The organism is Rhodococcus sp. UFZ-B548 (assembly GCF_903819475.1).
Taxonomy (GTDB): domain Bacteria; phylum Actinomycetota; class Actinomycetes; order Mycobacteriales; family Mycobacteriaceae; genus Rhodococcus_F; species Rhodococcus_F erythropolis.
This window is the reverse complement of sequence record NZ_CAIJDS010000048.1, coordinates 1-56530: the sequence shown is the minus strand read 5'-3', so window position 1 is coordinate 56530 and position 56530 is coordinate 1. Positions and strand designations below refer to the sequence as shown.

Annotated in this window: 56 protein-coding genes, 1 pseudogene and 1 riboswitch (1 of these 58 cut by a window edge); of the genes and pseudogenes, 29 read left to right on the top strand and 28 right to left on the bottom strand. The window is 62.4% G+C overall.

The window, feature by feature from the left end; translation table 11 throughout:
* A protein-coding gene (locus tag H7C86_RS29185) for an NAD(P)-dependent alcohol dehydrogenase (RefSeq protein WP_029254964.1) crosses the window boundary here: on the top strand, positions 1-78 show its 3' end. The gene continues 930 nt to the left of window position 1, outside the view; 78 of the gene's 1008 nt are visible here — the last part of the coding sequence; its start codon lies off the left edge, out of view; the stop codon is at positions 76-78.
* Here H7C86_RS29185 and H7C86_RS29180 read toward each other — a convergent pair.
* Together H7C86_RS29180 and H7C86_RS29175 are read right to left on the bottom strand one after the other, a co-directional pair.
* A complete protein-coding gene (locus tag H7C86_RS29180) occupies positions 65-955 on the bottom strand; it encodes an alpha/beta hydrolase (RefSeq protein WP_182262727.1) in 891 nt (296 codons plus the stop codon). The genes H7C86_RS29185 and H7C86_RS29180 overlap by 14 nt on opposite strands.
* Before the next feature lie 33 nt (positions 956-988).
* Positions 989-1828, bottom strand: a complete 840-nt coding sequence (locus tag H7C86_RS29175) for a CPBP family intramembrane glutamic endopeptidase (protein WP_031330946.1) — start codon at positions 1826-1828, stop codon at positions 989-991.
* Between the two features lie 85 nt (positions 1829-1913).
* Here H7C86_RS29175 and H7C86_RS29170 point away from each other — a divergent pair, with 85 nt between their 5' ends.
* Positions 1914-2222: a rhodanese-like domain-containing protein gene (locus tag H7C86_RS29170; protein ID WP_019747641.1), complete on the top strand. Its 309-nt coding sequence runs from the start codon at positions 1914-1916 to the stop codon at positions 2220-2222.
* A gap of 49 nt (positions 2223-2271) precedes the next feature.
* Here H7C86_RS29170 and H7C86_RS29165 read toward each other — a convergent pair whose 3' ends face one another.
* Positions 2272-2913 (bottom strand): dihydrofolate reductase family protein, encoded by a 642-nt coding sequence (locus H7C86_RS29165; protein ID WP_029254966.1) that lies wholly within the window; start codon positions 2911-2913, stop codon positions 2272-2274.
* A gap of 74 nt (positions 2914-2987) precedes the next feature.
* On the bottom strand, positions 2988-4073 hold the full coding sequence (locus H7C86_RS29160; protein WP_044480105.1) for a TDT family transporter: 1086 nt from the start codon (positions 4071-4073) through the stop codon (positions 2988-2990).
* Positions 4074-4163: 90 nt separating this feature from the next.
* Between H7C86_RS29160 and H7C86_RS29155 the strand changes: the two genes are divergently transcribed.
* On the top strand, positions 4164-5075 hold the full coding sequence (locus H7C86_RS29155) for a LysR family transcriptional regulator (protein WP_019747644.1): 912 nt from the start codon (positions 4164-4166) through the stop codon (positions 5073-5075).
* A 25-nt stretch (positions 5076-5100) separates the two neighbouring features.
* Here the strand turns inward: H7C86_RS29155 and H7C86_RS29150 are convergent, their stop codons facing one another.
* Positions 5101-5781: a TetR/AcrR family transcriptional regulator gene (locus tag H7C86_RS29150; RefSeq protein ID WP_020906975.1), complete on the bottom strand. Its 681-nt coding sequence runs from the start codon at positions 5779-5781 to the stop codon at positions 5101-5103.
* Between the two features lie 75 nt (positions 5782-5856).
* On the opposite strand from H7C86_RS29150, the gene H7C86_RS29145 reads away from it, so the two are divergent.
* The 3 genes from H7C86_RS29145 (at position 5857) to H7C86_RS29135 (ending at position 12226) form a co-directional block, all read left to right on the top strand.
* Positions 5857-7020 (top strand): NAD(P)/FAD-dependent oxidoreductase, encoded by a 1164-nt coding sequence (locus H7C86_RS29145; protein ID WP_069145848.1) that lies wholly within the window; start codon positions 5857-5859, stop codon positions 7018-7020.
* 7 nt (positions 7021-7027) lie between these two features.
* Positions 7028-7861 (top strand): DUF3626 domain-containing protein, encoded by an 834-nt coding sequence (locus tag H7C86_RS29140; RefSeq protein WP_069145849.1) that lies wholly within the window; start codon positions 7028-7030, stop codon positions 7859-7861.
* Positions 7862-8041: 180 nt separating this feature from the next.
* Entirely contained in the window at positions 8042-12226 is a 4185-nt protein-coding gene (locus H7C86_RS29135) for a bifunctional nitrate reductase/sulfite reductase flavoprotein subunit alpha (RefSeq protein ID WP_182262726.1), read from the top strand.
* 6 nt (positions 12227-12232) lie between these two features.
* On the opposite strand, the gene H7C86_RS29130 is transcribed toward H7C86_RS29135, so the two are convergent.
* The gene (locus H7C86_RS29130; protein ID WP_042951342.1) at positions 12233-12697 is read right to left on the bottom strand and encodes a tRNA (cytidine(34)-2'-O)-methyltransferase; all 465 of its coding nucleotides are present in this window, start codon (positions 12695-12697) and stop codon (positions 12233-12235) included.
* A gap of 136 nt (positions 12698-12833) precedes the next feature.
* On the opposite strand from H7C86_RS29130, the gene H7C86_RS29125 reads away from it, so the two are divergent.
* Complete coding sequence (locus H7C86_RS29125; protein ID WP_020969120.1) at positions 12834-13514, top strand: excalibur calcium-binding domain-containing protein; 681 nt, start codon at positions 12834-12836, stop codon at positions 13512-13514.
* A 33-nt stretch (positions 13515-13547) separates the two neighbouring features.
* Complete coding sequence (locus H7C86_RS29120; RefSeq protein WP_003940770.1) at positions 13548-14168, top strand: pentapeptide repeat-containing protein; 621 nt, start codon at positions 13548-13550, stop codon at positions 14166-14168.
* A gap of 6 nt (positions 14169-14174) precedes the next feature.
* Here the strand turns inward: H7C86_RS29120 and H7C86_RS29115 are convergent, their stop codons facing one another.
* Both H7C86_RS29115 and H7C86_RS29110 read right to left on the bottom strand, forming a co-directional pair.
* Entirely contained in the window at positions 14175-14450 is a 276-nt protein-coding gene (locus tag H7C86_RS29115) for a DUF1905 domain-containing protein (protein ID WP_020969121.1), read from the bottom strand.
* Between the two features lie 31 nt (positions 14451-14481).
* A complete protein-coding gene (locus H7C86_RS29110) occupies positions 14482-14994 on the bottom strand; it encodes a GNAT family N-acetyltransferase (RefSeq protein WP_020969122.1) in 513 nt (170 codons plus the stop codon).
* Positions 14995-15025: 31 nt separating this feature from the next.
* Here H7C86_RS29110 and H7C86_RS29105 point away from each other — a divergent pair, with 31 nt between their 5' ends.
* Together H7C86_RS29105 and H7C86_RS29100 are read left to right on the top strand one after the other, a co-directional pair.
* Positions 15026-15883 (top strand): bifunctional methylenetetrahydrofolate dehydrogenase/methenyltetrahydrofolate cyclohydrolase, encoded by an 858-nt coding sequence (locus tag H7C86_RS29105; protein ID WP_007727401.1) that lies wholly within the window; start codon positions 15026-15028, stop codon positions 15881-15883.
* A gap of 5 nt (positions 15884-15888) precedes the next feature.
* Positions 15889-16173, top strand: coding sequence for a DUF3017 domain-containing protein (locus H7C86_RS29100; RefSeq protein ID WP_003940740.1), 285 nt, complete (start codon positions 15889-15891; stop codon positions 16171-16173).
* 5 nt (positions 16174-16178) lie between these two features.
* Here H7C86_RS29100 and H7C86_RS29095 read toward each other — a convergent pair whose 3' ends face one another.
* The 4 genes from H7C86_RS29095 to H7C86_RS29080 all read right to left on the bottom strand — a co-directional run bounded on the left by H7C86_RS29095 (position 16179) and on the right by H7C86_RS29080 (position 21160).
* Positions 16179-16754 carry a hypothetical protein gene (locus H7C86_RS29095; RefSeq protein WP_020969123.1) on the bottom strand — a complete coding sequence of 192 codons (576 nt, stop codon included), beginning with the start codon at positions 16752-16754 and terminating at the stop codon, positions 16179-16181.
* Positions 16754-18583, bottom strand: a complete 1830-nt coding sequence (locus tag H7C86_RS29090) for a DEAD/DEAH box helicase (protein WP_259349322.1) — start codon at positions 18581-18583, stop codon at positions 16754-16756. The genes H7C86_RS29095 and H7C86_RS29090 overlap by 1 nt, the downstream gene beginning before the upstream one ends.
* A gap of 118 nt (positions 18584-18701) precedes the next feature.
* The gene (locus tag H7C86_RS29085; protein ID WP_182262725.1) at positions 18702-19838 is read right to left on the bottom strand and encodes a homoserine O-acetyltransferase; all 1137 of its coding nucleotides are present in this window, start codon (positions 19836-19838) and stop codon (positions 18702-18704) included.
* Positions 19835-21160, bottom strand: coding sequence for a bifunctional o-acetylhomoserine/o-acetylserine sulfhydrylase (locus H7C86_RS29080; RefSeq protein ID WP_019747658.1), 1326 nt, complete (start codon positions 21158-21160; stop codon positions 19835-19837). The genes H7C86_RS29085 and H7C86_RS29080 overlap by 4 nt, the downstream gene beginning before the upstream one ends.
* Before the next feature lie 143 nt (positions 21161-21303).
* A riboswitch (SAM riboswitch) is annotated at positions 21304-21444 on the bottom strand.
* Positions 21445-21749: 305 nt separating this feature from the next.
* On the opposite strand from H7C86_RS29080, the gene H7C86_RS29075 reads away from it, so the two are divergent.
* From H7C86_RS29075 to yhjD, 7 genes are all read left to right on the top strand, one after another.
* On the top strand, positions 21750-22973 hold the full coding sequence (locus H7C86_RS29075; RefSeq protein WP_019747659.1) for an NADP-dependent isocitrate dehydrogenase: 1224 nt from the start codon (positions 21750-21752) through the stop codon (positions 22971-22973).
* Between the two features lie 129 nt (positions 22974-23102).
* Positions 23103-24311, top strand: coding sequence for an MFS transporter (locus H7C86_RS29070; RefSeq protein ID WP_372461238.1), 1209 nt, complete (start codon positions 23103-23105; stop codon positions 24309-24311).
* Between the two features lie 36 nt (positions 24312-24347).
* Positions 24348-25193 carry an exodeoxyribonuclease III gene (locus tag H7C86_RS29065; protein WP_078377401.1) on the top strand — a complete coding sequence of 282 codons (846 nt, stop codon included), beginning with the start codon at positions 24348-24350 and terminating at the stop codon, positions 25191-25193.
* A gap of 26 nt (positions 25194-25219) precedes the next feature.
* A complete protein-coding gene (locus H7C86_RS29060; RefSeq protein ID WP_020969129.1) occupies positions 25220-25753 on the top strand; it encodes a ribonuclease domain-containing protein in 534 nt (177 codons plus the stop codon).
* Entirely contained in the window at positions 25753-26247 is a 495-nt protein-coding gene (locus tag H7C86_RS29055; RefSeq protein WP_029254979.1) for a barstar family protein, read from the top strand. Before H7C86_RS29060 ends, H7C86_RS29055 begins: the two co-directional genes overlap by 1 nt.
* 26 nt (positions 26248-26273) lie before the next feature.
* Positions 26274-27308 (top strand): tryptophan--tRNA ligase, encoded by a 1035-nt coding sequence (gene trpS / locus H7C86_RS29050; RefSeq protein WP_003941025.1) that lies wholly within the window; start codon positions 26274-26276, stop codon positions 27306-27308.
* A 51-nt stretch (positions 27309-27359) separates the two neighbouring features.
* On the top strand, positions 27360-28394 hold the full coding sequence (gene yhjD, locus H7C86_RS29045; RefSeq protein ID WP_020969131.1) for an inner membrane protein YhjD: 1035 nt from the start codon (positions 27360-27362) through the stop codon (positions 28392-28394).
* Here the strand turns inward: yhjD and H7C86_RS29040 are convergent.
* On the bottom strand, positions 28391-29707 hold the full coding sequence (locus H7C86_RS29040; protein WP_176450521.1) for a D-alanyl-D-alanine carboxypeptidase family protein: 1317 nt from the start codon (positions 29705-29707) through the stop codon (positions 28391-28393). The genes yhjD and H7C86_RS29040 overlap by 4 nt on opposite strands.
* A gap of 198 nt (positions 29708-29905) precedes the next feature.
* On the opposite strand from H7C86_RS29040, the gene H7C86_RS29035 reads away from it, so the two are divergent.
* Positions 29906-30478, top strand: a complete 573-nt coding sequence (locus H7C86_RS29035; RefSeq protein WP_019747666.1) for a dihydrofolate reductase family protein — start codon at positions 29906-29908, stop codon at positions 30476-30478.
* 62 nt (positions 30479-30540) lie between these two features.
* On the opposite strand, the gene H7C86_RS29030 is transcribed toward H7C86_RS29035, so the two are convergent.
* Genes H7C86_RS29030 through iolC form a run of 8 tightly spaced genes read right to left on the bottom strand, consistent with a single transcriptional unit; the run spans position 30541 to position 39743 of the window.
* Positions 30541-32046 carry a CoA-acylating methylmalonate-semialdehyde dehydrogenase gene (locus H7C86_RS29030; protein WP_019747667.1) on the bottom strand — a complete coding sequence of 502 codons (1506 nt, stop codon included), beginning with the start codon at positions 32044-32046 and terminating at the stop codon, positions 30541-30543.
* 24 nt (positions 32047-32070) lie between these two features.
* The gene (locus tag H7C86_RS29025; RefSeq protein ID WP_134998744.1) at positions 32071-32955 is read right to left on the bottom strand and encodes a sugar phosphate isomerase/epimerase family protein; all 885 of its coding nucleotides are present in this window, start codon (positions 32953-32955) and stop codon (positions 32071-32073) included.
* A gap of 2 nt (positions 32956-32957) precedes the next feature.
* On the bottom strand, positions 32958-33998 hold the full coding sequence (locus H7C86_RS29020; protein ID WP_019747669.1) for a Gfo/Idh/MocA family protein: 1041 nt from the start codon (positions 33996-33998) through the stop codon (positions 32958-32960).
* A 26-nt stretch (positions 33999-34024) separates the two neighbouring features.
* Positions 34025-34930 carry a sugar phosphate isomerase/epimerase gene (locus H7C86_RS29015; protein WP_019747670.1) on the bottom strand — a complete coding sequence of 302 codons (906 nt, stop codon included), beginning with the start codon at positions 34928-34930 and terminating at the stop codon, positions 34025-34027.
* 52 nt (positions 34931-34982) lie between these two features.
* Positions 34983-36938 carry a 3D-(3,5/4)-trihydroxycyclohexane-1,2-dione acylhydrolase (decyclizing) gene (gene iolD / locus H7C86_RS29010; RefSeq protein ID WP_182262724.1) on the bottom strand — a complete coding sequence of 652 codons (1956 nt, stop codon included), beginning with the start codon at positions 36936-36938 and terminating at the stop codon, positions 34983-34985.
* A 14-nt stretch (positions 36939-36952) separates the two neighbouring features.
* A complete protein-coding gene (gene iolB / locus H7C86_RS29005) occupies positions 36953-37825 on the bottom strand; it encodes a 5-deoxy-glucuronate isomerase (RefSeq protein ID WP_134998745.1) in 873 nt (290 codons plus the stop codon).
* Between the two features lie 21 nt (positions 37826-37846).
* Positions 37847-38746 (bottom strand): aldolase, encoded by a 900-nt coding sequence (locus H7C86_RS29000; RefSeq protein ID WP_133728409.1) that lies wholly within the window; start codon positions 38744-38746, stop codon positions 37847-37849.
* The gene (iolC, locus tag H7C86_RS28995) at positions 38739-39743 is read right to left on the bottom strand and encodes a 5-dehydro-2-deoxygluconokinase (RefSeq protein WP_020969140.1); all 1005 of its coding nucleotides are present in this window, start codon (positions 39741-39743) and stop codon (positions 38739-38741) included. Before iolC ends, H7C86_RS29000 begins: the two co-directional genes overlap by 8 nt.
* A 199-nt stretch (positions 39744-39942) precedes the next feature.
* Here iolC and H7C86_RS28990 point away from each other — a divergent pair, with 199 nt between their 5' ends.
* The 5 genes from H7C86_RS28990 (at position 39943) to H7C86_RS28970 (ending at position 45393) form a co-directional block, all read left to right on the top strand.
* Entirely contained in the window at positions 39943-40680 is a 738-nt protein-coding gene (locus tag H7C86_RS28990) for a GntR family transcriptional regulator (RefSeq protein ID WP_003941006.1), read from the top strand.
* Between the two features lie 106 nt (positions 40681-40786).
* Positions 40787-41935 (top strand): Gfo/Idh/MocA family protein, encoded by a 1149-nt coding sequence (locus tag H7C86_RS28985; protein WP_134998746.1) that lies wholly within the window; start codon positions 40787-40789, stop codon positions 41933-41935.
* Between the two features lie 30 nt (positions 41936-41965).
* Positions 41966-43351 carry an MFS transporter gene (locus H7C86_RS28980; RefSeq protein ID WP_134998747.1) on the top strand — a complete coding sequence of 462 codons (1386 nt, stop codon included), beginning with the start codon at positions 41966-41968 and terminating at the stop codon, positions 43349-43351.
* A 121-nt stretch (positions 43352-43472) separates the two neighbouring features.
* Complete coding sequence (gene iri, locus H7C86_RS28975; RefSeq protein ID WP_019747678.1) at positions 43473-44909, top strand: rifampin monooxygenase Iri; 1437 nt, start codon at positions 43473-43475, stop codon at positions 44907-44909.
* 58 nt (positions 44910-44967) lie between these two features.
* On the top strand, positions 44968-45393 hold the full coding sequence (locus tag H7C86_RS28970) for a hypothetical protein (protein WP_019747679.1): 426 nt from the start codon (positions 44968-44970) through the stop codon (positions 45391-45393).
* A 98-nt stretch (positions 45394-45491) separates the two neighbouring features.
* Here H7C86_RS28970 and H7C86_RS28965 read toward each other — a convergent pair whose 3' ends face one another.
* From H7C86_RS28965 to H7C86_RS28955, 3 genes are all read right to left on the bottom strand, one after another.
* Positions 45492-45809, bottom strand: coding sequence for a hypothetical protein (locus H7C86_RS28965; RefSeq protein ID WP_037119347.1), 318 nt, complete (start codon positions 45807-45809; stop codon positions 45492-45494).
* 61 nt (positions 45810-45870) lie between these two features.
* Positions 45871-47055: a phytanoyl-CoA dioxygenase family protein gene (locus H7C86_RS28960; RefSeq protein WP_182262723.1), complete on the bottom strand. Its 1185-nt coding sequence runs from the start codon at positions 47053-47055 to the stop codon at positions 45871-45873.
* A gap of 95 nt (positions 47056-47150) precedes the next feature.
* On the bottom strand, positions 47151-48146 hold the full coding sequence (locus tag H7C86_RS28955; RefSeq protein ID WP_134998749.1) for a Gfo/Idh/MocA family oxidoreductase: 996 nt from the start codon (positions 48144-48146) through the stop codon (positions 47151-47153).
* Positions 48147-48226: 80 nt separating this feature from the next.
* On the opposite strand from H7C86_RS28955, the gene H7C86_RS37895 reads away from it, so the two are divergent.
* Together H7C86_RS37895 and H7C86_RS37890 are read left to right on the top strand one after the other, a co-directional pair.
* Positions 48227-48682, top strand: a complete 456-nt coding sequence (locus H7C86_RS37895; RefSeq protein ID WP_308115612.1) for a Gfo/Idh/MocA family oxidoreductase — start codon at positions 48227-48229, stop codon at positions 48680-48682.
* Entirely contained in the window at positions 48640-49266 is a 627-nt protein-coding gene (locus H7C86_RS37890) for a hypothetical protein (RefSeq protein ID WP_308115611.1), read from the top strand. Before H7C86_RS37895 ends, H7C86_RS37890 begins: the two co-directional genes overlap by 43 nt.
* On the opposite strand, the gene H7C86_RS28945 is transcribed toward H7C86_RS37890, so the two are convergent.
* Together H7C86_RS28945 and H7C86_RS28940 are read right to left on the bottom strand one after the other, a co-directional pair.
* A complete protein-coding gene (locus tag H7C86_RS28945) occupies positions 49263-50039 on the bottom strand; it encodes a TIM barrel protein (protein WP_081098366.1) in 777 nt (258 codons plus the stop codon). The genes H7C86_RS37890 and H7C86_RS28945 overlap by 4 nt on opposite strands.
* Positions 50036-51061: a Gfo/Idh/MocA family oxidoreductase gene (locus H7C86_RS28940; protein ID WP_019747685.1), complete on the bottom strand. Its 1026-nt coding sequence runs from the start codon at positions 51059-51061 to the stop codon at positions 50036-50038. The genes H7C86_RS28945 and H7C86_RS28940 overlap by 4 nt, the downstream gene beginning before the upstream one ends.
* A gap of 116 nt (positions 51062-51177) precedes the next feature.
* Here H7C86_RS28940 and H7C86_RS28935 point away from each other — a divergent pair, with 116 nt between their 5' ends.
* From H7C86_RS28935 to H7C86_RS28920, 4 genes are all read left to right on the top strand, one after another.
* Positions 51178-52179, top strand: coding sequence for a LacI family DNA-binding transcriptional regulator (locus tag H7C86_RS28935; RefSeq protein WP_182262722.1), 1002 nt, complete (start codon positions 51178-51180; stop codon positions 52177-52179).
* A 160-nt stretch (positions 52180-52339) separates the two neighbouring features.
* Complete coding sequence (locus tag H7C86_RS28930) at positions 52340-53341, top strand: substrate-binding domain-containing protein (protein ID WP_007727338.1); 1002 nt, start codon at positions 52340-52342, stop codon at positions 53339-53341.
* A gap of 63 nt (positions 53342-53404) precedes the next feature.
* The gene (locus H7C86_RS28925; protein WP_003940759.1) at positions 53405-54463 is read left to right on the top strand and encodes an ABC transporter permease; all 1059 of its coding nucleotides are present in this window, start codon (positions 53405-53407) and stop codon (positions 54461-54463) included.
* A 3-nt stretch (positions 54464-54466) separates the two neighbouring features.
* Positions 54467-55279, top strand: coding sequence for an ATP-binding cassette domain-containing protein (locus H7C86_RS28920; protein ID WP_007727336.1), 813 nt, complete (start codon positions 54467-54469; stop codon positions 55277-55279).
* A 58-nt stretch (positions 55280-55337) separates the two neighbouring features.
* Here H7C86_RS28920 and H7C86_RS28915 read toward each other — a convergent pair whose 3' ends face one another.
* Together H7C86_RS28915 and H7C86_RS28910 are read right to left on the bottom strand one after the other, a co-directional pair.
* Complete coding sequence (locus tag H7C86_RS28915; RefSeq protein ID WP_134998752.1) at positions 55338-56339, bottom strand: Gfo/Idh/MocA family protein; 1002 nt, start codon at positions 56337-56339, stop codon at positions 55338-55340.
* Positions 56336-56488, bottom strand: a pseudogene (locus H7C86_RS28910) (inosose dehydratase); the annotation flags it as partial. The gene H7C86_RS28915 and the pseudogene H7C86_RS28910, both read right to left, overlap by 4 nt.
* Between the last annotated feature and the right edge of the window lie 42 nt (positions 56489-56530).

Below are 56530 nucleotides of genomic sequence, written 5' to 3'. Positions count from 1 at the left end.
CTGGACAATCTTGCCGAGGCGTTCGAGCAGCAGAAATCCGGGCAGGCCTACGGCAAGATCGTCATCACAAACCCTTGATCGCTTGCCGGTCCCAGTGGGGATCGGTGAGGATTTCCGCCGAGTCGCCGACAAACGCACGTCCGGCAGTCTGGTCGCCGCTGAGGGCGAACCTCAGCCACGCGGTCAGGTAACCCCGGAATCCTTCGCCGTCGGCGGCCCAATTGTGGCCGACGCCAAGTAGTCTGCCCCGGACCGCCGGTGCTGCGGTTTTGTCGAAGTACTCAGCTTGTGGATCGGCGGTGGAGACCGGATCGTCGGCGCCGGTCATGAAGAACGTCGGCCCGGTCAACTTCGCCACGTCGACGACATCGACAGGTCGCGAAGCCCACCACGGGTCCGGCAGGTCGAGCACCGCAGTGGCGGTGATCAGATTCGCCGACTGCGTTGCAGCGTTGATCGCGCCACCTGCCCCCTGGGAGTGTCCGACTGAGGCGATGTTGTCGGTATCGATCCTCTGGTGAAAAATGCTCTCAGCGTTGGTGTTCTGATCGACGAGGTACTGAGCGGCACCCAAGATTTCAGTACCGTCGCCGGTCACACTGCTGTCGGCCACCACAACAACAAAACCCCACGACGCAAAGTGTCGGAGGAGGGCCTCGTACTCTTCGAACGTCGCGTAGCTGCCGTTGCCGAACGTGATGACGGGATGCCGCTTGCCATCAGCGGACAAGTCGGCTGGGTAGAACAATTGGTATCCGGGAACCGAGTCGGCCGCCACCTCGTGCGCACCCTGGGCTGCGTACAGATCGCTGATCGACTCCGATGCGATGGATTCGGTAGTCGCGGCTTCGGGAACGGCCGGAACCCCCGCACTGGCGTGTGTGACGGCGCCCGATAGTGCCAGAACAAAAGATGCGGTCACGACGGTGATCGAATGTGTGGTCCGAGAAGGCATGGGTACAAGTATGTCTTGTACCCATGCGATCAGTCAGGCCGAGACGCGCGTGGGCTGCTCTTCGCCGACCCGGCCGCGGATGAAGAAGATGGCAACTACGCCGAAGGCGACCAGCACGACAGTGAGCAGTGTGGCGATCGTGGTGGCTCCGCTGGCACCCGTCGTCACCGAGGTGTCGAGCCCGCCGGTCGAGAGAATGGTGGTGGGGTCGGTGAGGCCGTGCAACACGATTGCGGCCCAGATCGTGCCCGTCACGCGCATGGTCAAGTACATGCACATTCCGAATCCGAAGGTGTAGACGACGGTGGCAAGGACTGTTGCCAGTTCCATTCCCGCGATGAAGTTCACCGTGTGCATGAGTGCGAACAGTAGGGACGACACAACAGCGACGAAGCGTTCTCGGTGGCCGGCATCACGAAGCATCTTCACTGCAATACCTCGGGTGACCAATTCCTCTGCGAGACCGACACATACACCGAGGGCGATCAACGAGACGATTTCGCCGGCCGACCACGCGCTCCAGTCGGTTCCGGCCAGGTGGGCAGCGATGGCGGCAACGACGATAATCGGCCCGATCCACATCCAGCCGCGTCCGCGTACCGGTTGAGGACCGAAGATACTGCTGAGCCAGCCGACCTTGACCGTGAAGATCAGCAACGCAACTGCACCGATCGCGATGGGCAACATGACGCCGAAGATGATGCTCGAGGCACTCGAGACCACGTTGTCCGTGTCGATCTGGTCGGCGAAAACACGCGAGATCACCTGCCCGGCGGCAAGGTAGAAGACCAAATAGGCAACGATGAGAAGGAGCAACTTCCACAAAGTGGGTCGACTCCAAAAACCCGACTTTTCGGGAACAGTATTGGTCATTGTCAGATCGTAAAGGCAACCACACGAAATCACGCGGTACCGTCTATTCGGACAGCAGCGAACACGAAGGCAGGACGCAGAAGACATGTTGGAAGTCGACTTGAATGCACTGGACACGGCATTGGCGGCAGGTGAGCCGCTGATCGACGTCCGTGAGCCCGACGAGTTCGCTCAGGTCCGAGTTCCCGGTGCGGCGCTCATTCCGCTCAGCGAATTCGTCTCTCGCGTCGGTGAAATTCCGGACGCGGAAACGGTGTACATCATCTGCGCCGTCGGTGGCCGTAGCCTGCAGGCCGCGGAGTATCTGCAGGCCCGTGGCATCAATGCCGTTTCGGTGGCCGGTGGAACAATGGCGTGGTACCAGTCGGGGCGCCAGGTCGAGACCGGAGCCTAAGACACAACTGATGGGGGCAGTTCCCGTTTCGGGAGCCGCCCCCCACCGGTCACTTTCGCCAGAACAGGTGATGCGTCACGCCGCTCGGGCTCGGCACGATTTCGAGGTTGAAGCGGTCGCGCAACTCATCAGGTGTCTCCCACAGGCGTAGACCGGATCCGAATTCGATCGGGCAGACAGCGATGTGCATCGTGTCGACCAGATCGGCGTCGAGGAATTCACGGATAGTGCTGACCCCGCCGCCGAGTCGAACGTCCTTGCCCTGCGCTGCCTCACGTGCCTGCTCGAGGGCCGTCGCCGGGTCAGCGTTGACGAAGTGGAATGTCGTGTCCGATAGCGTGAACGACGGCCGCACGTGGTGGGTCAAGACAAAAACCGGGGTGTGGAACGGTGGCTCGTCGCCCCACCACCCCTGCCACTCGAGATTCTCCCAAGGGCCGCGGTATGGTGCGAATTTGTTGCGGCCCATGATTTCGGCACCGATGTTGTTGGAGAAGTCCCGCGTGAAATAGTCGTCGATGCCTCGGCTGCCGCCGGGATCGGTGCGATTGGGCCAGCTCGCTGTAGCTCCCGCCCACGCAAACATTTCACCGTGGTCCAGGCCGAACGGGCTCTCGAAGCTTTGGTCCGGACCGCAGGCTATTCCGTCACTGGAAACGCTGAAATTCTGTACTCGTAATAACTGACTCACCATGTACTCCCGCTCTCGACAATGGTCTACGTGAGTACAGACCGTACGGCGAGGCAAAACTCATCGGTGCCAATTCATGCAGCCGCGGGAAGAGCTCCACTGCGGATCGATCGGACGGTCCGCACCGCGACGGTTGCCCAGATGGGGATCAGCACGGTCAGCAGGGCAAGTGCGATTCCCAGAATCAGTGTCGAACCGGTGGCGACTCCGAAGGCATTCGCTCCGACTGCACATGCTCCGATGGGGAAGGTGAAGCTCCACCAACCGAGCGAGAAGTCCAAGCCGCGGCGCAGTGCGTGGATGGTCACGGTGGTGACGGTGACAAATGCGATGACGCCGATGATTCCGACGACGGTTCCGTATGCGATTCCGAATTCGTGCAGGGTGTCGGCGTGCTCGGTACTGAGTGCATGCCGTGAGGCGGCGGCCAACAGGTTGGATGCTGCGATCGACTGTCCGATCACGCCCAACGGAATCCACAGCGAGGGAATGGCATTGAACGGGATCACGTCGACGCCGGCCGAGCGGTTGCGTGCGAACTGCCTCGCGACGGCTATCAGAATGCCGATAGCGGCGGTCAGTGCCAGAGCGAACAGGATGTAGCAGAAGATCAGTACCGCGATGCGCGGAGCGCCTTCGGGCATGTGGGTGCTGACCGCTGCGCCGGTGGTGGCCGAGACCATCGGTGGTACGACGGGCATCAGCCAGAACGGCATTGCCGTCGCCATCCCAGCATCTCGAACGAGACGAATCATCATCACGACGTAGGTGACCAGGCCGAGTGCCGTGCCGAGTATCCACAGAGTCAGCGAGACGGTGATCGCCACGTCGTGGCCGAGGAAGTCCGGCCCGGTGATGCCGGTTGCCGATCCCACGGTCAGTAGGGCCATGGCGACGGCTCCGTAGAACGGGAACATCGCGGGACTGTGCAGGTAGGCGAGGGCCTGACATCGATGTTGTGACCAATGGGTGGCAAATGCGCCGATCAAGGCGCACAGTACGAGAACCGCCAGAACCCAGAAGATTTCCGAGACCAGCTTCAAGCCTTCGATCTCCGGTTCGAGCGAAGCTGCGGCCACCGAGACGATTCCCGTTCCCATCGCTGCCGCGAACCAGTTCGGGGTGATGTGGGCGAAGGTGGGACTCGTTGTGGTGGTCATGTATTTCACTGTCGTCTCATCCGGTTCGTACCGGTAGGCCGGTTGTCCTTGAATGCCCACAATCTCGCCTTGTGGGTCTAATCTTGGTCTATGTCGTTGTCTCCTCGGGTGCCGGAACTCAGTGCCCTCGACGTCCTGCTTTCCGTAGGGCGTCTAGGCAGCATGGGCGCTGCCGGCCGGGAGCACGGACTCAGTCAGCAAGCGGTCAGCGCCCGGGTGCGTTCGGTCGAACGGCAGCTCGGAATCAAGGTTTTCGATCGAGCGGCGACCGGTGTTCGTCCCACCGCCGAGGGCGGTCTGATTCTCGAGTGGGCAAGTCACATCCTCGTCAGTGCCGAGGAAATGGCATCGGGAGTTGCCGCACTTCGCGGTGAACGCGACGCTGCCGTCACAGTTGCCGCCAGCATGACCATCGCCGAGTATCTGGTTCCCGGATGGACGGTCGCGATGCGGCACAAGTTCCCCAACGTCGTGGCGTCGGTGAGCTTGCACAATTCCTCGGATGTCTCTGCTCAAGTGCAGGCAGGCCAGGCCGATATCGGATTCGTCGAAGGTCCGGATGTGCCGTCGGCGCTCGCGTCGTGCGAGGTGGCGCGTGATCACCTCGTCGTGGTTGTGCCGCCGGGACACGACTGGGCCAATGGTGTGCCTGTTCCGGTTGCGGACCTCGCACGCACGCCGCTGATTCAGCGCGAGTCAGGGTCAGGGACGCGTCTGACGCTCGAGAATGCTGTTCCCGATTGTGTGCCGCCTTTGCTCGAGCTCACCTCGTGCACCGCAGTCAAGGCTGCGGTGGTGGCAGGCAACGCGCCCGCCGTTCTGTCGTCGTTGGCCGTTGCTGCCGACCTGACGGACGGCCGACTGGTCGCGGTCAACGTCGACGGCTTGCGGATGCCGAGGCGACTCCAAGCCGTCTGGGATCCCGATCGCGGATTGCGCGGTGCGGCAAGAGATTTCCTCGACATAGCGCTCGGCTCCAACACCGCTGTTCACTCGCGTTGACGGCTGCGGCTGACGGGAACGGCTGCTATCGGACGGTGTCGATCCCCGCGAGGATGAGATCGATGCCTGCCAGAAACTGTTCTCGGTCGTCGTGGTCGCGCAATTGCGCCGTCACCTGATTGAGGAACGGGTACTTCGCGGAATCGAGTTCTTCCCACCGCTGCGCGACGGTGGCGAGGAAGGCGGACCGATCTGTCTCGCGGGGGAGGAGGCGGGCGCCCGCGGCATACTGTCCGGCGAGGCCGAGCACGTAGTTCAGGAGTGCGGACGCGCAATCGAACTGTGCCGGTTGGGGAACGCCGAGTGCTTGGAGTTGCCCTCCCAGACTCTCGAAGATCTGCATCACCGCTGATTGCCACGGCTCGCGAGAGAGTTGGGTGCCGACCCACGGGTGCGCGTCGATCGCGTCGAACACACCGAGAGTGATGATCCGGATCGCCTCCCGTGGGGTTGCGCTTTCGGTTCCTTCGGTGGTCACGCGGGCGATGACGTCGTCGGTCGCCGCGGCGAGCAGTTCGCTCTTGTTGGCAACGTGCCAGTAAATCGCCCCGCTACCTGTTGCCAGGCGTGCGGAGAGTGCGCGAAATGTCAGCGCAGCTTCGCCCTCGTCGTCGAGGATCTCGATCGCAGCCTCGACGATTCGCTCCTTCGAGAGCGCGTCCGTACGTCGTTCGGTCCGCTGATTCCTGGTCGCCATGCGCACCATCTTGACATATCTGGAACGCCGTTCCAAGATGGTCACTGGAACGACGTTCCAATAGAAGGCTGAAAGGAAACAAACATGAGCAACTCGATAACGATCATCGGGGCGGGCCTCGGCGGTCTGACCCTCGCGCGCGTCCTCCACGTTCACGGAATTCCGTCGAAGATCTACGAGGCGGAACCGTCGGCAGAAGCTCGCACGCAGGGCGGCCAACTCGACATCCATGAACACAACGGTCAGGCGGCGCTCGATGCTGCCGGCCTCATCGACGAGTTCCGCGCGATCATCCACGAGGGCGGTGCCGCGTCGCGCGTACTCGATCAACACGCCGCTGTACTCCTCGACGAACCCGATGACGGCACGGGAGTCCGTCCTGAAGTGCTGCGCGGAGACCTCCGACGGATCCTGCTCGAATCCCTTCCGGACGGCATGATCGAATGGGGACGCAAGGTCGACAGTGTCCGCTCGCTCGGCTCACGGAACACCGCCGACGAGCGCGCTGACGGCCGACACGAACTGACCTTTGCCGACGGTTCGACGGTGACTACCGACCTCCTCGTCGGCGCCGACGGTGCCTGGTCGAAGATCCGCCCGTTGCTCTCCGATGCGAAGCCCGAATACGTCGGCACGACGTTCGTCGAGACGTATCTGTACGACGTCGACGAGAAGCATTCGGCTGCAGCCGAGGCAGTCGGTGACGGGGCGATGTACGCGCCCGCACCAGGAAAAGCGATCGCCGCGCATCGAGAGGCGGGAGATATCGTGCACACCTACGTCCAGTTGAACCGTACGGCGGAGTGGTTTGCCGGTATCGATTTCACCGACGGCGCTGCTGCGACAGCGCGGGTCGCGGCCGAGTTCGACGGTTGGGCAACGGAACTCACTGCGCTGATCACAGACGGCGAAACCGCTCCGATTCCGCGCGCGATCCATGCACTTCCCGACGAGCACCGATGGGATCGCGTGCCTGGGGTCACGCTCCTCGGTGACGCGGCACATCTGATGGCTCCGTCCGGTGAGGGTGCGAACTTGGCCATGTTCGACGGCGCCGAACTGGGAAGGGCGATCGCCGCGCACCCGGACGACATCGAAGCGGCACTGAGCGGCTACGAGGAAGCGATGTTCGTGCGCAGTGCATCCGAGGCCGCTGACTCGCACGTGATCCTTGATCTCTGCCTCGGTGAAGGCGCACCGTATTCACTGGTCGACTTCTTCACCGGCGCTGCTTCCGTATCCGGATAATGGACGAATGCCTGTTGATTCCACTCCCTCGTCTGCCGCGATTGCGCACGTGCGCGGTCTCTCGAAGGGCGACCAGGTGGATCGAAATCACCGGGTGACGTTGCACTTTCATCCGGACCTCCCGTCTGAACGTGGTCTGACACTGGCCTCGATCGCACGTCGAGGCACCTACGTGACCCAGTTCGAGACTCGTACCAGCAACGGCGGACTGACGGCGCATCACGGCGGCGACCGTTGGCGTTGGGAGAGTCGGATATTCGGCGGGGCTTACGACGAGCGAGAGCCGTCGGAACGGCCGAAGTACGGATCGTTGAACTTCTCCGCCGATCCGTACGGGGCATCCCCTCGGTTCGGCTCGTCCTACTTCCGGCTTGCCGAGCACACACTCGACCGCACCACCTTCTGCTTTCCGGACAGCGTCTTCGAGCCTGATCTCTTCGGAACGGCCGAAGCGATGAGCTTGGTCGGCGCCGCCAGAGTCGCCGAGTTCGACGATCCGCTCGACCACTACATCGAGGCGCACGTCCACGGCGTCGTCGACATCGGAACGGACGTCGAGGCACTCGTCCTGGACCCGAGTTACCGCGGCACACGGATCGAAGAGATCGCCCACTCACTCACGTGCCCGGTCCTGTGGCACGACGGTTACGCGGTCGATGTCGAAGCGATAGCCGAACATCCCGAATACCGGGGAGCGACCGTCGTCGACCTTGCCCGAGAAATTGCCCGCGGCAGGCGACTGACGCCTGCCGTACTGGGGCTCGCACGGAGCGCGTCCTTCGATCCGCAGGACGTCAAAAGGGTCTGGCACTACATTGCTCGATTCGGCGGCAGGGCGTAGAACTGGGCATTCGCGTATCGCTGCCCGTCGACGACCGCCGGTTCCGGGACCGCACATCGGTCCGAAGGGCGCGGTGAGGAAAGAGTGATTGATACGCAACATCGAGCATGAACTCCCGAAACAACTGCATCCGAAGATAGAAGTCGACCTTGATCCTCGGTCGAAGGGATGCATGAATCGATGGGCGCTCAACTCACCACCACCAGTGTCGACACACTCTGCGCGTACTGCGGGGTCGGCTGTGGTCTTGTCCTCGACATCATCACCGATCCGGAGACGGGACGCCGGAAGGCTGCGAAGTCTTCCGGTCTGAAGACACATCCCACCAACTTCGGGCGTCTGTGCACCAAAGGGGCCACGACCGCAGACATGCTCGCAGGTCCAGGGCGAATGGACTCTGCATATCGCCGTCCGCGCCGAGGGGATGCGATCGAAGCCGCGGACATGGACGCCGTCATCACTGACACCGCCCAGCGTCTACGGGCAATCATCGACGAGCACGGCCCCGACGCATTTGCGTTGTACGTGTCCGGGCAGATGTCTCTCGAAGCCCAGTACTTGTCGAACAAGCTGGCCAAGGGATTCATCGGGACCAATCAGATCGAATCGAATTCCCGGTTGTGCATGGCGAGTGCCGGCACCGGCTACAAACAGTCTCTCGGGGCCGACGGACCGCCCGGTTCCTATCAGGACTTCGAACACGCCGACGTGTTCTTCGTGACCGGCGCGAACATGGCGGACTGCCATCCGATCCTCTTTCTGCGGATGCAGGAGCGGATCAAGGCAGGCGCGAAGTTGATCGTCGTCGACCCTCGACGCAGTGCCACCGCCGACAAGGCGAACTTGTTCCTGCAGATCGCTCCCGGCACCGATCTCGCGCTACTCAACGGACTACTCCACCTGCTCGTCGTGAACGGCCACACCGACCCTGACTTCATCGCCGACTTCACCGAAGGCTGGGAGGTGATGCCCAGTTTCCTCGCGGAGTACACCCCGGAGAAGGTCAGTGAGATCACCGGTATCCCCGGAGCCGACATCCGCACTGCAGCGCAGTGGATCGGTGAGGCTGCAAACTGGATGAGCTGTTGGACAATGGGTTTGAACCAGAGCACCCACGGCACGTGGAACACCAACGCCATCTGCAACCTTCACCTTGCGACCGGTGCGATCTGCAAGCCCGGCAGCGGTCCGTTCTCGCTGACCGGGCAGCCGAACGCCATGGGTGGGCGTGAAATGGGCTACATGGGTCCAGGTTTGCCCGGCCAGCGTGCAGTGATGGTCGACGCCGATCGCGAATTCGTAGAGGAGAGGTGGGGGATCCCGCAAGGCTCGCTGCGCACCGACATCGGCGGTGGCACCATCGACATGTTCTCCCGCATGGCGGCGGGTGACATCAAGGCATGCTGGATCATCTGCACCAATCCCGTTGCAACGGTAGCCAACCGAAAGACCGTTATCGACGGCTTGGAGAAGGCTGACCTCGTCATCACCCAGGATGCGTTCCTGGGCACCGAGACCAACGAATACGCCGATGTTCTGCTGCCCGCCTCACTGTGGACAGAGTCCGACGGAGTGATGATCAATTCCGAACGCAACCTGACGCTCTTTCAGCAGGCACTGGATCCGGTCGGGCAGGCGCTGCCTGATTGGCAGATCATCGCCCGGATCGCCTGCGAGATGGGGTATGTCGAGGCGTTCACCTACACCTGTGCCGAAGAGGTGTTCGAAGAGATCAAGCAGTTCTGGAATCCGAAGACCGGCTACGACTTACGCGGCGTCACCTACGAGCGCCTCCGCAAGACATCAATCCAGTGGCCGTGCCCGCCAGACAGTGATCAGGACCGTCATCCCATCCGATACGTCAATAACGGTGTCAGTCAAAGGCTCCTGATCCGCGAGGACGGCAGCACTCCGCGGCTCGCATTTCCCACCGCCACTGGCCGTGCGATGTTCTTCGCACGGCCGCACATGCTTCCCGCCGAAATGCCCGACGACGACTATCCATTCCTGCTCAACACCGGTCGTCTCGCGCACCAGTGGCACACCATGACCAAGACCGGCAAGGTCGCCAAGCTGAACAAACTCAACCCAGGTCCCTTCGTCGAGATCCATCCCGACGACGCCGCCAGGCTCGGCGTCGTCGACCAGGATGCGATCGAGGTTGCCTCACGCCGCGGTCGCGCTGTGCTTCCCGCCGTCATCACCGACCGAGTGCGTCCGGGGAACTGCTTTGCCCCATTTCACTGGAACGACGCCTTCGGCGAATATCTGTCCATCAACGCTGTCACCAACGACGCCATCGATCCAGCCTCGCAGCAACCGGAGTTCAAAGCCTGTGCTGTCACTATGACGAAGGTCGCCGTGAACACACCTGAAACAGTGCTCGCCGAGGCGCCGCTGGTGGCTTCCGCGCCAGCTGATCGGGCTTTGTCGCGAACCGATGTCCTCGCGGATGTCATCGGTCAAACAGGAACACCTGCAGTGGTATTCGATGCGCTCCAGCAGAGCTACCTGGCCGGTCTTCTCGCCGCGTTGCGTGCGGACGCTGATCGCACTGCCGGGGTCCCGACGTTGCCGTCGACGGCGCCGTTCGATGCCGAAAAGCGGATGTGGGTCGACGGGGTATTGGCCGGCCTGTACTCGCGAACCTCGCTCCCCGACACCGACGGGCCCGCGTTGTCCTCGGCTCCGAGCATTGCGACAGAACGCGCGCCGATCGTGGTGCTCTGGGCATCGCAGACCGGAAACGCGGAAGAATTTGCCGCCGCCTGCGCTGCTCGCCTTGGAGAAGTTGGCTTGCCCGTGGTGATGCATGCAATGGACGAGTTCCCGGCCGCCGACCTGGCGGCCACCCGAGAGGTCCTGTTGATCACCAGTACCTCCGGTGACGGCGAATCCCCGGACAACGGCAGCGGTTTCTGGGATGCGTTGGCTGCTGACACGGCGCCCCGCATGGCCGAGACACGGTATGCAGTCATCGCTTTCGGTGACTCGAACTATGACGACTTCTGTGGGCATGGACGAAAGCTTGACGCCCGCCTTGCTGAACTGGGGGCCAGTCGTATCGTCGATCGCGCCGACTGCGAGCCCGATTTCGAGGACACCGCTGCTGGTTGGCTGGACTCTGTCACGGCTGAACTTCAGCGCTCGGCGGCTGGTGAGACGGCCGACGTCGTCGTTGCAAAGAAGAATTCTGGGACAACCGTTGCGGCCACGCCGATTTCACCGGCGATGTCGGCGCCGCTGCAGTACAACAAGAAGGCGCCGCTGACCACAGCCTTGACGCGCAATGTCGTGCTCAACCGGCCAGGCTCTTCCAAAGACGTGCGGCAGTTGGGCTTTCACCTTCCGGACGACACGGTCAGTTACGAAGCTGGCGACGCTCTCGGAGTCTGGCCCCGAAACAGCTCTCCGTTTGTCGACGAGTGGCTCACCCTCACCGGCCTCGACGGTGAGGAGGTCGTCGAACTGGGGCAGTACGGCGATATGACCCTGCGTGCCGCGCTCACCGAACGCCTGGAGATCACTCGAATCTCGAGCGAGATGATTCGGTTCGTGCATCAACGAACTCGCGACGCGGACCTCGCCGAGTTGATGAAGCCGGAGAACATCTCCACGCTCAAAGACTGGTCGTGGGGACGACAGTCCGTCGACGTACTTGCGCAGTCACCCGTTCGTGCCTCGACGGACGAATGGCTCTCCCTCCTCAAACCGCTTCAGCCGCGGCTGTATTCGATATCTTCCAGTCCGAAGGAGAACCCACGCGAAGTGCAGCTGACGGTGTCCGCGGTGCGCTACAACGTCGCGGGTGTCCCACGGCGTGGGGTGTGCTCGACCTACCTCGCAGACCACGCCCACGATGATGACATCGGCATCTTCGTGCAGAAGTCGACCCATTTCCGGCCACCGTCCGATCCCGAAACCCCGATGATCATGGTCGGTCCGGGAACCGGCATCGCGCCGTTCCGTGCTTTCCTGCATGAGCGTCGGGCATTGGGGCACACGGGCCCGAACTGGCTGTTCTTCGGGGAACAGCACGCCGCGACCGACTTCTACTACCGCGAAGAAATCGAAGAATTGCGGAAAGACGGATTCCTCACCGAACTCGACCTCGCATTTTCCCGGGATCAAGCCGACAAGGTCTACGTGCAGGACCGGATGCGTGAGCGCGGTGCGCTGCTGTGGGAGTGGTTGCAGAAGGGCGCCCACTTCTACGTCTGCGGCGACGCCAACCGGATGGCCAAGGACGTCGACAGTGCCCTCAACGGGGTGGTCGCTCAACACGGAAAACTGGCACCTCGTAGTGCGGAGGCGTACGTGAAGGCTCTCTCGGCCGAGAAGCGGTACGTCCGAGACGTCTACTGACGTCGATCAGACGGCGCCCTTGAACCCGAGCTGACGCCACGCCTCGTACGTCACGAGGGCGGCAGCGTTGGACAGGTTGAGGGACCGGCGTCCGGGAAGCATCGGGATACGCAGGCGCTCGGTGATGTGTTCGTCCGCCAATACCTCTTCGGACAGTCCGGTGGGCTCGGGCCCGAACAGCAGGACGTCGCCGGGTTGGTAGGCGATATCGGCATAGGACGTGGTCGCGTGCGCGGTGAAGGCGAACACGCGAGCGGGGGTGACGGCTTCCCACGCCGCAGCAAGGTTCTCGTGGACCGTGACAGTCGCCAGATCGTGGTAATCCAAGCCTGCGCGCTTGAGTTTCGGCTCCGACAAGTCGAAGCCGAGAGGGCCGACCAGGTGGAGTTCGCAACCGGTGCCCGCGACCATGCGGATCGCGTTTCCGGTGTTGGGTGGGATGCGGGGCTCGTGGAACATCACTCGGAACACTCGAGGAACTGTACCGGGCGTCGTATCGGTGCCCGCGTCCGTGAGAAGACCGGTCGGGAAGTGTGGGCGAATTGGTAACAAACCGGCCAGTCCGTGCGAATCTATTTCCGGCACTCTTCGCAGAACGGACATTTAGATGAACCCTCCCGCCGGTTGGAACCCCGACCCCTTCGACCCCACGATCGACCGTTACTGGGACGGTCAGCAGTGGACTGCACAGACCCGGCCCAAGGGCGTCGACGCACCCACTCAAGCCTTCGGCACTCCCACCCAGGTCTTCGGTGCTCCCGGTTCGCCGGTGCCGGACGCAAACGCCGAGGAAGGCAAGACGCGGCGTAAGTGGCCGTGGATCGCCGGCGCAGCAGTCGTGGGGCTGGTTGCCATCGCCGCGGCGACGGGCGCGGGCAAGTCGGAAGAATCAACGACGCCTGCTGTGACCTCTTCTACGACAGCGGCGGCGACGACAACCAAAAGCACGGTCCCGTCGACGACGAAGACCACGACGTCGTCCCTCTTGCCGACGACGACAACGATCGTGCCGCCACCAACGACGACAACCGTGGCAATCGTGCCGCTGGTTCCGCAGGTTCCGGTAACGACGACTACGCCGTACGTTCCGCCCGCCCCGGCGTACACCCCGCCGAAGACAACGGAACCCGCGTACGTTCCGCCGCCGGCAAAGGTGCCTGATGCAGGGGTGTATTACGCCAACTGCTCAGCGGTGCGAGCGGCTGGTGCTGCCCCGATCTACCGCGGCGATCCCGGCTATTCGTCCAAGCTTGATCGTGACGGTGACGGCGTGGCCTGCGAGACCTAGGCGATCGAAGCGGTGTCGGTGCGGCGGGGCAGTATGGACGGCATGCTCCCCGAAGAATCCGACGACGTCGTCGGCGAAGACTATTCAGACGCGCGGCTGGCCGGGCAGAAGTGGCGTCAGCGCACTTTCACCAATTGCAATTTCCGAGATGCCGACCTCACCGGACTCACGACGGAGTCGGTGGTGTTCACGGATTGTGATTTCACCGGCACCGATCTGGGGGAGTCCGTGCACACGGGAACGGCGTTTCGCTCCTGCAATTTTGCTCGGACCAGCCTGTGGCACAGTACGTTCCGAAACTGCAGTCTGCTCGGGTCGACGTTCGACGGTTGCCGTATCCGGCCGTTGACGCTCGACGAAGTCGACTTCTCGTTGACCTCACTCGGTGGGGCGGACCTGAGGAAGATCGACTTCACCTCATGCCGATTCCGTGAAGCGAACCTGGTTCGGGCCGACATGCGGGGCGCGGTGCTGGCGTCGGCGGATCTGTCCGGTGCTCGTACGGGTGGACTCAAACTCGAAGGTGCAGATCTGCGCGGCGCGCGGATCGATCCGAGCCTGTGGACGTCCGCATCCGTCGGAAACGCGCAGATCGAGTTGATGCAGGCGGTGGCTTATGCGTCGGCGCACGGTCTTGTCGTAGACATGAAGTAGAGGCGCCTAGCTCTCCACGCGCTCCTCGAGGCGCACTGTCACCATCTCGCCGGTCTCCTTGCCGATGGCTTTGCGAAGATCGGCTTTGACCGGCAGCTTGTGGTTGCCGTCTCCCAGCGCCATGAACGAACTCTGGAACGGATGTCCGTCGATCGTCCCGCGTACCTTGACCAGGCCGCGGGTGCCGAAGAACTCGGCGGACTCCGGCCAGATCACGTAGGTCCACCCACCCTTGGCGTCACTCTTCTGCAAGGTGGCCGTGAATTCCTTGTCCAGCAACATGATGACTGTCCCTTCGGGTCGTACCTTGTGATCAGCGGATGAATTCCCGTGCGAGCAGATCCATCAGCAGTCCGTCCTTCCACACACCATGGCGATCTCGCGAGTACTCGCGCATCACCCCGACGTCTTTGAACCCCACCGATCGGTAGCAAGCGATGGCGACGGAGTTGTCGACTTCCGGGTCGATGACCAGACGGTGGAATGCGAGGTCGTCGATCAGGTGGGCACACAGCACCCGAATCGATTCGCGACCGAACCCTTGGCTGTGAAAGTCGGGATCGAGGAACAAGTCGAGCCCGGCGTGGCGGAAGTCGGGATTGTCCTCCGCCTCATACCACTGGATGAAGCCGATCAGGTGGTCGCCGTAGAAGATGCTGTAGCGCGTGGTGCCGGCCTCCGGCGCTGCAGGCCAGTCGTCGTCGGGATTTTGCCACCACTGCACGACGTCCGGGTGCAGGTGAATTGCCCGCAGACGGGCGTGATGATCGGGCGCGACGGGGGAGAGGAGCACCCTCGGGCCGCGTAGTTCCGGAGCCGTTGTCACTCATCGACCCTAACCTGGAACAATGGTCGCCGTGACTGCAACGATCCTCGACGGCAAAGCTACCCGCGACGAAATCTTCGAAGACCTGAAGGTGCGGGTGAGCGCTCTGAAGGCAGAGGGCATCACACCCGGCTTGGGCACCATCCTGGTGGGCGACGACCCGGGATCCGCGGCTTACGTGCGCGGCAAGCACAACGACTGCGCCAAGGTCGGTATCAATTCTTTGCGACGCGACCTGCCTGCCGACATCACGCAGGAACAGCTCAACGCGACGATCGACGAGCTCAATGCCAATCCCGAGTGCACCGGCTACATCGTGCAGTTGCCGCTCCCCAAGCACCTCGACGAGAACGCGGCCCTCGAGCGTATCGACCCCGACAAGGATGCCGACGGCTTGCATCCGGTCAACCTCGGTCGACTGGTGTTGGGCAAGGAAGCCCCGCTGCCGTGCACCCCACGTGGAATCCTCCACCTTCTGCGTCGCTACGAGGTCCCGATTGCCGGTGCACACGTGGTGGTTGTCGGACGCGGCGTCACGGTCGGTCGTCCGATCGGATTGCTGCTGACGCGTCGTAGCGAGAACGCGACGGTCACGCTCTGCCACACCGGTACCCGCGATCTCGCGGCCGAGGTTCGCCGCGCCGACATCATCGTCGCTGCCGCCGGCGTTCCCGGCCTCATCACCGCAGACATGGTCAAGCCCGGAGCAGCGGTCCTCGACGTCGGCGTCAGTCGCACCGACGACGGCCTGCGCGGCGACGTCGCAGCCGACGTGAACGAGGTCGCCGGCTTCGTCTCACCCAATCCCGGTGGTGTCGGACCGCTGACCCGCGCGTTCCTGATCACCAACGTGGTCGAGCGCGCCGAGCGGGTTCTGGCCGGAGTCTGAGTCCGATGTCCTCACTGGTCGGCCTCGCGAAGAAGAATCTGCCCATGCTCGCGGTCCTCGCCGTGATCGCGGCGGCCGTGGTTCTCGTGCTGGCCGACCGGTGGCGTCGCGGCGCCCTCGTCTTCGGTGTTGCCGTCATCATCGGAGCTGCCGCTCGGTGGTTCGTTCCCGAGAATCGTGTGGGGTTGCTCGCGGTGCGCGGAAGGGTCTTCGACACTGCGGCGATGGGTGTGATGGGTGTGTTGATCGCGACGCTCGCCCTGACCATCGATCCGCTCGGCACCGACTGAGAAGATCAGTCCCCGTAGAACGAGCGAATGTCGATATCACTCAAGGGGATCCACTCCGGTGAATCTGTGGATGTCGACTTCTTTCCAGCCTTGACCGGTGCACTTCGCAGCGTCACCGCAAGTGCAGGTTCCTCGTCGATTCGCCCGGCCAGGGCGTAGATCGCGGCGAGATGGTGAACGCACGGCGAGCGTCGACCTGAGCAGTCGCAGCTGGCAGTGCACTCCGAAAGATCAACGGCTACTGCGATATTTCGAGCCTGCAGTTCGGTGACGATGCTGTCCGGCAGTTCGCCGGTGGAGACGGATCTGTTGGCCTTTCCCGCCGAACGGAGAAGGCTCTTCACTGCGGCGATTTCGGATTTGGTCCAGAGCGGGACAGAAATTGTCACCGACGAAGTTTTTGCTTTGGTGCTCACCTCCGCGACGACGGTCCCCGATGAGACCACGGTGAACTCCACGGAACCGTTGCGTGCGAGGGTACGAGCCGTCGGCAGGGACGGGTTCGGACCGGATGCCGCAGTCCGCTCCACCGTGCGCAGCCATGCTCGACCCCAAGCGGTGACACCGAATTCGTTGGCCATCAGATGATCACCGCGCCGTCGAGTTCGAGGAGTTCACGCAGTTCGGTGTCAGGTAGATCGGCCAGGGCGGCCTCGACGTTCCCGGAAACAGCATCGGCCACAGCTCGTTTGGACTCGTGCATCGCTGCGATGTGATCCTCGACGGTACCGCCCGTCACCAAGGTGTGGACGTTGACGGTGCGCTTCTGGCCGATGCGGTGTGCCCGGTCGGTTGCTTGGTCCTCGACGGCTGGGTTCCACCACCGGTCGTAGTGCACGACGTGACTTGCTCGCGTGAGGTTGAGGCCGAAGCCGGCGGCGCGCAAGCTCAGAATCAGAACCGGTGGTGAATCCGTGTCGTTCTGGAATGCGTCGACCATCGCGTCGCGCTTGTCGGTGTTCAGGCCGCCGTGAAGGAAGGGGATTGCGCCGATTCCCAACTCGGAGCCCAGGTGCCGTGAGAGCATCTCGCCCATCGTCCGGTATTGCGTGAATATCAGCGCGCGATCGCCGTCGTCGACGATCTCGGCGATCATTTCCGTTGCGCGGTCGAGCTTTCCGGATCTTCCGTAGAGGTCATCCGTATCGCCGGTGACCTGCGCCGGATGATTGCATACCTGCTTGAGGGTGGTCAGCAGCGCGAGGATATTGCCGCGCCGGGCAATTCCCGTACCCAAACCGGTGTCGAAAGCATCTGCAACTGCAGACCGATAGATGCGCGCCTGTTCCGACGTCAGAGTGCACGAGACGGTGGAAAATTGCTTGGGCGGAAGATCCTTGGCCACTGTGTCTTTGGTTCTGCGCAGAATGAACGGATCGATGACCGCGGCAAGCCTGGTCGCCGCGGTGGCCGATCGACCGGATTCGATCGGTACGGCAAAGCGTTGACGAAACCGTGCGCGAGTTCCGAGGACTTCGGGATTGGCGACGCGAAAGATCGACCACAATTCTTCGAGACGGTTCTCCACCGGCGTGCCGGTCATCGCTACCTTGACGTCGGCCGACAACTGCATTGCGGCCTTCGCTGCCAGCGAAGAGGGGTTCTTGATCTGCTGTGCCTCGTCGAAGACCACTGAACTCCAATGGATCGGGGCCAATTGTGCTGCGTCGGAACGCAAGACGCTGTAGCTGGTCAGCACCGTGGCGCCGGCAGGAACACGAGTGGGAAGTGCGCGAGCGGTCCCGTGATGAACGTGCAGTGTTAGATGCGGAGCGAATCGCTCGATCTCGCGGCGCCAGTTTCCGATGACCGAAGTGGGACACACAACCAGGTGTGGACCGTCGTCGGCGCGGATCGCGATCATCGAAATCGCTTGCAGTGTCTTGCCCAAACCCATCTCGTCGGCGAGGATTCCACCGCCCGAACCCGACAGTGCAGTCAGCCAGGCAACTCCGTGCACTTGATACGGGCGCAATGTCGCCTGAATCTTTGCTCGGCGAAGACTCTCCACGGCTGCGCGCGCATCCGTGAACAACCGCACCGTGGACCGGGCGCTTCTGATTCTCGTGTCGTCGCGCTCGATCGCGGCATGCGCTGCAGTCGGAATGTCATGTGCGCCGGTGTCGATGACGCGCTTCCATGCGAGCAACGACGGTCCGAGGTCGTCGCGACGTGCATCGAGGGTGTGCAAGGCGTCGATCGCGGTGGCGAGGTCGAGCAGTTGCGCTTCGACGTCGGTCGCTGTGATCGACTCGTCGACCGGGATCGCCAGCCGGCAGATGCCCGGCGATCCCGTCGGCATCCCCAGCGCCGACAGACGCGCTGCCGGATCTGTGTCACCCCAGAACGCGAAGGACATGTGCTCGGGAATGTACGTAGCCTGCAGGCGCGTCGAGCATGGCTGATTCACGTTCGCCGATGCTAGCCGCGCCGGCTCAGGGACGCCAATGAAAATGTCGGGAAAACCTGCAGATCAGCTGTAGTTTTCCCGACATTGACGGATCCTGAAATTGTGCCTCTGTGCCGGATCAGCGGGCCGTGCGTGCGAACTCCATCGTTCGGCGAAGCAGTCCGGCGACAGCGTCCGCCTCCGTCAGGAAGCCGTCATGGCCGTCTCTGGACTTGAGAATCTCGAGGCCAGTGCACGTCGAAATGCCGTCCGCGATCTCCTCCTGCAAACGAAGGGGATACAGCCGATCCGAGTCCACGCCGCCCACGACGACCGGCGCCGTGATCGATGCCAACGCCGCTGCAACGCCGCCGCGTCCACGACCGATGTCGTGCCGGTTCATGGCCTCGGTCAGGAGGACGTACGTGCTCGGGTCGAAGCGGTCGACCAGCTTGTCTGCCTGATGTTCCAGGTAACTCTGGACGGCGTATCGTCCACCGTTCCAAGGATTTTCGTCGTTCTGAGCGGAGTTCTCGAAGCGCGCATCCAGTTCGGACTCGGTGCGGTACGTCAGGTGCGCGATGCGACGGGCGATGCCGAGTCCGGCGCGAGGTACCCGCCCCGTTCCGTGGTAGTCACCGCCCTGCCAATCCGGATCGGAGACGATGGCAGCGATCTGCGTCGTCTGGGTGCCGATCTGATCTGCGGTGGCCCGTGAACCGGTTGCGAGAACCAACGCGGAGCGAATGCTGTCCGGGTAGGTAACTGCCCATTCGAGGGTGCGCATGCCGCCCATGGATCCGCCGACTACCGAGGCCAACTGGTCTATCCCGAGGAGATCGACGAGCTTCTTCTCCGCCGCGATCTGATCCCGGATGGAGATCTCCGGGAACCTGCTGCCCCACGGCTTGCCGTCGTCGGCCAGCGAACTAGGACCGGTCGTGCCGCGACAACCACCGAGGACATTTGTTGCGATGACGCACCATTCGCCGGTGTCGATCGGTTCGCCCGGCCCAACCATCCCGTTCCACCAGCCGGGGGAGGGCTGATTTGCGGAGATCGGTCCGGTGACGTGTGAGTCTCCGGTCAGTGCGTGCTCGACGAGTACGACGTTGTCGCGGTTCGGGGACAGCTCACCCCACCGCTGAACGGCGAGCGAAACCGATGGGAGTACCGCGCCGCTCTCGAGTTCCAGGGCGCCGATGTCGACGAACCCCACCTGGCCGTCGGGCGGGGGAAGGAAGTCGATCCTGGGCTCCAATTCGTTCACGGTCACGAGTTTGCCACCGCAGCCAGGCCGACGGTGATATCGGCGAGGATGTCGTCGATTCCTTCGATACCGACCGCGAGGCGGACGAGTCCGGGCGTGACACCGGAGGCGAGCTGCTCTTCAGGGGTGAGCTGCGAGTGTGTCGTCGAGGCGGGGTGGATGACGAGTGAGCGAACGTCACCGATGTTGGCGACGTGGCTGTGCAGCGTCAGGGCGTTGACGAACGTCTTGCCCGCATCGATACCTCCGGGCAGCTCGAAGGTGACGATGGCGCCGGTTCCCTTGGGCGTCAGCTGCTTTCCGCGTTCGAACCATGGCGAGGAGGGGAGTCCCGCGTAGGAAACGGAGGCCACCTCGCCGTGGCCGTCGAGGAATTCGGCGACCTTCTGGGCATTGGACACGTGGCGCTCGATGCGCAGGCTCAAGGTTTCGATGCCCTGCGCGATGAGGAACGCGTTGAACGGCGCCACGGCGGAGCCGAGATCGCGCAGCAGTTGGACGCGCGCCTTGAGTGCGAATGCCGGCGCGCCGAGGTCTGCGAAGGTGACGCCGTGATAGCTGGGGTCAGGCGTCGTGAAGTTCGAGTGGCGACCCTGCGTCCAATCGAAGGTGCCACCGTCGACGATGACGCCGGCGATCGCGGTGCCGTGTCCGCCAAGGTATTTGGTGGCGGAGTGAACGACGATGTCGGCGCCGTGTTCGAGTGGGCGGAGCAGGTACGGCGTCGCGACAGTGTTGTCCACGATCAACGGAAGACCGTTCTCGTGGGCCAGCGACGAGATACCGGGGAGGTCGAGAATGTGGTTCTTGGGATTGGCGATCGTCTCGCCGTAGAACGCCTTCGTGTTCGGGCGAATGGCTTCGCGCCACTGCTCGAGGTTGTCGGGATCTTCGACGAAGGTGACTTCGATGCCCAGCTTGCGAAGGGTGTAATGCAGGAGGTTGTACGTGCCGCCGTACAGGTACGGGCTCGAGACGATGTGGTCGCCGGCTTCGGCGATGTTGAGGATCGCGATGGTTTCGGCAGCCTGGCCCGAGGAGAGGAGGAGTGCGGCGACTCCGCCTTCGAGGGCGGCGATGCGCTGTTCGACGGCGTCCTGTGTGGGATTCATGATCCGCGTGTAGATGTTGCCAGGCTCGGCGAGGCCGAACAGTGCCGCAGCGTGATCGGTGCTGTCGAAGACGTAGCTGGTGGTCTGGTAGATCGGCAGAGCGCGCGCATTGGTGGCGGTGTCCGCTGTCTGCCCGGCGTGCACCTGCTTGGTCTCGAACGACCAGTTCGCGGTCGGATCAGAAGTTGCTGCGCCGTCGGCTGTGTTGTCGGTCATGATTTGTTCACTCCAGTGGTCTGACGGATAGATGTCGGACGGGGGCGAAGGATCGCCGCCCCGTGCTGGGGTCTATCTACAAGTGCGACACATACTGAGTTACCTCCGTGGGGCTCGGCCCGGTCTGGGGTCCGTCCCTGTCGGACCCGCGCTTGTCACCCGAATTGCGGTGGAACTGCGTGAGCAGATCCACGTCGGGAAACCTGGTCATCACCCGGGGCACCCCACCGCGGTTGGAGGGTTGCCGTCCAGCGAGCCGGGGCTTGACGCTGGCACTCATGACCAAGTCGGATTCTACCGGGAAGTGAGCGCAGTCCTGACGCGGGGCGAATTGTGAGCCGCAACCGCACACGAGACAGAGCGACGCAGCCCACTAGCAGGCAAAAGTTACTCGCGAGTAGAGACCGATGGGTGGACCTGCCGGTTGCGGCCTCACGGGTTAGCAGTACGCTTGTCTTGTTTGGGACTCATCTCCCGAGATCAGTCCACACCGTCTAGGTTTGATAATCGAACCGTTCGCGGACCCACTCACAAAGTGTGACCGCAACCGTGTAACCAGGGAAACTTCCTAGGAGGACGCGAAGCACCCATGTCCAAAATCAAGGTTGAGGGCACCGTCGTCGAACTCGACGGCGATGAGATGACGCGCATTATCTGGCAGTTCATCAAAGACAAGTTGATCCATCCGTATCTCGATGTGAACCTCGAGTACTACGACCTCGGTATCGAGTACCGCGACGAGACCGACGACCAGGTCACCATCGACGCAGCGCACGCGATCCAGAAGCACGGCGTCGGCGTCAAATGCGCCACGATCACGCCGGACGAGGCACGTGTCGAGGAATTCGGTCTCAAGAAGATGTGGCGTTCCCCGAACGGAACGATCCGCAACATTCTCGGCGGCACGATCTTCCGCGCACCGATCATCATCTCCAACGTTCCGCGACTCGTTCCGGGCTGGACCAAGCCGATCATCATCGGCCGTCACGCATTCGGCGACCAGTACCGCGCCACAGACTTCAAGGTCCCCGGCCCCGGCAAGGTGATGATCACCTACACGCCTGAGGACGGCAGCGCACCGATCGAGCACGAACTGGTCAACTTCCCCGAAGAGGGCGGCGTCGTCCAGGGGCAGTACAACTTCACCACGTCCATCCGTGACTTCGCTCGCGCGTCGCTCACCTACGGACTGCAGCAGAACTACCCGGTGTACCTGTCCACCAAGAACACCATTCTCAAGGCGTACGACGGTGCCTTCAAGGACATCTTCCAGCACGTCTACGAGACCGAGTTCAAGGCTGAGTTCGATGCCGCAGGTCTGACCTACGAGCACCGCCTCATCGACGACATGGTCGCTTCCGCACTCAAGTGGGAGGGTGGATACGTCTGGGCATGCAAGAACTACGACGGCGACGTCCAGTCCGACACCGTGGCCCAGGGCTTCGGCTCGCTCGGCCTCATGACGTCGGTTCTGCTGACACCGGACGGAAGGACCTGTGAGGCAGAGGCTGCTCACGGCACCGTGACGCGTCACTACCGTCAGCACCAGCAGGGCAAGCCCACCTCGACCAACCCGATCGCGTCCATCTTCGCGTGGACCCGCGGACTCGAGCATCGTGGCAAGCTCGACAGCACCCCTGAGGTCATCGGCTTCGCGCAGGCGCTCGAAGACGTTGTCATCAAGACCGTCGAAAGCGGCCAGATGACCAAGGACCTCTCGATGCTGGTCGGCGGCGATCAGGGCTACCTGACCACCGAGGAGTTCCTCGGCGCACTCGACGTGAACCTGCAGAAGGCCATGGCCGCGAAGTAGATTCACTGTTTCACCTTCTGATGGGACGTCCGGGAAACCGGGCGTCCCATTTGTGTTCGCGGTCTCACGTGAGTGAACTCACCCGCTCTCACTTGGAAGTTCAACCAGGTGTGAGACCACAATTGATCAGTGACTTCGTCTACCCTCTCCCGTTCTGACACCTCGACACCCGGGGTTCGTTCCGCCAGAGGTCCAGCGATGCTCGCTCTTGCCCTCGGCGGTTTCGGTATCGGCACAACCGAGTTCGTCGCCATGGGATTGCTCCCGGAAATGGCATCCGGGCTCGGCGTCTCTGAACCCATCGCGGGTCACGTGATCTCGGCGTACGCGCTCGGGGTTGTCGTCGGTGCTCCGCTGATCGCTGCTCTCACCGCACGGGTACCGCGCCGCACCCTGTTGATCGCACTCATGGTCGCATTCACCGTCGGCAATGCCGCTTCGGTCTTTGCGCCCTCGTACACGACGCTGATGATGGCTCGATTCGTCGCCGGATTGCCGCACGGCGCGTACTTCGGAGTCGCCGCACTGGTCGCCGCTCATTTGGCCGAACCAGGTAAACGCGCGAAGGCCGTGGCGATGGTGATGATGGGTCTGTCCGTGGCCAATGTGATCGGGGTGCCGGTCGCGGCCTGGATCGGCCAGGCACTCGGCTGGCGCAGCGCCTTCGCCTTGGTGGCCGTGATCGGGGTGGCAACGGTTGCTTCGCTGTTCGTCTGGATTCCGCGGTTGGACGGTATGCCGGTGACGAATCCGATCACCGAACTCGGGGCACTGGGCCGCGTTCAGGTGTGGATGACCCTGATCGTGGGAATGGTCGGATTCGGCGGGATGTTTGCCGTCTACACCTACATCAGTACGACGCTCACCGACGTGTCCGGTCTCGGTGCTTCGTTCGTTCCTCTGGCGCTCATGCTGTACGGACTGGGCATGGTCGCCGGCAACTTCGTCGGTGGATACCTCGCGGATCGCGCGCTGATGAAGGGTTTGTTCCTGTCGATGGGATCCCTCGTGGTGATCCTCGCGGTCTTCGTGATCGCCGTGCGCAATCCGTACACGGCGCTTGTCTTCGTCTTCCTCATCGGGCTTGCCGGGTCCTCGATGGTTCCTGGCCTTCAAACACGGTTGATGGATGTCGCCGAGGACGCTCAGACCTTGGCTGCGTCTCTCAATCACGCCGCGCTGAACATCGCCAATGCCTTCGGAGCGTGGATCGGCGGCGTCGTCATCGCTGCCGGTTACGGGTATACCGCACCGGCAGCGGTTGGGTCGTTGCTGGCCGTCGCGGGTCTCGTCGTGCTGGCGTTTGCGGTGATTCTGCAGCGTAGGGCCGTGCGCTGACCTGGGCGCCCATCCGCGTCGGTGGAATCGGCTACGGTGCTTGCCGTGCCACAAACTGCTGACTCCCACATTCTTGCGCCCCACACCATCACGTCCGTGAACGTCAACGGCGTTCGAGCAGCTGCCCGCAAGGGCATGCTCGACTGGCTGGAGAAGACGTCGGCGGATTTCATCTGCCTTCAGGAAACGCGTGCGTCGGACGATCAGCTTCGCGACACTCTCGAACCAGCGCTCGGCAACGGATGGTTCCTCGTCTCCGCCGAGCCGTCCGCGAAGGGACGCAACGGAGTCGCTGTGCTTTCACGCACGGAACCTGACGCGGTGCGGATCGGTCACGGGGACGACGAGTTTCTCGACGCCGGTCGATACATCGAAGCCGACTTCGCGGATCTGACCGTCGCGAGCCTGTACCTGCCCTCCGGTGAGGCGCTCACGCCGAAGCAGGAGGAGAAGGAGCGGTTCATGGCGTCCTTCGCAGTTCACCTCGCTACCACCGCTGCGGCGGCCGAGGCTGCCGATCGTCACGTGGTGGTCAGCGGCGATTGGAACATCGCGCACACCGAACTCGACCTCAAGAACTGGAAGACCAACAAGAAGTCTTCGGGATTCCTCCCCGAGGAGCGCGCTTGGATGGATCTGCTGTTCGCCGAAGATTCCGCGTGGGTCGATGTCTTCCGCACCCTCCATCCGGGTGTCGACGGTCCGTACTCGTGGTGGTCGTACCGCGGCAAGGCATTCGACAACGATTCGGGTTGGCGTATCGACTACCAGGTTGCCACCCGCGGATACGCCGAGCGGGCCAAGGTTGCGCTCGTGGAACGCGCTGAGTCCTACGACCTCCGTTGGTCGGATCACGCACCTGTCACTGTCTCGTACCGGTAGGGACGCGCATGTCTGAAGGTCTGAAAATGCCGAGCGCAAAGACGCGCAACGCCATCATCACCGTCGTGGTGGCGGTGGTGGCGCTCGTACTGGCGGTAACCCTTTCTTCACGTGACTCCGACAGTTCGGCGTCGTCGGTTACGAAGTCCTCGAGTGCCCAGTCCTCGACTGTTCAAGCCAAGCCGGGTGCTACCACCAAGGCCGCGCCGTCGAGTTCCGTGCCCTCGAGCTCCGCGCCCTCCAGCTCCGCTGTCAAGACAACGCAGCAGACGAACAGCGATGCGCCGACGCGCGTTCTCGCCACGCTCGTGGAGATCGACGCCGGGCGGTGGCCGGATTCCGCCAATGCGCCGGGTACCAAGGGCGGCATCACCTTCCGCAACAGCGAAGGGCGTCTGCCCGCTGTCGGTGCCGGTGGCGGACGTGTCGTCTATCAGGAATGGGACGTCAACGCGAAGAAAAACGGCCAAGGTCGTGATGCCGAGCGAATCGTCACCGGTAACGACGGTTCGGCGTGGTACACCCTCGATCACTACGACACGTTTGTGAGGATTCGCTGATGTCGGACTCGTCTACGGTCAGCGTGGCGCAGTGGCTGGATCCGTCTTCGGATGTGGCTTCAGTGGCCCTGCGGAGCGACCCGGCCGTCGCAGATGATCTTGCACGTGAACTCCGTGGCGAGAATTTTGTCGTTCGGGTGGTTCGCGGCGAGAACATGCGAACAACGGCGCAGGTCTTCGACGAGTTCGCGGCAGCCTTCCAGTTTCCGTCCCACTTCGGGCGCAACAAAGACGCTTTCGACGATGTCATGCGCGATCTCGACGGCGTACTCGGACTTGGCGCCGGATATGTAGTTGTGATCCGAGGTGCGGGTTCTCTACTGTCCGAGCAACAGGATCAGTTGGAGTGGTTCCGCGAAACGATGGACTTCTACACCGAAGAATGGGAACCCGTCGTTTTCCGGACCGTCTACCAGTTCGGTGCGGAGGACCTCACCGCCCACGGTGAAGACCTCGTCGAACTCGACTACCCGGGCACCACGCCACTGCACTGATTTCCACTCGTGAAAAGATCGGAACCATGTCGACCCCTGCAGAACAGAAGCCCACCGCAAAGCCTCGCGTGCTTTCCGGAATCCAGCCGACGTCGGATTCTTTCCACCTCGGCAACTACCTGGGTGCGCTGCAGCAGTGGGTTCCGTTGCAGGACGATTTCGACGCTTTCTACTTCATTCCGGATCTTCATGCCATCACGGTGACGCAGGACCCGAAGGAATTGCGTCGTCGCACCAAGGTTGCGGTGGCTCAGCTTCTTGCGGTGGGGATCGATCCGGATCGGGCGACGCTGTTCGTACAGAGTCAGGTTCCCGAGCACGCACAGTTGGCGTGGGTCCTGAACTGCATCACCGGTTTCGGTGAAGCCAGCCGTATGACGCAGTTCAAGGACAAGTCCGCCAAGCAAGGCAGCGACAACGCCAGTGTCGGTTTGTTCACGTATCCGGTTCTGATGGCCGCGGACATCCTTTTGTACCGCCCGCAGCGAGTTCCGGTGGGTGAGGATCAGCGTCAGCACCTCGAACTCGCACGCGATCTGGCCGGCCGGTTCAACACCCGCTACGGCAAGGCGTTCGTTGTTCCCGAGCCGCAGATCATCAAGGGCACGGCAAAGATCTACGACCTGCAGGATCCGACCGCCAAGATGAGCAAGTCCGCCGCCAGTGCGGCCGGACTGATCAATCTGCTCGACGATCCGAAGGTGTCGGCAAAGAAGATCAAGTCGGCCGTCACCGACAACGAGCGCGAGATTCGTTTCGACCCGCAGGCCAAGCCGGGCGTCAGCAACCTGCTCACCATTCAGTCGGCTCTCTCGGGAGTACCGATCGAGACTCTGGTCGCCGGTTACGAGGGCAAGGGGTACGGCGACCTCAAGACCGATACCGCTGATGTGCTGACCGAGTTCGTCACCCCACTCAAGGCGAAGGTCGACGGTTACCTTGCCGACGAGGCAGAGCTGGATCGCATCATCGCGGCTGGAGCGCACCGCGCCCGTGAGGTGTCTTCACGCACTCTCGCCGCTGTCTATGACAAGGTCGGATTCCTGGCACCGAAGGGCTGACTTACGCGAATTCGGACTCACGACGCCTGACCGAACATGAGGGGGACGGCAATGGCTGACACGGACGACGACGCACCGAGCTTTCTCGAGAAGCAACGAGCAGCGCGACCCTGGCTCGATCATCTGGTTCGCGCCGCAGGACGTTTCCAAGAGCAAAAGGGCGATTACTACGCTGCGGGAATCACGTACTTCAGTGTTCTCGCATTGATTCCGATCATGATGGTCGCGTTTGCAGTGGCCGGTTTCGTATTGGCCGGGCATCCCGAGTACCTGGAGTCGATTCAGGAGCAGATCACCAAGAGCATTCCGGGCAGCTTGGGTGACACCATCAACACGCTGATCGATTCGGCTATCGACTCGCGCGCGAGCGTCGGAATCTTCGGTCTCCTGGGTGCCGCGTACGCGGGTCTCGGTTGGATGGCAAATGTTCGCGACGCGCTGACGGCGATGTGGGAGAGCAAGCGCGAGCCGAAGGGTTTCGTTCGTACCAAACTCGGTGACGCAGGGGCCCTCATCGGTCTGGCTCTCGCCATGGTCGTCTCACTGGGAATGTCGGCGCTGAGCAGCGGGCCGGTTGCGACTCAGATCGTGAAATGGCTCAACCTCGAGAACATCACCGGTGTCGGCGTGGGGCTCAGAGTCGTTTCACTGTTGCTCTCACTCCTGGCGACGTGGGCGGTGTTCCTGTGGGTGATTGCCCGGCTACCGCGCGAGCCTGTCACGCTGCGCAGCGCCGCGCAGGCAGCGCTTATCGCCGCGGTCGTGTTCGAAATCTTCAAGCAGGTAGGTGCGATCTACCTCGCGGCCGTCACCAGTGGCCCGGCGGGCGTGGCATTCGGCCCGATCATCGGTTTGCTCGTGTTCGTGTTCACTGCGTCGAGGATGCTGCTGTTCTGCACGGCGTGGGCGGCGACGACAAAGGAAAGTATGGCTCTCGCCTTCGTTCCGCCGCCGGATCCGGCCGTGATCTCGCCGCGAATCGTTGTCAGTGACGGAGCTTCACCGTCTCGCGTGGCTGCGTTGATCGCCACGGGTGCGGTTGCCGGCCTGGGTCTTTCGGGCTTCATGCGCCGTCGGCCGCGCTAGCGCCTTCGACGGTTCAGGGCAACGGCTCCCGCCACCAGCGCGATCACCACAACTCCGCCGACAGCACCGATGAGGATGCGGTCAGTGGTGTCCGACTCGGTGTCGGTAGCGGTGGGTGCTGCCGAGATCGAGCCTGGTGCAGCGGCAGACGGTGTGCGAGTGACATCGGGCGTGGCATCGTCGGTCGATCGGTCCGTCAACGAGCCGACGGTTGTGCTGGCGGGGAGTGCATATCCGTAGTCGAGTAGACGGGCAGCCTGCTCCCACGGACGGATCGGCTTGGCTTCGCCGCCCATCAATGTCACCAGTAGTTTCCGGCCGTTGCGCTCCGCAGCACCGACGTACGTGTGGCGGGCGTCGTCGGTGAAGCCGGTCTTGCCGCCCAATGCGCCGTCGTAGTTGTAGAGCAACTGATTGTCGTTCGCGAGAGTGAATCCGGGGCGGTCCTGATCGTCAGGAATCGTCGGATCTTTCGGGAAGCCGGGAAACTCGACGGTTTCGGTATGGATCAGTCCGGCAAACGTCGGATTCTGGAGGGCTGTATGGAAGATTACGGCCAGGTCGTACGGTGAGCTGCTCATCCCCGGGCCGTCGAGTCCGGATGGAGTTGCCGTGCGAGTGTCGAGGGCGCCGAGTTCGGCCGCGAGCGCGTTCATCTTCGACACGGCTGCAGCGTCACCGCCGAGTTGGCGGGCAAGAGCGTGCGCGGCATCGTTTCCCGACGCCATGACCAGACCCTGCATCAGTTGCCGGTTGGTGTACTTGCCGCCCTTGCCGATGCCGACAGCGCTACCTTCAGCGTCCGCATCTTCGGCAGTTGCGGTGATTTCGGTGTCGAGATCGAGTTCGTCGAGAGCGACGAGAGCCAACAGCATCTTGATGGTGCTGGCCGGTCGGTAGCGACCGTGCGGATCTTTCGCGGCGAGGACCTCACCGGTTTCGGCGTCCGCGAGTACCCATCCGGATGCCGCGATGTCGGCCGGGAGCGGGGGAGCGCCGTCAGGAAGTACGACGCCACACTCGCCGAGCTTGTCTCCACCGACGGGGCTTTCCGGAATCGGGACAGCAGTCGGGGCCGTGGATCCGGGCGCAGGTGCTTCGGAGAGATCGATCGCCGGCGCCGGGCTACTCGTGAACGGGCAGCTGTCGGTGTTGGGTGTTGTGAACGGTGCCTCGGTGGTGGTGGTGGTGGGCGGCGGCGGGGCCGGTTGGGCGCCGGCCACTCCCGAGGTCCCTACGACACCGGTAAACGCAATGCTCCCTGAGAGCACTGTTCCGGCCACTGCCACTGCACACTTTCGACGCCACATCATCGATATACGAGGGTATGCGAACGTGAGGGAACGTCCGAATCGCCACGCAAGCAGAGGGATCGAAAACAGGCGATTCGGTTTGTACATCGGTCATAGTGGACGATCGCCGCTGATGAGTTCCACCACCACGCAGAGTCTGTAACAGTGGTGTAGTCGACTACTCGAATGGCGCACACGCACTGACGACAGGGGATCGGTATGGGCAAGATCGTGGTGACAGAATTCGTGTCTTTGGACATGGTCATGGAAGCGCCCGGTGGCGAACCGGGCTATGCGCACACTGGATGGGTCTTTCCGTACCAGGAGGGCGATCAGATGAAGTTCAAACTCGACGAAACCCTCGCCGCGGACGTGCTTCTACTCGGTCGACGGACCTACGAGAGCTTCGCCGGTGCCTGGCCTGAGCGCGAAGACGACCAAGGCTTTGCGGACAAGATGAACGAGATGCCCAAGTACGTCGTCACGAGTTCGACGGAGCCGCTCGAATGGAACAACTCGACGGCGCTCGACGGTCCCATCGAGGAATCCGTTCCGAAGCTGAAGGAACAGATCGACGGCGAAATCCTGGTCGCGGGAAGTCGGACGCTCGTCCACGCGTTGTTGCTGGCCGGTCTGGTCGACGAGCTGCGACTGATGGTCTTCCCGGTCATTCTCGGGTCCGGCGGGAGAGTGTTCCCCGAATCGGCCGACAAGATCGACCTCGAGTTGAAGGACGATCGTCGGTACGAATCCGGAGTTCAGGTGCTGACGTACCACCCCACGGTCGCGTAGACCTCTCGAAAACATCTGTGGCCGAGCCTCTTCGAGAGTCTCGGCCACAGATGTCTTGCCGGCTAACTGTTTTCGGGGAAGCCGAGGTTGATGCCGCCGTGGCTGGGGTCGAGCCAGCGACTGGTGACGGCTTTACCTCGCGTGAAGAAATGAACACCTTCTGTCCCGTGAGCGTGGGTGTCACCGAAGAGGCTGTTCTTCCAGCCGCCGAAGCTGTAGTAGGCCATGGGAACCGGGATGGGGACGTTGATGCCGATCATGCCGACCTCCACCTCGTTCTGGAAGCGTCGGGCAGCGCCGCCGTCGTTGGTGAAGATGGCGGTGCCGTTTCCGTACGGGTTGTTGTTGATCAGTTCGAGGGCTTGGTCGTAGGTATCGACGCGCACGACGGAGAGAACAGGCCCGAAGATTTCGTCGGTGTAGATCGACATGTCGGTGGTGACGTGGTCGATGAGGGTGGGACCGAGCCAGAAGCCGTCCGGTCCACCATCGGCCTGGACTGTACGTCCGTCGACCACGATGGTGGCGCCGTCCTTCTCGCCTGCATCGACGTATGAGGCGACCTTGTCGCGGTGGGCCTTGGTGACGAGCGGACCCATGTCGGAGTTCTTGGTGCCGTCACCGGTGACGAGGGGGGTGGTGCGTTCGACGATCTTGGCGACCAGTTCGTCGGCGATGTCGCCGACTGCGACCAGGGCGGAGATCGCCATGCATCGTTCGCCCGCGGAGCCGAATCCCGCGTTGACCATTGCGTCGGCGGCGAGGTCGAGGTCGGCGTCCGGCAGAACGATGGCGTGGTTCTTGGCGCCGCCGAGTGCTTGCACGCGTTTGCCGTTGGCGGTGCCGGTGGCATAGACGTACTGGGCGATGGGGGTGGATCCGACAAACGAAATCGCTTTGACTGCTTTGTTTTCCAGGAGTTCGTCGACGGCGAGCTTGTCACCTTGGAGGACGTTGAAGACGCCGGGGGGCAGACCGGCTTCGGCCCAGAGTTCGGCGAGCCAGATCGCCGCGGTGGGGTCCTTCTCCGAGGGTTTGAGAATCACGGTGTTCCCGGCGGCGATGGCAACCGGGAAGAACCACATCGGGACCATCGCGGGAAAATTGAAGGGGGAGATGATGCCTACGGGGCCGAGGGGTTGGCGGATGGAGTAGACGTCGACCTTGGTCGATGCATTCTCGGTGTATCCGCCCTTGAGGAGATGCGGTATTCCGCAGGCGAATTCGACTACTTCTTGTCCGCGGCTGATTTCGCCGAGGGCGTCGGAGAGAACCTTGCCGTGCTCGGCTGTGATGATCTCGGCGAGTTCACCTTTGCGAGCGTTGAGGAGTTCGCGGAAGCTGAACAGTATCTGTGTGCGCCGGGCCAGGGAGGTGTCACGCCAGGCGGGGAAGGCCGCCGCAGCAGCGTCGATGACGGTGCGAGCGTCCTCGAGGTTCGCCAGGGCGAGTCGGCCGGTGATCTGTCCGGTGGCGGGGTTGGTGACGGGGGCGGTGTTCTCGGATGTTCCGGCGAACGACTTGCCGTCCAACCAGTGCGCGATGACACGAGTATCAGTGCTGGTCATGGTATTTCCTAGTGGTCTGGTGGCTCAGGAGTTCGGGGAGGTGTACTTGGCGACATAGTCGTTTATCGTCTCGCGTTGGTACCGGGAAACCTCGTGTGCGTTTTCGTTCTCGGCGAAGACGCTCGACACCATCACGGTGTTGTCACGATCGTAGAAGCCGAGTTTGCCGAGGCCGCCGAAGAATTCGTCCCAGTTGACGTCTCCGTCCCCGATTTTGAGGTGTTGATGCACTCGAACGGCATTGCCTGGCGGATTGGTGATGTAGCGAAGTCCGTGGGAACGGTGATGATCCATGGTGTCTGCCACATGTACGAGACGGACCATGTCGCCGGCGGCCTCCATGATGGCGGGAAGGTCCCCACCCATGTGGAATTGGTGGCACGCCACGATCACCATGCCGAGGTTCTTGGAGTTCACGCCACGGATCGTGCGGATCGCGGCAAGTCCGTCTTCGACAAAATCGTCCGGGTGCGGGTCGATCAGGACGTCGATCCCCTCGCGTTCGATGATCGGAAGCAGTTCCTCCATCGAACGATAGAACGCACGCTCGGACTCTTCGGCTTTCTCGGGGCGGCCGGAGAATTCGGTGTTCATGACGTTGACACCGAGATCGACCGTGATCTGGATGGCCCGCTTCCAGTAACGCACTGCTGCTTCGCGAGCGTCCTCGTCCGGGCCGGACCACCGAAGGACCGGGAGCACCGACGCGATGCCGACTCCCGCACTCGCGCAGGCCTTCCGGAACTCGGTGACGAGCGCGTCGTCGGCTTTCGGGTGATTGAAGAACGGGATCATGTCGACGTGCGGTGTGAGCTGCAGGTACTCGTATCCGAGATCGGCAACAACTCGGGGAAGCTCCAGCAGCGAGTAATCGTGATGGAACGGTGTGGGATCGAGTGCGACCTTCATCGCTACGCTCCGGCCACAGAGTCGCGCGCAACCATGTCCACGACGACGCGTTGACCCGTCTCCAGAGACTTCACGCCAGCGGCGCAGACAGCGGCCGCGGCGTACCCGTCCCAGGCACCTGGTCCGTCGATGTAGTTGCCGGTGCCGGCGCCCGTCTTCACTGCCTTGATCCACCGGGCGAACTCGGTGTCGTATGCCTGCCCGAAGCGTTCGCGGAATCCTGGGGTGATCTGCCCACCCCAGTTTCCGGGCTTGGTCTTTCGGATCAGTCCCACGTCGAGTCCGATCATCGCGCTTCCGAGTTCGCCGACAACTTCGGTGCGCACCTCGTAGGCAACTCCGGTGGTGACAAACACCTCGGCGTCGACGTGTCTACCGGACTCGGTCTCGAATATCGCGATCTGTGGGTCTTGAATGCCCTCGGGAGCAAGCGAATTCGCAGACGGCCGAATTATCTGCACCGAGGTGATCTCTTCGTCGAGCAGGAATCGCGTCACGTCGACCTCGTGGACGAGTGAGTCCTTGACGATCATCGCGCTGTCGAAGCCGTTCGGAACCGCAGGATTGCGGTGCGCGCAGTGCACAACGAGAGGGCGACCGAGATCGCCGCTGTCGATCAAATCCTTGAGCTGGGTGTATTCGTGGTCGAACCGGCGCATGAAACCAACCTGGATCAGTTTCTTTCCCAGCGCTGCTTCGGCTTTGACGATCGCCAGCGAACTGTCCGCGTCGGTGGTCAGCGGCTTCTCGCAGAGAACCGGCTTGCCTGCTTCGAGGCAGGCAAGTACCTGCTTCTCATGGGTCGGGCCCGGGGTTGCGAGCACAACGGCGTCGACGTCCTCGGCTGCGATGGCATCGAACGGATCGACGACGACGCGTGACCCCGGCGTCAATGCTGCGATTTCCTCGGCGCGGGCAAGAGAGTAGTCGTTGACGACAGTGACTCGGGCACCGCCGATTTTGTTGGTGATGCGGTCGACGTGATCGGCCCCCATGATGCCGACGCCGAGCACTGCGATCCGGAGATCCTGGTTGTCAGACATGCGGTGGTACTCCTCGATTGTGTTGCTCAGCTGAAACGGACGGCGGGGACGCCACAGGTGGACAGGTATTTCTGAGTGCGCTGTGCGATGGGCAGCGGTGTGTCGGGATGGCAGGGATACATGTCCTGCTCGACGATCGCGAACACGTCGATGCCGAGCTTCTCGATGGCCTCCAGAAGCGGCGGCATGTCCGGGATTCCACGCGGTGGTTCGATCATCGCGCCGAGTTTGACGGCTTCGCCGAACGGCAGGTCCTCCGCCTCCACCTTGGCGACGATCGCCGGATCCACCTGCTTGAGGTGCAGGTACCCGATGCGCTCCGGATGCTTGTTGATGATGGCCAGGTTGTCGCCGCCGCAGTAGCTGATGTGGCCGGTATCGAGGCACAGGTTCACGAAACGCTCGTCTGTACCTTCGAGGAACTTGTAGACGTTGTCCTCGATGTCGACATGGCTGTCGGCATGAGGGTGGTACTGCGCCATGACGCCGTACTCCTCGAGCATCGCCTTGCCGAGAGCGTTCATGCCGTCGGTTTTCTTGCGCCACTGCTCGGGAGTCAGATTTCGATCTTCGAGTACCACTCCGGTGGAAGGATCGCGCCACATCTCGGGGATGACCACTACGTGCTTGCCGCCGACGGCTGCGGTCAACTTGGCGACGTCCTTGATCTGATTCCAGACGGCATCCCAGGAATCGTCCTGGTGCAGGTGTTCGAAAACGGTACCGGCCGAAAGCTTGAGGCCGCGTGCTCCGAGTTCGTCAGTCAGCTTGGCTGGATCGGTCGGAAGGTATCCGAACGGACCGAGTTCGATCCATTCGTATCCCGACGCGGACACCTCGTCGAGGAATCGCGTGTACGGGGTCTGCTGAGGGTCGTCCGGAAACCACACACCCCAGGAGTCGGGGGCTGATCCGACGCGAATCGCGCTCATGTCTAGATTCCTTTCGCGGGCAGGCTTCTTGGGGTGTGGCTGTGCGGAATTTTCATTCGGATGGACGTAGATACGATCGCTGGATCTTCTTCCAGGACTCGTAGGCTGTCCGGGCGTTCTTGGTCGATTCCAGTTCGGAAGTAGCTGATACCGGTACGTCCCACCATGATTCGCTGTCCGGGGCGCCGATCAGCGGATCGGTTTCGACGTGGATGACCGTGCTGGTGTCGCTTGCTTTGGCGACTTTGATCGCGTCGGCGAACTCGGCGGCGGTGTTGGCGCGGATGACGTCGACACCGAGGCTGGCGGCGTTCGCGGCCAGATCGACCGGGAGAACACCTCCGTCGAGACGTCCGTCATTCGAGCGGTAGCGGTACTGCGTGCCGAAGCGCTGGGAACCCAGCGACTCTGACAGCGAACCGATGGAGGCAAATCCGTGATTCTGCACCAGGACGACGATGACCTTGAGGCGTTCCTGTACGGCGGTGACCAATTCGGTGGCCATCATCAGATAGGAACCGTCGCCGACCATCACGAACACGTCGCGATCGGGGCACGCCATGCGGACGCCTAGACCGCCGGCAACTTCGTATCCCATGCACGAGTACCCGTATTCGACGTGATACCCCTTGGCATCACGGGTTCGCCACAGCTTGTGGAGGTCACCCGGCATGGACCCGGCAGCGCACACCACGACGTCACGTGCATCGGACAACGTGTTGACCAGGCCGATGACCTGATTCTGATTCAGTGAGCCGTCAGCCGCGGGTTCGGCTGGGTTGTAGACGGATTCGACGATCGCATCCCAATTGCGGGCGAGTTCACCGATCCTGGACGCGTATTCGTCGTCCACCCGGTAGTCGTTCAGTGCAAGTGCCAGCGCGTCGAGTGCCTCACGTGCGTCGGCGACAACACTGACTCCGCCCTGCTTCACGGAGTCCAGTGAAGCGACGTTGATGTTGACGAAGCGAACGTCGGGATTGGTGAATGCGGTGCGGGACGCGCTCGTGAAATCGCTGTACCGCGTGCCGATTCCGATGACGACGTCCGCCTCGGTGGCCAGTGCGTTTGCAGCCGTAGTGCCGGTGGACCCCACCGCCCCGACGGATTGTGGATGGTCGTAGACCAATGAACCCTTGCCGGCCTGGCTCTGCCCCACGGGGATTCCGGTCTGCGCGCAGAACGCTGCCAGAGAGTCGGTGGCCTGGCTGTAGATCACGCCGCCGCCGGCGACGATCAGTGGCTTGCGAGCCGAGCGGATGATCGCGGCGGCGCGTTCGATCACCGATCGCTCGGGGAGCGGGCGGGCCACGTGCCACACCCGTTCGGCGAAGAAAGACTCGGGCCAGTCGAATGCCTCGGCCTGCACGTCCTGCGGGATGGCGATGGTGACTGCGCCGGTCTCGACGGGATCAGTGAGAACGCGCATCCCGGCGAGCAGAGCGCTCGGCAACTGCTCCGGGCGCCATACCCGATCGAAGTATCGTGAGACCGGCTTGAAAGCGTCGTTGACTGTGACGTCGCCGCTCGACGGGAGTTCGAGTTCCTGCAAGACGGGGGCACTGGCGCGGGTCGCGAAAGTGTCTGCGGGAAGGAGTAATACAGGTAGACGGTTGATGGTGGCCAGCGCCGCGCCGGTGATCATATTGGTGGCACCGGGGCCGACGCTGGACGAGACTGCCCACGTCTGCAGGCGGTCCTTCATGCGGGCGTGCGCGACAGCCGAGTGCACCATCGCCTGTTCATTGCGGCCGAGCACGTAGGGGAGTGTCGGCTCACGGCCGGCGTCGAGATCCTGGATCTCGGCCTGCAAGAGTGCCTGCCCCAGTCCGGCGACGTTGCCGTGCCCGAAGATTCCGAAGCAGCCGGCGAACAGCTTGGTGCGCTGGCCATCGCGTTCGGTGTACTGGTTGGCGAGGAAGCGGACGACAGCTTGAGAAACGGTGAGGTGTACGGTCGGCTCGTCGCGAGGTAGACGATTGCCGGTTGCGTTGTTGGTGGGTGCCACAGCTTTCACTTCCGTCAGTTGTGGGACTGCAACGGCAGTCGAGGGTCGATGTCCTGGTGATCCCAGCTTCCACGTAGCCAGGTGTGTTGCGGATCGTCACAGATGTTCCACGCCCGGATCTCGCCCGAACCTGCCATGACATTGAGGTAGTACATGTGGTGGCCCGGCGCTGCGATGGACGGGCCGTGATAGCCGTGCGGCACGAGGACGACGTCGCCCGAGCGGACTTCCTCGAGCACCTCGATAGGTCTCTCGGCGGTTCCGTACACGCGGTGGTAGCCGAACCCTTCGGTCCCGGTGGGGCTGCGGTCGATCTCGAAGTAGTAGATCTCTTCCAGGGCCGATTCGACGTCGCTGTTCTCGTCGTGCTTGTGGCTGGGATACGACGACCAGTTCCCGCCGGGGGTGATGACCTCACACGCGATGATGGAGTCTGCCTCGAAAGTGTCTGCGGTGGCGAAGTTGTGAACCTGTCGGCTGCAGTTACCGGCACCGCGGAGTTCGACGGCAACTCCCGACACCGGGCCGTAGCGATGGGGGAGCTTTGCGCCGGCGCGCGCTCCGCACAGGGCGAAGCGGCCTCCACCTGCGCTGGCCACTGTGTAGTCGGAATCCTTTCCTACGTAGGCGAAGTCGCTCGGTCCGTCGAAGACCGACGCGCGGCCGGTCAGGGCGATCTCCGTCCCCTCGGCAACGATCACGGCCGAACCCGACAGTGGAACGACGACTATCTCGTTCTCGCCGGACTGCAGGTGGACGTTAGCGCCGGGGGCGAGTTCGAGTGTCCACAAGCTGGATTCGGCCCACCCGGCGGACTCCGGCGTGACCACTGTCGTGAAATCACCGTCGGCGGACGATCCGGCGGGGACGTAGTACTTGCTGAACATCTTGCTCCTGCCAGGTCGGTTCTAGTGGACGAGCTTGACTGCGGTGTCGACGGCCGCGGTCACGTCGCCGTCCGGTGGGTAGAGCAGCGCGCGCCCGACGATCAGTCCGCGCACGGACGGCAGCTGAAGGGCAGCGCCCCACTTCGCGTACGTTTCTTCCGGCGCGATCTGCGGATCGCCGCCCAGGAGCAGCGTCGGGAGGGTGGTCGCATCCATGACGCGTTCCATCTCGTCGACGACCGGCAGTTTCATCCACGTATACGCCGAGGTGGAGCCGAGACCTTGGGAGATGTGGATGGACTTGATGACGGCGTCGGGGCTGAGATCGTTGACCACCTTGCCGTTGACGCGACTGGAGAGGAACGGCTCGAGCATCGCGATCAGTCCGGCCGCGGCCAGTTCGTCAACGGCCTCGGCACATGCCGTCATGGTGGGCAGGGTGCCCGCGTCGTCGAGGGCGATGCGCAGCAGCATCTTTCCGCCGTTCATTCCGAACTTCGCGGTGCCCGCCGCGGTATATCCGGTCATGCGGTCGTCGAGTTCGAAGCTCGCGCCCGCCAGGCCGCCGCGGTTCATCGACGAGAAGACGACCTTGTCCTCGAGGGCCCCGAGGAGGAGCAGATCGTCGAGAATGTCCGCGGTACCGAGAACGCCGTCGACTCCGGGATTGTCGAGCGCCGTGCGTAATCTGTCGAGCAGATCGGTACGACTGTTCATCGCTGTCGGCTTGCCGCCGACAGACAATGCCCCACGCGCTGGATGATCGGCAGCGACGATCATCAGTCGTCCGTTGCCTCGAACGGTGGCGCGAGGAGTTCTTGCTGCCCAGGACTTTTCGATGATCTGCGGATCGCTCGCACGCAGTTCCGTCACGTCGGCGTAGGTGGTGGCGAGGGGGCGGGCGGCGAGCTTGTCAGACATTGACTGCCTCCGTGGCTGTGGCTTCGGCGAGATCGTGGACTTCTTCAGCGGTTGGCATCGCAGTGGAGCATTCGAGCCGAGATGCGACTATCGCACCGGCCGCGTTGGCATAGCGCAGTACCTTCTCCAGTGGCCACCCGGCCAACAGTCCGTGGCACAGTGATCCGCCGAAGCTGTCGCCAGCACCCAGCCCGTTGACCACGTCGACGGCATTGGGCGGCACGGTGATCGATTGCTTTCGTGTTTTGCCGAGAACACCCTTCGGGCCCTGCTTCACGATCGCCAGTTCGACTCCGAGGTCGAGAAGCGCGTCAGCGGCCTTGTTCGGGTTGGTCTCACCGACCGCGATCTCGCACTCTTCGCGGTTTCCGACGGCTACCGTCACGTGCGCGAGAGCGCGCTGCACCTGAGTGGTCGCTTCTTGGGGTGTCGACCAGAACATCGGGCGGTAGTCCAGATCGAGGACCGTCAGCGGGCGTCGTTCGCGGGCTTCCCAAGCAGCGAAGTGTGCACTGCGACTCGGTTCTTCGGACAGTCCCGTCACAGTCGACCAGTAGAGGGACGCTCCTCGAACGGCGTCGAGGTCGATATCTTCCGGGGTGATCCGAAGATCGGGCGCATGCGGCTTGCGGTAGAAGTACAGCGGGAAGTCGTCAGGGGGGAAGATCTCGCAGAACGTCACCGGTGTCGGGTACTCGGAATTGGTGACGACAAACCTGTTGTCGACGCCCAGACGTGCCAACTCGCGTGTGACGAACTTTCCGAAGGGATCGCTGCCTACGCCGGAGATCAGTGCTGCTCGCCGGCCGAGGCGTGCAGCCGCCACCGAGACGTTTGCCGCGCTGCCGCCGAGAAACTTGCCGAAGGTCTCGACGTCTTCGAGTCCGACACCGGTTTGAAGTGGGTAGATGTCCACCCCCGATCGGCCGATGGCAAGCACGTCGAATGGTGCGTCAGGGATGTGTGACCCGCTCTGGTGAGTGTTGATGCTTGTCAAGACTGACTCCCGAGAGTTCGTGGTGGGCTGCCCGCGCAGGGCACCGTTGTATGACTGAAACTGTGCGCCGCGACACAGCAATTGTCAATAGTTTGTCTGGACATTATGACTTGCGGTCAAGTGAATGTTAGTGTTCGCATACACTGCCGAGAGAAGTAGCGTCGATACGGCGCCTTCCCAAGACAGATCGGAGTTGACCGTGGTCGCAGCACTCGCCGTCGAGTTGGACCGCTCGAGCCCGGTGCCGCTGTATTTTCAGCTGGCCCAGGCAATCGAGGGCGCTATTCTCGGTGGCGAACTTGCCCCAGGTGATCGCTTCGAGAACGAACTGGCGTTGGCCAAACGGCTCAATCTCTCACGTCCGACAACTCGACGTGCGATCCAGGAACTGGTGGACAAGGGCCTACTTGTTCGTAAGCGGGGAGTCGGAACTCAGGTGGTGCAAAGTCCGGTGCACCGCCCGGTCGAGCTCACCAGCCTGTTCGACGACCTTGCGAGGGCCGGCCAGGCGCCCACGACCAAGCTGCTCGAGTTCACGGTGGGAGTTCCCGCCGAGGACGTTGCCGCGGAACTCAACCTCGAACCTGACGCCGAAGTGGCCACCATCAGGCGTCTGCGAAGCACCAACGGCGAACCGCTGGCAGTGATGACCAACTACATTCCGGTGGACATCGCACCCGATCCCGAGGAGTTGGAGACGCAAGGGCTGTACCAAACCTTGCGAACTCGCGGCGTTCACATCCGTGTGGCGCGGCAGCGAATCGGCGCTCGGGCGGCGACTCGCGAAGAAGCAGGATTGCTCGACGAGAAAGTGGGTGCTGCCCTCTTGACCATGAGCCGCACTGCATTTGACGATTCAGGTAGTGCCGTCGAGTACGGCAGCCACTGCTACCGAGCGTCGCGTTACTACTTCGACACCACCGTGGTCGACCGCTAGATCTCGATCCCGGTGACACGAGTACCCGCCTGACCGAGTCAGTGGGGGTGATTTGTGATCCCAGCATTTCTGCGATCCTTCGATCATTTGACCCGAACGGAGCCTCATGACAGGCATTTCAGTAGCAGTTGCCGGATTCGGATGGATGGGCCGCGTACACACGCAGGCGTATCTGCGTCTGCGGCAGCACTATCCCCAGCTTCCCGTGATCCGCCTGGCCGCCGTCGCCGACGAGGTGCCGGGCCGAGGGGAGGAAGCGGCGGACCAATTCGGTTTCGAAGCTTTCACCCAGGACTGGCGCGATATCGCAGCCGATCCGGCCATCGACGCGGTGAGCATCACGGCCCCGAACTTCTTGCACCGTGAAATCGGCGTCGCAATGGCAGAGGCCGGCAAACACATCTGGATCGAGAAGCCCGTCGGGTTGTCCACGGAAGACGCCAAAGCTGTTGCCGCAGCAGTCTCGAAGGCCGGTGTGCAGTCGACCGTCGGCTTCAACTACCGAAACGCGCCGGCTGTGGCCCTGGCAAAAAGCCTGATCGACTCAGGGGAGTTGGGCACGATCACGCACTCGCGTTTTCGTTTCCTCAGCGACTATGCGGCCCACCCTGAAGGCGCTTTGAGTTGGCGATACGAGCGTGAGCGCGGCGGCGCCGGCGTCCTGGGCGACTTGGCTTCGCACGGCATCGATCTGATTCGTCATCTTCTCGGTGACGTCGACGCTCTCGTTGCTGATACTGCGATCTTCATCCCGGAGCGTGCGCGTCCGTCCGCCGCTACCAGTGGACATGCCCGAGCCAGCGGCGGGGAGATGGGAGCTGTCGAGAACGAAGACTTCGTCAGCGCACTGCTGCGGCTCGGCTCGGGCGGCCGCTGCACCCTCGAAGCGTGCCGAGTCGCCGTGGGAGAGCAGAACAACTACGGATTCGAGATTCACGGTACGAAGGGTGCCGTGTTCTGGGATTACCGCCGGATGGGTGAACTGGGCACCAGCCTCGGCTCGAAGTACCAGGACCAATCCGTCACGACGGTTTTGGTCGGCCCCGAGTCAGGTGAGTTCGGACGCTTCCAACCCGGCGCGGCCAACGCCATGGGTTATGACGACCTGAAGGTCATCGAGGCTCGCAATTTCGTCTCTTCGATCTTGGACGGAGCGCCGCAGGGCGCGACCATCGCTGATGCTGTCGCGTCGGCGCAGGCTCTGGACGCGATGGTTGCCTCGGTCTCCTCCGGTGGCTGGATTTCTCTCGGCTGATCGAGAATCGCTCCGAAAGGCTCTGGTGCAGTGACATTTCCCCGCGGACTGGCGTTGCTCGTGGCAGCAGCACTGTTCATGGAGATGCTCGACGCGACGATTCTCGCAACCGCACTGCCGTCGATCGCCCAATCCTTCGGAGTTGACGCCGTCGACGTCAATGTCGCCGTTTCTTCGTACCTCCTGGTGTTGGCCGTCCTGATCCCGGCGAGCGGATGGATGGCCGACAGGTTCGGAACGCGACGTGTCTTCATCTCTGCCATAGCCGTTTTCACGGCGGCGTCGGTGGGATGTGCACTGAGCACCTCCCTCCCGATGCTGGTGGGGATGCGCGCACTACAAGGGGTAGGCGGCGCCATGATGGTGCCGGTAGGGCGGCTCGCAGTATTGCGGGTGACGTCGAAGGCGGAACTCGTACGGGCTATCGCTTACTTGACGTGGCCGGCGCTCACAGCGCCGGTTCTTGCGCCCGCTGTGGGTGGAGCCATCGTGTCGATCGCTTCGTGGCGCTGGATCTTTCTGATCAACGTTCCGATCGGGATCGTCGGGTTTCTGCTGGCATTGCGCATGGTGCCCGACATTCGGCAAACACAGAAACGGAGCCTCGACTGGCTGGGATTGGTGGTGATCGGAGCAGGCGTGGCAGTGCTTGTCGTGGCGCTCGACAGCGTGCACAGTGCCGGAACCGACTGGCTACGAGTGGGCCTCGGGATCATTGCGGCTCTGATCTTGTTGAGCTTGGCCGTCATTCACCTCATCCGGTCGGATCACCCGCTCATCGCGCTCCGCGTCCTCCGACTTCGATCGTTTCGGCTCGTCGCGTCGAGCGGCTCGCTGTACCGGCTCGTGATCATGGGCGTGCCGTTTGTGCTGCCGTTGTTGTTCCAAGTGGGATTCGGAATGTCGGCGTTCAAGGCCGGTCTGCTGGTGATGGCTCTGTTCGCGGGGAATATCGCGATCAAACCGCTCACCACTCCGCTCATGCGCAGATTCGGGATCAGACGAGTTCTGGTGGGAAACGGAGTTCTGTCCGTGGTGTGCTTCGGTGCGCTGGTACTGATCTCGTCGACGACACCGGACGTCGTTATCGCTGTCGCACTGTTTGTCAGTGGCGCGTTGCGATCCATCGGGTTCACCGCGTACAACAGCTTGGCGTTCGCCGACGTCGACTCGGGTGAGCTGACCGATGCAAATACTCTGCATGCAACGCTGCAAGAGTTGGCATCCGGTCTGGGTATTGCACTGTCCGCGTTGGTGATCACGCTCTGCACACCGTTGGCGGAGTCGGAGGATCTGAGCGGCGGAGTGCCGTTTTCTCTGACGCTGGGTGTTCTCGGGGCCATGCTGGTGCCGACGGTGATCGAGAGTTGGCGGCTCCCACGCGATACGGGTGCTGTGGTGTTGGTGCGCCGATAATGAAGCGTCTTCCGCCACCTTCATCATAACGCGGGACCCGGGGCTTGCGGCAAGGCCCCGGTGATGGTGCACACTCGTCTGCTGCGAGCAAGCAAAAGCCTTGCCCGAAGGAGGGGATCGCATGAGTGACGTCATCATTGTCGGTGCTGGACCAACTGGATTGATGCTGGCAGGTGAGCTCCGGCTACAGGGCGTCGATGTCGTCGTCGTGGACAAGGACGAGGAGCCGACTCAGTTCGTCCGTGCCCTCGGCATCCATGTGCGCAGCATCGAAATCATGGAGCAGCGCGGGTTGCTGGACAAGTTCCTCGCGCACGGCCGCAAGTATCCGCTCGGTGGATTCTTCGCGGGGATCAGCAAACCGGCACCCGCGCACCTCGATACTGCGCACGGGTACGTACTGGGAATACCTCAGCCCGAGATCGACAGGATTCTTGCCGAACATGCCACCGAAGTCGGCGCGGACATTCAGCGAGGGAAGCGCGTCGTCGCGATCCGTCAAGATACCGACAACGTCACAGCGGAATTGTCCGACGGCACAACACTTCACGCGCGTTACCTCGTGGGCTGCGACGGCGGCCGCAGCACTGTTCGGAAGCTGATCGACGTCGGGTTTCCCGGCGAGCCGTCGAGCGCCGACACGTTGATCGGCGAAATGGACGTGACCATGCCCGCTGATGAACTGGCCGCCGTTGTCGCCGAAATCCGGGAAACGCACAAACGATTCGGAGTCGGTCCCGCCGGCAATGGTGCTTTTCGTGTCGTGGTTCCTGCGGCAGAAGTTGCCGACGGCCGCGCAACACCGACCACCCTCGACGACATCAAACAACAGCTACTGGCCATTGCCGGTACTGACTTCGGTGTGCACTCGCCGCGGTGGCTCTCGCGCTTCGGCGACGCCACTCGTCTGGCGGAGCACTACCGGCGCGACCGGGTGTTTCTCGCCGGCGACGCCGCACACATCCACCCACCGATGGGCGGTCAAGGTCTCAATCTCGGTGTGCAGGACGCCTTCAACCTCGGCTGGAAGCTCGCCGCCGAGATCAACGGCTGGGCACCGGAGGGCCTGCTCGACACGTACGAATCGGAACGGCGTCCGGTGGCTGCCGACGTGCTGGACAACACGCGCGCCCAGGCCGAGTTGATCTCCACCGCTGCCGGACCACAAGCGGTGCGGCGCTTGATCTCCGAGCTGATGGAATTCGAAGACGTCAAGCGCTATCTGACCGAGAAGATCACTGCGATCTCGATTCGCTACGATTTCGGCGAAGGCGACGACCTACTCGGTCGGCGGCTGCGGAACATCGCGTTGACGCGCGGCAACCTGTACGACCTGATGCGATCCGGCCGCGGACTTCTGCTCGACCAGGGTGGCCAACTGTCCGTCGACGGTTGGAGCGATCGCGCCGACCATATCGTTGACACAAGCACTGAATTGGAAGCTCCGGCCGTCCTGCTTCGGCCGGACGGTCATGTGGCATGGGTCGGGGATACGCAGGCGGAGTTGGATACTCAGCTGTCCACATGGTTCGGCCGGTCGGCGAGGGACCGCGCGTGACCCTTCGATTTCGGTAACCGAGCACCGTGACACCTCGGGTGCACTACCGTTGCCGTTTATGGGACAAGGATTGGGGCAGATCGCGCCCGCGGCCTTGATCGCCGTCGGAGTGCTGATACTCACGGGCTGCACGACCAATGTCGATGTGCCGAAGACATTTACTGCCACATTGACGGTGACCGGTCAGGCAGAGCAAGTCGAGGCCGGCTCTGGAGAGTGCGTGATCGACTCGATCCGTGTCGCTCCGAACGACCAGATTCAAATTTTCGGGGGCAGTGGCGCTGCATCCGTCAGGTCGACACTCGAGGTCGAGGCAATCGATCAACTTCCTGACGGAATGAGCACGTGCTCCTACACCGCACATTTTGATGCCGTCCCCGCAAACCAGAAAAACTACGAGGTGAGCTTGGGCCGCTTTTCCCCGAAGTCGTTCAGCTCGGACGAGTTGGAAAACGGTGTCACCTATCAACTGCGCCGGCCCTGACCGAACCAGTTCTCCCTCACCCGAATTCTCGAACAGTAGCGATCCCTGTACTGCACGTCGAAAAAACCCCATACAGAATGTTGTATCTGGTGCAACTTTCAGTCAGCGTGCTTGGCGGTCCCTTCGCCTCCACGCTGTCGAGCCCTACCTGGATTGATGTGGAGCCGAACACCCTCATAGGTGACTGTGTACGGCACATCGTCATCGTTGTCCGGGTCGCCGGAGTCCGCAGGATCCGGCAGTTCCGCGATCTGTTCGATGACCGTCTGTGCTCGCGCCGCACCAGGATCGAACATTTCCTGAAACGGCCCCACGAACGAGCCACCGAGTCCGCGGCGCTTCGCCCGAACAGCCGCCCACCCGAACGTCGCCAACGGGCCGATCATGGCGAACAGCACTAACAAGTCCCACCCCATACTTCGAGCGTACCGACCGATCGGCATTAAGCGGCCCAAGTCTCTTCAGTGCTGCCGTCCCTCAGCTCATTCGTCTCTCGGACTGTGCCTTCAGTAGATCGGCCAGTCGACCAGGTGAGATCCGCTCGCGAACCGCCTCCGTCACGAGTTCGGCCTGCGTCTGAGGCGCGAGGCCGTCGATCGGTTGGTCTCGGTCCAGATTGGTCGGGAAGGCGTAGCCCTCGGCCGAGGCGGCGACGGCACACCGAACTGCCTCGTCGGACCCCGCCTCGCTGAGAGCGAGCAGTGCCGGATAGATCGCGTTGACGAGTGCCTCCCGGTCGATGGTTCCGAGGGCTCGACCGAAGGCCGACGACACCTGTAGGAGATTTGCCATACGCAGGACGTCGGCGGACTTGTTGTGGCCTGCCGCGTGGAACAGGGCTGGGTTGAAGAAGACGGCATCTCCCTTCTTCAAAGGTAATTGGACGTAGTTGGCTTCGAAGAACTCCTTGAACTCGGGACGCTCGAACGCGAGGTATCCGGATTCGAATTGCTGCGAGTACGGCAGATACTTGGTCGGGCCCGTCTCGGCCGGCATATCCACGTGGGCGACTGCACCTTGCAAGGTGAGGGCAGGGGTCAAGCGGTGAACATGCGCCCGAAACTTCGCGGCTACGTCGCTCGACATGAAACCGAGGTGGTAGTCGCGATGTGGATTCTGTGCGGCGCCACCGGGATTGACGACGTTGACGTCCGACGTCACCTGATACATGGGGCCGAGCCACGCTTCCGAAGCCAAAGCGACAATGCTGTTTGCGAAGTAGTCGACGTAAGCCTTGGGATCTTCGAGCGCCAACTTCAGTTGTGCGCTCCAGATTCGGTCATTGGCACCAGGTTTGGCGAAGTGATCTCCGGACGCTGCACCGGATTCGTGTTGGCGTGCAATGAGTTCACGGAAGACCGCGCTGGCGCGATCCAGTATCTCCGCGTCGAACGCGCCTTGAAAGACTGTGATGCCGGGGCCGGTGAGTAACGCCCGGGCGATCTCGTCTTGGATCTCGGCCCGGGTTTCAGGATTCGACGATTGCTCTACCAATGCTTCGGAGCGGTACAGAAGAACCCCGTCGGCCACTGAATCGGCGTACGGGTAATCGGCAAGGTCGGTGTCGTGCGCGACCAAAGCGGCGAAGTCGTCGATGTTGCAGTCTTCTCGGTGCAACCTACCTGCGGACGGCACGGTGTGGTTGGTCAGTGATGGAGTCATTCGGGGCCTTTCCTGCGGTGTTCAAGATGCGCTGTACCTCAAAGACTGCCAAGGAGAACCCATCGAAACTACCCCTGAAATCCATCAAAAAGACCTCAGAAACTTTCCCCCACGGGCTCGACCGAGACAGTTGTCCCCGCGGAGTGCATCGACTTGATCACGGCAGCTGCCACGAGATTTGCCCGCAGGCCGTCCGCGGCTGTGGCCAAGGTCGACGGTCTTCCGGTGCTCAATGCGTCGATCCACTCTTGAAATTGGCGCCGATACGACTCGGCAAAACGCGGAATCCAATCCGCCGCATAGCCGTACGAGTGGGATCGATCCGCGTCGGTGTGGATGACCACCGGTTCGGCGAGACGAGCGGCGCCGATTTCGCCCACGACCTCGCACCGAGTGTCGTAGCCGTACCGCGCGTTGAGAAAGACCTCGACCGTGGTGAGAACGCCGTCGGCGGTGCGCAGCATGATTATCTGCGGATCCTGGCGATCGTTCACCAGCGAACTCGAGCGCCCGCAGTGCCAGCTGGCTGCGACGACGGGGGAGTTCAAGATCCACGGCACGATGTCGAGTTCGTGAATCGCGGAGTTGGTCACCGTGGATTCCGAGCTGCCACCCGGGTAGGCGCTGACAGTGCGACTCGAGCAGTGCACGATCAGTGGGTCACCGATACGGCCGGAATGTGTTTCGGCCTTCAGCGCCACGTATCCCGGATCGAAGCGGCGCATGAATCCGACGCTCACAAGGGGGCTTTCGGGGTTCTCGGCCGCAGCGACGAGTCGGCAGTCCTCTGCTGTCACTGCGAGGGGCTTTTCACACAGAACCGGTTTTCCGGCTTCGACAGCAGCAAGCGTGAGGTCGGCATGCGTTGAATCATGGGAAGCGATGACTACGGCGTCCACACCGGCGTCGTTGATCAGTTTCAACGGATCGGTCACCCACCGTGCGCCGACTGCTGATGCTACGGACTTTGCTCGCTCTTGATCGAGGTCTGCAACCACAGAGACCCTTGCCCCGGAGACCGTGGAGTGGAGATTGCGGACGTGGTCGGCGCCCATGACGCCGGTTCCGATCACACCGACACGAATCGACATGAGGTTCCTACTTCCAGAGGATTGAAATGGACAACCTAATGTCCTTACATAATTCGAGGTTCGACTCTACAGTTCGAGGCATGACATCTTCTACAGTTCTGGAACTCCCTCGCACCCGGGTCCCTGATCCGGTCGACGCTCCGACTTTGCGCTGGGGGATCCTCGGGCCTGGCTGGATCGCACAGCGCTTCGTGGAGTCACTCCAGAGAAATACAGCGCAGGAAGTCACGGCCGTCGCTTCGCGCGGACTCACCCGCGCTCAGGCCTTCGCGGACAATTGGGGGATCCGACGCGCTCACGGTAGCTACGACGCTTTGCTTGCCTCCGAGGATGTGGACGTCGTCTATGTCGCAACACCGCACACTGCTCATTTCGATTGCGCGATGGCGGCATTGGATCACGGCAAGCATGTCGTGATCGAAAAGCCGCTGGCTTTGAACGGAGCGCAGGGACGGGCGATTCAGGAGCGGGCGGCTGCGCTCGGACTTTTTGCATGGAGGCGATGTGGACGTCGTTCCTGCCCAAGTTCGACGTGATCGACCAGATCCTCGAGGCTGGACTGCTGGGAACCATACGCACGGTTCTGGCCGATCACGGCGAACGGTTCGAGACCGATCATCGTATCTACGATCCAGCGCTTGCGGGTGGTCCACTTCTCGACCTCGGGACCTATCCGGTCAGTCTCGCGTATCGGGTATTGGGTGTTCCTACTGCGGTTGCTGCCCTGGGCGAGCCGGCGAATGACATGGTGAACGGCCAGATCTCAGCGGTTCTGTCCTGGGCAGGCATTGCTCAGGCCAGTCTGAACACCACGATCCTTGCTGACACGCCCAACACGGCCTCGATCTGCGGCGACAAGGGGATGATCGTTCTGGACTCGACGTTCTACCGGCCCGGGGCCTTCACTGTTCGGCTAGGTGACGGAAGATCTGCGCGCTACGACGATCCGGTCGACGGATACGTCGGAGGTCTCGCATTCGAGGCGGCCGAGGCGGCGCGGCGGATCACCGCCGGGGATATCGAGTCGCCGGTCCATCCGCTCGACGCGGCCATTGCGACGCTCGACATCCTCGACGAGATCCGCCGTCACGTGGGGATCACGTTCCCGGGTGAGGGCTAGAGCGTAAAGGCCTTCCGGAAAGCAGTGAGTGCGGTGTCACTGTCTCCGGATGCCCAGCCCTCCAAACCGATCGTGCCGGTGTAACCCTGGTCGGCGAGCACGCGTGCGATGGCGGGGTAGTTGATCTCGCCGGTTCCGGGTTCGCATCGGCCGGGTACGTCGGCCACCTGAATCTCGCCGATGTTGTCACCACAACGCCGCACGAGTTCGATGAGGTTTCCTTCGCCGATCTGTGCGTGGTAGAGGTCGAGCATCATCTTGAGGTTGGGGTGTGAGACGGATTCCACCAGTGCCAGAGTGTCTTTGGCGCGGGCCATCGGTACGCCGGGGTGATCGACGATCGTATTGAGATTCTCGAGGCAGAAGACGACTCCGGCTTCTTCGCCCAGTCTCGCGATCTTCTCGAGAGCGCGTTGGGCGGTCAGCCACATCGCTCCCGTAGTTCGATACTGCGGGCGCGCAGCCTGTCCGTCGATCAGCTCGCCGGTATGGAAGTTCAGCCGGGGAACGCCGAGTTTCGCTGCCGGAGCGAGGCATAGCGCCGCTGTGCGTACCAGTTCGGCGCTGCCGGCTTCGTCGAACAAATCGCCGTGGAGATAGCCGGTCATCGAGGAGAACCGAGCTCCGGTGGCGACCAGAGCATCGAGGTCCTTGTCTTGCCAACTCCAGATCTCAGCTGCGAACCCCGCCTCCGAGATCCGCCGAACACGCTCGACGACAGGGAGTTCGGTGAACGTCATCTCGGCAGAGACCGCCAAATCGAAGGGGCTCACTGCGGCACCGCCAGCAATGATACGGGTAGTCCGGTTTCCACGGATTCCTTTGCGGCCAATGCAATTTCCAGCGCATTGCGGGCATCCAGACCGTCGACCGACGGCGCGCTGCCGGAGCGGATGCAGTCTGCGAAGTGCGCCAACTGGGCGACATAGGCGTCGTGAAACAGTTCGATGTTCACCCGAGGTGTGTCGGCCAGAACGCCCGGTGAGCTGTAATGACGCATCGCGGTCCGCGTGACCTCGCCTGCACTCACCATTCCACCGGAACCGAAAACTTCGCCGCGAACGTCGTAACCGTAGGTGGCTTGGAAGTTGGCCTCGGCCGACGCGAGGGCGCCGTTGTCGAAGCGCAACTGAACCATCGACGTGTCGAGGTACCCCTGCTCCTTGTACTGCGGATGGATGAGAGCATCGGCCTGCGCGAACACCTCGACGACGCGTGCCCCGGGGTTGAGCCAGAGCAGAGCGTCGAAGTCGTGAATCAGTGTCTCGTTGAAGATCGTCCACGGCTTGACTCGGGAGGCGACGTCGGCGGTGATTCCTGGGTCGCGGGTCAGAGAACGAAGTAGCTGTGGGGTTCCGATCCCGCCGGCGGTGATCACGTCGTGGGCCGCGGTGAAGTCGGCGGCGAAGCGCCGGTTGAAACCGACTTGCAGCGCAACGTTGTTCGCGGCACACGCGCCGATCGCGCGATCGGCGTCCTCGAGTGTCAAGGCCATCGGCTTTTCGCAAAAGACATGTTTGCCGGCCTCCGCGGCGGCCACCACGAGATCGGTGTGAGTTGATGCGGGCGTACTGATGAGCACCGCTTCGACGGTCGGATCGGCAATCAGCTCAAGGGCGTCGGTGTACGCGCGGGCGTCGGGACTGACACGTTCGATCAACGACGCCGCAGCGCCGGGCGCAGGATCGGCGACGGCGACGAGACGGGTGCCGGGGATACGCAGCGCGACGGACTCGCCGTGGAAGCGGCCGATCCATCCGGCGCCAATGAGACCGACTGCAACAGAGGCAGACATGGGGGCTCCGTTCGGAGTGAGAATGAGGAACTAGATCGTTCTAGTCCATGCCAGTAAAGCGCCGGATGCGGCGCGCGTCAATGCTTCGGTGCTTATTCGCTGGAACGATCTAGTCTGTGGAGGTGAACAGTCGACGCCCCACCTTGCAAGACGTAGCAGACCTGGCCGGTGTGTCACGCGCTCTGGTGTCCATCGTCATTCGTGATGTCCCAGGTGCCAGCGATGCGACGCGGGTACGGGTCAAGGCGGCCGCGGACGAACTCGGCTATCGACCCGACAACGCGGCGCGACTGCTGCGCCAACATCGCAGCCGCCTGATCGGTGTCAGTTACGTTGCGGCGCAAACATTTCACGCGGAGCTGCTAGACGAAATCTATGTGGCCGCCGAACGGTCGCGCTACGACGTCGTCCTCAGTGCGGTCTCGGAGCGACGGCCGGATTCTCGTGCAACGCGGACCCTGCTCGACGACCGGTGTGAGGCGATCTTGCTGTTGGGTTCACAGGCGCCGGAAGCAGAGATCGTCGACCTGGCCGACAAGGTTCCCGTTGTCGTAATCGCGCGGAAGATGTCGTCAGTGCACGTGGATGTTGTCCGAACAGATGACGAGGCGGGCGCGGTGATGGCCGTGAATCACCTTGTCGAACTCGGGCACCGCTCGATCGCCCACGTCGACGGCGGGCGAGGCCCGGGCGCCCAGGAACGGTGTCAGGGCTACCGCAAGGCCATGCGAGCGGCAGGTCTGGAGCCGAGAATTCTTCCTGGCGGTCTCACGGAGGAGTTCGGCGCAGCTGCCGCCAGGTCGATGGTCGAGGGTGGGTTACCCGGGGCGGTCTTCGCTTTCAACGATCGCTGCGCGCTCGGAGTTCTCGACGTCTTCCTGCGTGCCGGGATCTCAGTGCCTGGCGACGTTTCCGTGATCGGATTCGACAACAGTGCATTGGCAGGTTTGGCGCACATCGATCTGACCAGTGTCGGGCAGGACACGGCGTTTCTGGGCGGCGCCGCGGTGGAGCGGATCTCCGAACGCCTCGACGGCGGAAGTGGGCCATTGGGCAAGGACATTGTCGCGCAGCCACAACTGGTGGTTCGAGGTTCAGCTGGACCCGCAGGGCATTGACCTGCAGTTTCGACTTCAACCAGTTTGTTCGGTCTTTGATAAGCAGTCCTAATGTCAGAACAAACTATTGACATTCGACTGTGACGGGTATTACATCTTTCACATACAACCGAGCACCATCCGTTCGCGGGCCGTTGGTTGATGTCGAGAGGGAGTTCACATGTCGTTTCTCACGGGACGCAAGAGCGTTGCCGTACTGGCCGGAGCCTCAGTCGTGGTCTTGGGTCTGGCCGCCTGTTCAAGCACCGGCGGAAAGCCGGATTCTTCCGGATCCGGAATGGGCGCGGGTACGGCGGACACGCCCCGCGCCACCATTGCGATGATCACTCACGAAGTTCCCGGTGACACGTTCTGGGATCTGGTGCGCAAGGGAGCCGAAACCGCAGCGGCCAAGGACAACATCGAGCTTCGGTACTCCGCCGATCCCGAGGCGCCGAATCAGGCCAACTTGGTTCAGAGTGCGATCGACAGCAAGGTCGACGGGATTGCCGTGACCCTCGCGAAGCCCGACGCCATGGTTGCCGCGGTCCAAAGTGCCACCGCTGCGGGCATTCCGGTGGTCGCCCTCAACTCGGGCCTCGAAACCTGGAAGGACATGGGTGTCAAGGAGTACTTCGGTCAGGACGAGTCGATTGCCGGTGAAGCTGCCGGCGAGCGACTCAACACCGAAGGTGCCACCAAGGTGTTGTGCGTCATTCAGGAGCAGGGCAACGTGAGCCTCGAATCACGTTGTGCCGGAGTGAAGAAGTCGTTCAAGGGAACGACGGAGATTCTCAACGTCAACGGCAAGGACATGCCGTCGGTGGAATCGACCATCACCGCGAAACTTCAACAGGACCCGGCAATCGATCGAGTTCTCGCACTCGGTGCTCCATTTGCTTTGACGTCCGTGACGTCGGTCGGCAATGCGGGCAGCAAGGCGAAGGTCGTCACTTTCGACACCAACGCGGCGCTCGTCGACGCCATCAAATCCGGTGACGTGCAGTGGGCAGTGGACCAGCAACCCTTCCTGCAGGGCTACCTCGCTATCGATTCGCTGTGGCTCTACCTCAACAACGGCAACGTGATCGGTGGCGGCTTGCCGACCCTGACCGGACCCGCGTTCATCGACAACACCAACATCGACTCGGTCGCCGAGTACGCCAAGAACGGAACTCGCTGATCCAGGCGCACGGAGGGCTGAGAGTCCGCCCTCCGTGCGCCTGTCCAGCACGGAAGGGAAATCATGTCCACTCAGGCAGATCTCGACCTTGCCGCCCACAAAGTCGTGACCGATGAACGGGTGAAGGAGCAAAAGCGCATTCAGCGCCTACTGCTCCGCCCGGAGATGGGTTCACTTGTCGGCGCCATCGCCATCTTCATCTTCTTCTGTATCGTCGCGGCACCGTTCCGTACGCCGGAAGCGCTTGCGACAGTGCTCTACTCCAGCTCCACGATCGGCATCATGGCTTGTGCGGTCGCCCTGCTCATGATCGGCGGCGAATTCGACCTTTCCGCCGGCGTCGCAGTCACCACGTCCTCGCTCGCCGCGTCGATGATCGCCTACAACCTGCACCTCAATCTGTGGGTGGGTGCGATTCTGGCGCTGGTCGTTTCGCTCGCGGTCGGATTCTTCAACGGCTACCTCGTCATGAAGACGAAGATTCCCAGCTTCCTCATCACCCTGAGCTCGTTCCTGATGTTGACCGGAATCAACCTGGCCGTCACCAAGCTCGTGAGTGGTCAGGTTGCCACACCCAGCGTCTCCGACATGGCCGGATTCGATTCCGCGAAAAAGGTATTCGCGTCGTCGTTCTCGGTCTTCGGGGTGTCCGTCAAGATCACGGTCGTGTGGTGGCTGCTGTTCACCGCGATTGCAACATTTGTTTTGTTCAAGACCAAGATCGGCAACTGGATCTTCGCGGTCGGCGGCAATCAGGACAGTGCCCGCGCGATCGGTGTGCCGGTGACCGCAGTCAAGATCGGTTTGTTCATGACCGTCGGCTTTGCTGCCTGGTTCGTGGGCATGCATCTGCTGTTCTCGTTCAATACCGTTCAGTCCGGTCAGGGTGTCGGTAACGAGTTCCTGTACATCATCGCCGCAGTCATCGGCGGTTGTTTGCTCACCGGTGGTTACGGAACCGCGATCGGCGCTGCGATCGGCGCATTCATCTTCGGTATGACCAACCAGGGCATCGTCTACGCAGGCTGGAACCCGGACTGGTTCAAGTTCTTCCTCGGCGCCATGCTGCTGTTCGCGGTCATCGCCAACAACGCATTCCGCAACTACGCTGCGAAAAGGTGACACATGAGTACCACAGCTGAAGTTCCCGCTCTCTCGAACTCGGGCGGCAACGTGCCACTGATCGAGCTCAAGGACGTCGGTAAGCAATACGGAAACATCATCGCGCTCAAGGGAATCAACCTGCGCGTCGGTGCGGGTGAAGTGACCGGTGTGCTCGGTGACAACGGTGCAGGCAAGTCCACGCTGATCAAGATCATCGCCGGTCTGCACCAGCAGAGCGAAGGTGAACTACTCGTCGACGGCGAACCGACAACGTTCCACTCGCCTAAAGAAGCGCTTGGCAAAGGCATCGCCACGGTCTATCAGGACCTCGCCGTTGTTGCGTTGATGCCGGTGTGGCGCAACTTCTTCCTCGGGCAGGAACTGCGCAAGGGTGGTCTGATCAAGTCGCTCGACGCCAACGCCATGCGCGCGACGACTCTTTCGGAACTGTCGAAGATGGGCATCGAACTGCCTGACGTCGACGCACCGATTGGTAGTCTCTCCGGCGGTCAGCGTCAGTGTGTTGCCATCGCCCGCGCCATCTTCTTCGGTGCCCGCGTGCTGATTCTCGACGAGCCGACAGCAGCGCTCGGCGTCAAGCAGTCGGGAATGGTGTTGCGCTACATCACCGCTGCCAAGGAACAGGGATTCGGCGTCATCTTCATCACGCACAATCCGCACCACGCGTACATGGTCGGCGATCACTTCGTGCTCCTCAACCGAGGCAGGCAGAAGCTCGACGCCAAGTACGACGACATCTCACTCGAAGAACTGACCAAGGAGATGGCGGGCGGTGACGAGCTCGAGACACTGACCCACGAGCTTCGCCGTTAGATCAAAACCTCGCGACTACAGCCTCGGTTCGAATCGAACCGAGGCTGTAGTCGTTTCGTCAGAGGATGGTCGTCGGCCGAACCCCGAGGCCGGAATGCATGTACGCCTCGTCGATCATCGTCATGTTGGCTACCGCGTCGCCCGGTCCGATCGGCAGCGCCGAGACCCCGGACAGATGATCGGCGAACGCTTCGAGTTGCCAGGTGTACGACGACTTCGTGCCCAGATGCTCGATACTCGTGCGCCCATCGACAGTGACGGAGACACGGTCGTCGACGTCCGGCTGGAGGAAGTTGTGCACCAGGACGTCTCCGTTGGTTCCGAAGACCCGGAAGGTGAAGTGGTACTGCTCGTCCAACATCGTTGTCACAACGGATGCCCGCGCTCCGCCGGGATACTCGAGTTCGATGTCGAACCACGAATCGACCCCCGGAGCGTATTCCTCGTGGCGGGTCTCGGTCACCACCGGCGCACCACCACAGACGTCACTCAGCATCCGGGAAGCATGTAACCCGTAGCAGCCCAGGTCCATCAGTGACCCGCCTGCCAAGGCGAGCTCCCACCGCGGGTCGTTCTCGGATGGTTTGGGCATCCGCAGTACGGTTTCCACTCGAGTGACCGCGCCGACTGTGCCGCTCCGAACCACATCCAGCAGGCGCCGGTTCACCGGATGAAAGAGGTAGTGGAACCCCTCGAGAAGCGTCACTCCGCTCACGCGTGCTGCTTCGGCTACAGCACGCGCTTCCACCGCGTTGCTCGAAAACGGTTTCTCCGTCAGCACGTGCTTGCCGGCCTGAACGGCGGCGAGATTCCACGGTCCGTGCAGGCTGTTGGGCAGCGCGTTGTAGACGACGTCCACCTCCGGATCCGAGATCAGCTCGGCGTACGAACCGACCACCCGTTCGATCCCATGCTGGGCTGCATAGGCTCTGGCCCGCTCGGGGCTGCGTGCGGCAACGGCCACCAGGCGGTGCCCGGTGGCCGTTGCAGGTTTGATCATCGCGTTCTCGGCGATGCGTGAGGCTCCCAGAATGCCTATCCGCAGCGGGGCAGGTGTCACAGAACCGACCGCAGATACTCGACGCTCGCTCGCACATCGCGCACCGGTCCCTCGTCGGACGGAGCCTCGGCCAGAATGGTGTCCTGCTCGAGCACGTACCACCCGTCGAAACCGTGGCGCTGCAATATGGCTGTGACACCCGAATTATCTGCACGCAGTTTTGACATATCTCAAAACCTTGCTGGTAGGCC

Excerpts from the sequence above, each read along its gene's own strand:
- H7C86_RS28955 (WP_134998749.1), bottom strand. The coding sequence starts at position 48,146 with ATGTCGATTCGTGTCGGTGTGATCGGAACCGGCGTCATGGGCGCCGAC.
- H7C86_RS29080 (WP_019747658.1), bottom strand. The coding sequence starts at position 21,160 with ATGACCGACAACACAGCCGACGGCGCAGCAACTTCTGATCCGACCGCG.
- H7C86_RS29115 (WP_020969121.1), bottom strand. The coding sequence starts at position 14,450 with ATGTTGCTGGACAAGGAATTCACGGCCACCTTGCAGAAGAGTGACGCC.
- H7C86_RS29020 (WP_019747669.1), bottom strand. The coding sequence starts at position 33,998 with ATGTCTGACAACCAGGATCTCCGGATCGCAGTGCTCGGCGTCGGCATC.
- H7C86_RS29180 (WP_182262727.1), bottom strand. The coding sequence starts at position 955 with ATGCCTTCTCGGACCACACATTCGATCACCGTCGTGACCGCATCTTTT.
- H7C86_RS29170 (WP_019747641.1), top strand. The coding sequence starts at position 1,914 with ATGTTGGAAGTCGACTTGAATGCACTGGACACGGCATTGGCGGCAGGT.
- yhjD (WP_020969131.1), top strand. The coding sequence starts at position 27,360 with ATGGCTGACACGGACGACGACGCACCGAGCTTTCTCGAGAAGCAACGA.
- H7C86_RS29060 (WP_020969129.1), top strand. The coding sequence starts at position 25,220 with ATGCCGAGCGCAAAGACGCGCAACGCCATCATCACCGTCGTGGTGGCG.
- H7C86_RS29155 (WP_019747644.1), top strand. The coding sequence starts at position 4,164 with ATGTCGTTGTCTCCTCGGGTGCCGGAACTCAGTGCCCTCGACGTCCTG.
- H7C86_RS29175 (WP_031330946.1), bottom strand. The coding sequence starts at position 1,828 with ATGACCAATACTGTTCCCGAAAAGTCGGGTTTTTGGAGTCGACCCACT.
- iri (WP_019747678.1), top strand. The coding sequence starts at position 43,473 with ATGAGTGACGTCATCATTGTCGGTGCTGGACCAACTGGATTGATGCTG.
- trpS (WP_003941025.1), top strand. The coding sequence starts at position 26,274 with ATGTCGACCCCTGCAGAACAGAAGCCCACCGCAAAGCCTCGCGTGCTT.
- H7C86_RS29140 (WP_069145849.1), top strand. The coding sequence starts at position 7,028 with ATGCCTGTTGATTCCACTCCCTCGTCTGCCGCGATTGCGCACGTGCGC.
- H7C86_RS28985 (WP_134998746.1), top strand. The coding sequence starts at position 40,787 with ATGACAGGCATTTCAGTAGCAGTTGCCGGATTCGGATGGATGGGCCGC.
- H7C86_RS29095 (WP_020969123.1), bottom strand. The coding sequence starts at position 16,754 with ATGGCCAACGAATTCGGTGTCACCGCTTGGGGTCGAGCATGGCTGCGC.
- H7C86_RS37895 (WP_308115612.1), top strand. The coding sequence starts at position 48,227 with ATGACATCTTCTACAGTTCTGGAACTCCCTCGCACCCGGGTCCCTGAT.
- H7C86_RS29025 (WP_134998744.1), bottom strand. The coding sequence starts at position 32,955 with ATGAAGGTCGCACTCGATCCCACACCGTTCCATCACGATTACTCGCTG.
- H7C86_RS28925 (WP_003940759.1), top strand. The coding sequence starts at position 53,405 with ATGTCCACTCAGGCAGATCTCGACCTTGCCGCCCACAAAGTCGTGACC.
- H7C86_RS29030 (WP_019747667.1), bottom strand. The coding sequence starts at position 32,046 with ATGACCAGCACTGATACTCGTGTCATCGCGCACTGGTTGGACGGCAAG.
- H7C86_RS29145 (WP_069145848.1), top strand. The coding sequence starts at position 5,857 with ATGAGCAACTCGATAACGATCATCGGGGCGGGCCTCGGCGGTCTGACC.
- H7C86_RS29100 (WP_003940740.1), top strand. The coding sequence starts at position 15,889 with ATGTCCTCACTGGTCGGCCTCGCGAAGAAGAATCTGCCCATGCTCGCG.
- H7C86_RS28920 (WP_007727336.1), top strand. The coding sequence starts at position 54,467 with ATGAGTACCACAGCTGAAGTTCCCGCTCTCTCGAACTCGGGCGGCAAC.
- H7C86_RS37890 (WP_308115611.1), top strand. The coding sequence starts at position 48,640 with ATGGAGGCGATGTGGACGTCGTTCCTGCCCAAGTTCGACGTGATCGAC.
- H7C86_RS29055 (WP_029254979.1), top strand. The coding sequence starts at position 25,753 with ATGTCGGACTCGTCTACGGTCAGCGTGGCGCAGTGGCTGGATCCGTCT.
- H7C86_RS29075 (WP_019747659.1), top strand. The coding sequence starts at position 21,750 with ATGTCCAAAATCAAGGTTGAGGGCACCGTCGTCGAACTCGACGGCGAT.
- H7C86_RS28930 (WP_007727338.1), top strand. The coding sequence starts at position 52,340 with ATGTCGTTTCTCACGGGACGCAAGAGCGTTGCCGTACTGGCCGGAGCC.
- H7C86_RS29125 (WP_020969120.1), top strand. The coding sequence starts at position 12,834 with ATGAACCCTCCCGCCGGTTGGAACCCCGACCCCTTCGACCCCACGATC.
- H7C86_RS29120 (WP_003940770.1), top strand. The coding sequence starts at position 13,548 with ATGGACGGCATGCTCCCCGAAGAATCCGACGACGTCGTCGGCGAAGAC.
- H7C86_RS29040 (WP_176450521.1), bottom strand. The coding sequence starts at position 29,707 with ATGATGTGGCGTCGAAAGTGTGCAGTGGCAGTGGCCGGAACAGTGCTC.
- H7C86_RS29000 (WP_133728409.1), bottom strand. The coding sequence starts at position 38,746 with ATGTCTGACAAGCTCGCCGCCCGCCCCCTCGCCACCACCTACGCCGAC.
- iolB (WP_134998745.1), bottom strand. The coding sequence starts at position 37,825 with ATGTTCAGCAAGTACTACGTCCCCGCCGGATCGTCCGCCGACGGTGAT.
- H7C86_RS29150 (WP_020906975.1), bottom strand. The coding sequence starts at position 5,781 with ATGGTGCGCATGGCGACCAGGAATCAGCGGACCGAACGACGTACGGAC.
- H7C86_RS29015 (WP_019747670.1), bottom strand. The coding sequence starts at position 34,930 with ATGAGCGCGATTCGCGTCGGATCAGCCCCCGACTCCTGGGGTGTGTGG.
- H7C86_RS28940 (WP_019747685.1), bottom strand. The coding sequence starts at position 51,061 with ATGTCTGCCTCTGTTGCAGTCGGTCTCATTGGCGCCGGATGGATCGGC.
- H7C86_RS28970 (WP_019747679.1), top strand. The coding sequence starts at position 44,968 with ATGGGACAAGGATTGGGGCAGATCGCGCCCGCGGCCTTGATCGCCGTC.
- H7C86_RS29035 (WP_019747666.1), top strand. The coding sequence starts at position 29,906 with ATGGGCAAGATCGTGGTGACAGAATTCGTGTCTTTGGACATGGTCATG.
- H7C86_RS29135 (WP_182262726.1), top strand. The coding sequence starts at position 8,042 with ATGGGCGCTCAACTCACCACCACCAGTGTCGACACACTCTGCGCGTAC.
- H7C86_RS29160 (WP_044480105.1), bottom strand. The coding sequence starts at position 4,073 with ATGACCACCACAACGAGTCCCACCTTCGCCCACATCACCCCGAACTGG.
- H7C86_RS28960 (WP_182262723.1), bottom strand. The coding sequence starts at position 47,055 with ATGACTCCATCACTGACCAACCACACCGTGCCGTCCGCAGGTAGGTTG.
- H7C86_RS28965 (WP_037119347.1), bottom strand. The coding sequence starts at position 45,809 with ATGGGGTGGGACTTGTTAGTGCTGTTCGCCATGATCGGCCCGTTGGCG.